This is a genomic window from Bradyrhizobium sp. GW821-FHT13H05 (assembly GCF_058804065.1).
The window spans coordinates 1-54752 of record NZ_JBXAPO010000004.1 but is presented as its reverse complement, the minus strand read 5'-3'; the positions used below and the strand labels follow the sequence as shown (position 1 = coordinate 54752).

Below are 54752 nucleotides of genomic sequence, written 5' to 3'. Positions count from 1 at the left end.
CGCCGGTCACCGGCGGCCGCGCGATCACGGCATATTTCATGCCGGGCAAGCGCACGTCGGCGCCGTAACGCGCCTTGCCGGTGGTGATGTCGTGGAGATCGACGATTCCGACCTGGCCCTTGCCGAGATAGCGGAAGTCCTTCGGGTCCTTCAGCTTGAGACCTTCGACAGCAGGCACCGATTCCTTGGCGGCATCGGCCGCGAGTTCGCCGAAGCCGAGCTTGCGTCCGCTGGTGCTGTGGACGACCTCGTGATTGACGGCCTTGACCTCCGATGCCGGCACGCTCCAGCGCTTCGCCGCAGCCTGCTCCAGCATGGTGCGGGCGGAGGCGCCGATCTGGCGCATCGGGATCAGATAGTGCCGTGTGCTGCGCGAGCCGTCAGTGTCCTGATTGCCGAACTTGACCTCGTCGCCATGGGCCTGCTGGACCTTCACCCTGGACCAGTCGGCTTCCATCTCCTCGGCGACGATCAGCGGCAGGCTGGTGCGCACGCCGGTGCCCATCTCGGAGCGGTGGGCGAGGATGGTGACGGTGCCGTCGGGCGCGACCGCGACGAACACGCGCGGATCGACCACGACGCCATGCGGCATCTTGCCGGCGCCGGTCTCATAGGCAAACGCCTGGCGTGACATCACGGGCGCGGCGAGCACGAAGCCGCCGGTGATGCCGAGCCCCTTCAGGATGCTGCGGCGCGAGACCTTCTCGACACGGATATTCTTTTCGAAGCTGTGAAGCTTCCGGGGATTGTCGATGAAATTCATGTCACACTCCCGTTGATGCGAGGTGGACCGCGTTCTCGATGCGCTGATAGCAGCCGCAGCGGCAGATGTTGCCGGACATCGCCTCGCGGATCTGGTCGTGCGAGGGTTTCGGGTTGTCCATCAGCAGCGCCGCGGCCTGCATGATCTGGCCGGCCTGGCAGAAGCCGCATTGGGGAACGTTGACCTGACGCCAAGCCTTCTGCACCGGGTGATCGCCGTTCGGATGCAATCCTTCGATCGTGGTGACCTCGCGTCCGGCGACGTCGTTGATCGATGTGATGCAGGACCGGACCGCCTCCTTGTCGACGATGACGGTGCAGGCGCCACACAGGGCCTGGCCGCAGCCGAACTTCGTGCCGGTCAGCCCGGCCTCGTCGCGCAGGAACCAGAGTAGCGGGAGATCCGGGTCGCCGTCCCAGCTCTGTTCCTGGCCATTGATCTTCACCTTGATCATGATCGTCCCTCGCTCTTCATAAGCATGAACTCAAATGCGGTTCGTCTGTCATCTCGCCACACCCCGCCGTCATCCCGCGCGGGCAAATCCCGGAGGGAGGCAGGGACGCCAATGGCGATGTCTGGATGTGCTCGATACCTCCCCGTGTTGTTCTTATTTGATTGAACTTCGCGCGGCATCGTGACGATGCGAACCTAGCAGAGGTCGCGCCGGCCCGGCGTTCACAGCCGAGTGTTCTTGGTGGGAAAAGAATGCAACGCAGGTTTGTCAAAAGCAGGGCGCGGCATCACGTCGCGCTTGCGAGATGGGCGCGACGAAAAAAGCTTCGTCCGGCAGCAGAACTGCGCGGACGAAGCAGGATGCCTCAGTCGAGGGAGGGAGAAACGCAGAGTCGCGGACTTCGAACAGGAAGCGGGGCGGCACTGCGCAGTCATTCAGAGACCAGGACTGAGGAGCTCACGGCCCTCATACGCAGAGTGCAGAGGCAGCGGCATCGCCGCGATCGTTCTGGAGCCGGACCCGTCCGGCTCGCTGGTGGTGGTCGGAACCAGCGAGCGGACGGGGCACGACGAAGGTCAGGCGGCCTTGGTCAGGCGGCCTCGTTTAGGCCGCTTTGGCTTTCGCCACGTGGGTCGCGATCGCGTCCATCAGCGCCGGCGACAGGCAGTCATAGGGCTCGAGCCCGATTTCCTTCAGCCGCGAACGGATGCCGGCCATCTGCTCCGGCTTGACGCCGGATTCGATCACCGAGGAGACGAAGGCGGCGAATTGCGGCGCCTGCGAGCCCTGCTCCTGGAACAGCTCGGGATGGATGAAGTCGAGGCCATAGAACGGATGGTTCTTGTTCTCGATGCGGCCGAACATGTGGGTGCCGCAGGCCTTGCAGGCGTGGCGCTGGATCACCGCGGAAGCGTCGACGATCTCAAGCTTGTCGCCGTTCTCGAGCACGCTGACGTTCTGACGCGGCACGACGGCGACGACGGAGAACGTCGCGCCTTGCGGCTTCCAGCACTTGGTGCAGCCGCAGGCGTGGTTGTGGGCGACGTCGCCCTTCACGGCGACCTTGACCTGATGGTCCTTGCATTTGCAGGCCAGTGTGCCGCCGGCAAAGCTGCCGCTGCCCTGTTTGAGGCCGTTGTCGATCGATGGGTGGAGTGCAACAGTCATGGGTCGATCCTCCTTGGGGGTGACGCTTTCGAGCTAGTACACGACGACGGAACGGATGGATTTGCCCTCGTGCATGAGGTCAAATCCCTTGTTGATCTCTTCGAGCTTGAGCACGTGGGTGATCATCGGATCGATCTGGATCTTTCCGTTCATGTACCAGTCGACGATCTTCGGCACGTCGGTGCGGCCGCGCGCGCCGCCGAAGGCGGTGCCGCGCCAGTTGCGCCCGGTGACGAGCTGGAACGGGCGTGTGGCGATCTCCTTGCCGGATTCGGCAACGCCGATGATGATCGAGGTGCCCCAGCCGCGATGGCAGGCTTCGAGCGCCTGACGCATCACCGTGGTGTTGCCGGTGCAGTCGAAGGTGTAATCGGCGCCGCCGTCGGTGAGGCCGACGAGATGCTGGACGATGTCGCCGGTAATCTTCTTCGGGTTGACGAACTCGGTCATGCCGAACCTGCGGCCCCAATCTTCCTTGGAGTCGTTGATGTCGACGCCGATGATCTTGTCGGCACCGGCCATCTTGGCGCCCTGGATCACGTTGAGGCCGATGCCGCCGAGGCCGAACACGACCACATTGGAGCCCGGCGTGACCTTCGCGGTGTTGACGACGGCGCCGACGCCGGTGGTGACGCCGCAGCCGATGTAGCAGCTCTTGTCGAACGGCGCGTCCTCGCGGATCTTGGCGACCGCGATCTCCGGCAGCACGGTGAAGTTCGAGAAGGTCGAGCAGCCCATATAGTGGTAGACCGGCTTGCCCTTATAGGAGAAGCGGCTGGTGCCGTCGGGCATCACGCCCTTTCCCTGCGTCGCGCGGATCGCGGTACAGAGATTGGTCTTCTGGCTGAGGCAGCTTTTGCACTGACGGCATTCCGGCGTGTAGAGCGGAATGACGTGGTCGCCCGGCTTCACCGAGCTCACGCCGGGGCCGATCTCGCGGACGATACCGGCGCCCTCATGCCCCAGGATCGACGGGAAGATTCCCTCGCTGTCGAAGCCGTCGAGCGTGTAGGCGTCGGTATGGCAGATGCCCGTCGCCTTGATCTCGACCAGGACTTCGCCGGCTTTCGGTCCTTCCAGATCGAGTTCGACGATCTCGAGTGGTTTCTTGGCTTCGAAAGCGACGGCGGCACGTGTCTTCATCGGTAACTCCTCAAATTCTCGAAAGGACGCCAAGAAGTAGTCTTGGCAGCCCTCGCAACGTTCATTTATGGCCCATGCAGGCGTCTTCCGCCTTGGTGTAGACCTCGTTCTTCTCGTCCTTCTTGGCGGGACGCTGCCGCCCCCACGCCTCGTCGGAGCGAGCGCGCAGATAGACGTAGAGATCGTCCATGTAGCAGGCGACGTTCGGGTTGTCGCCGAAGGCCGGCATCACGTTCTCCTGCGCGGTCGAGATATTCTTGCGACCGGAGGCGACGACGCCGAGGAAGTCGCCATAGCTCATGGTCTTGACCGAATCCTTCAACGCCGGTGCGTAGGTCGATCCCATGCCGTCGGGGCCATGGCAGACGTGGCAGTCGGAGTGATAGCGGCGGTATCCGGAATAGGTGAACCAGTCCACGGTGCCGTCGGCGGAAATCTTGTAGGTCGGGTTGCCTTCCTTATCGAGCCACTTTCCGTCGTCTTCTTTCTTCACGGCGGTCGGGTCGCCCGGACCGTCCGCAACAGCAATTCCCCCCGAGGCGATGAAGATCATCGCAGCAATGACAGAGCGGATTTTACGCAAGAGCTTTTCCTCGAAGGCATCAGGTGAGACGAGCCGGCGCGTGGAGTTGATCCACGCGCCGGAGCGACACGAAGGTTAAGGCTAGTTCGCCGGCAGCGAGAACACGGTCAGCGTACCGCCGAGTGCCGTGTAGTTGCTGAGCGCTGCGTAGCCACCGACTGCGCCGAGACCGGCGGTCGGATCGGTCAGACCTGCGGCCAGACCAATGCCGGCCCAGCCACCGACGCCCGAGAGCACTGCGACATACTGCTTGCCGCCGTTCTCATAGGTCGTGACGTTGCCGATGATGCCGGAGGGAGTCTTGAACTTGTAGAGCTCCTTGCCGGTCTTGGCATCGACCGCCTTCAGGTAGCCTTCGAGCGTGCCGTAGAACACCACGCCGCCGCCGGTTGCGAGCGCACCCGACCAGACCGAGAACTGCTCCTTGTTCGACCAGACGATCTTGCCGGTCTTGCCGTCCCAGGCGATGAAATTACCCATATGGGTTTCACCGGCCGGCGGATACATCGAGAGCGTCGCACCCACATAGGGCTGGCCCGCGGTGTAGCTCACCTTGAACGGCTCGTAGTCCATGCAGACGTGGTTGGTCGGAACGTAGAACAGCTGCGTGTCCGGCGAGTAGGCTGCCGGCTGCTCGTCCTTGGTGCCGAGCGCGGCCGGGCAGATGCCCTTCACGTTGTGGTCCTCACCCGCCTTGTCGGTCGAAGCTGCGTCGAGCACCTTCGGACGGCCATAGGTGGCTGAGTTCTTGTCCATGTCGACCCCGGAGGTCCAGTTCACCTTCGGATCGTACTTTTCGGCGACCAGCAGTTCGCCGGTGCCGCGATCGAGCGTATAGCCGAGGCCGTTACGATCGAAATGCGTCAGCAGCTTGCGCGGCTGGCCGTTGATCGACTGGTCCGACAGGATCATCTCGTTGACGCCGTCATAGTCCCACTCGTCGTGGGGCGTCATCTGGTAGACCCACTTGGCAACGCCGGTGTCCGGGTTACGCGCCCAGATCGTCATTGACCATTTGTTGTCGCCCGGACGCTGCTTCGGATTCCAGGTCGAGGGGTTGCCCGATCCGTAGTAGACGAGGTTCAACTCGGGATCGTAGGAGATCCAGCCCCAGGTCGCGCCGCCGCCGATCTTCCACTGATCGCCCTGCCAGGTCTTCAGGCTGGAGTCCTTGCCGACCGGCTTGCCGAGGGAGGTGGTCTTGTCGTCGACCAGGATCTGGTCATCCGGCCCTTCCGAGAACCCGCGCCAGGCCACTTTGCCGGTCTTGATGTCGTAGGCGGTCATATGGGCCTGAACGCCGAACTCGCCGCCGGAGATGCCGACCAGGACCTTGTCCTTGACCACCATCGGCGCCGAGGTGCCGGTCTCGCCCTTGCTGGGATCGCCATTCTTGGCAGTCCACGCAACCTGACCGCTCTTGGCGTCGAGCGCGACCAGGGTCGTGTCGGCCTGATGCAGGAAGATCTTGCCGTCGCCGTAAGACAGGCCGCGGTTGACCGTATCGCAGCACATCACCGGGATGACGTTCGGATCCTGCTTCGGCTCGTACTTCCAGACGATCTTGTTCTCGTTGGAAAGGTCAATGGCGTAGACCTTGTTCGGGAACGGCGTGTGGACGTACATCATGTTGCCGATGATCAGCGGGCCGCCTTCGTGGCCGCGCAGCACGCCGGTTGAGAAGGTCCAGGCGACCTGAAGCTTGCCTACGTTTTGTGCGTTGATCTGATTCAGCTTGGAGTAGCGGGTATTGGCGTAGTCGCCGGTCGGCATCACCCAGTCTTTCGGGTTCTGCGCCATCTTGTTCAGCTCGTCATTGGCTGAAGCGCTGCCGGCGGCGAGAGCCGCCGCGGAGCCAAGAAAGGTCGCCAGTAGTACCTTGCGCATAGTTATTCCTCCGTTGGTCTCGTTTATTGTTTCCGAAGCATTGCTCAATCACCGGGCTTCTCGTCCGGCGTCTGCTCGTGCAGGGCGGTCACGATTGGGACCAGAAACGATGCTGTGCTGGTTTCCTCCTCCGGATGAGAGCTACGGGTCCACGTGCAGGAGCGGCCCGTTCTTGTTGTTCCTGCCGCAATCCCTAACGACTTCGTCATCGGGAAACTTGCCCAAGAGAGAAGCCAGTTTGCTTGACAGCGCACGGACGCGAAGATTTTGATTTTGCAGTAGCGAATTCAGCTGCTTCCGCACTGCTTTAGGAGCACGTTCAGCGGTCAGGTTCCCCTTGACGGCGCTGCAACTAAGGCGGAGGATTAAGTTTCAAGGGTGGCAATGAAACGATGGCGCTCGTTTCAAAAGACCGCTCAAATTCGAGGTAAACGTCACGCAATCGCGGCTGAGGGCTCCGGCAGTGCTGGTCGCGATTCGCGTAGAATCTCCGGATCAACCCAGTGGCTGGATTAATGTCCGACACAATTCACACGCTCTCGACGACCGGCATGACGCCGAAGCGGCAGATCCAGAGCTGGATCGACGGGCTGACGAGCCTGTGTGGGCATTTCGACGTCGATCCGCTGGAGGCATCCTCGCTTGAAGGCCGCATCGACTACACCAGCGTCTCGCGCCTGAAGCTCTGTCAGATCGAGGTCAGCCAGCATCGCATCGCGCACACGCTGGCGCGCGCCAAGGCCAACGAACACCCGTACATCAAGATCCACTTCCAGACCTACGGCGTGTCCTATTTCGAGCAGGAAGGCCGCCACATCGAAATCAATCCCGGCGACATCATCGCCTATGACGTCTCCTGCCCGCATTCGATCATCAGCCCCGCCTTCACGCGCCATGACGTGGTGATCGTGCCGAAGGCGCTGCTGCGCGACCGCGGATTCCCGTCGCAGCGCATGCCGGCCTGCAAATTGTCGGCGAAGACGGGTACGGGGCGGATCGCCCATGATTTTGTTCATGCGACCTTCGACGAGGCGGCCAAGCTGTCGGCGAACAGCGCGGTCGGCGTCGCAGATTCGCTGATCGATTTGTTGCTGCTGCCGCTGCGCGAAGCGGACACAGGGTTCGATCGTGTCGGGCCCGAGGCGATGTATGTGCGCGCCCAATTCTTCATCCGCGAGCACCTGCGCGATCCGGATCTGTGCATCGACCAGATCTCCACCGAGCTCGGCTGCTCCAAGCGCTATCTGCACATGCTGTTCAGCGAGCGCGGTACCACGGTGAGCGACTATATCTGGCAGGCGCGCTTGCAGAACTGCCGCCAGGAACTCGAGGCGCACGGCGGCAAGACCATCACCGACGTCGCGTTCTCCTGGGGTTTCTCCAGCTCATCGCATTTCAGCCGCGTCTTCCGGAAGTATTTTGGCGTGGTGCCGTCCTCGATCCACAAGGCCCAGCAGGGTGCTGCATCTGCGGGCGAGCATTAGTTAGGCCGGTCGTCGCGGTCGCGAAGTCCCTCACGTCGACGTGGCGACATATGGAACGCTGGCGAGGAGAGCGGCGAGCAGCACTGCGTTGCACAGCATCCCGCTCAGATGCAGCCGGCGCAGCCGCCGCGCTGCATCGGCATCGCCGGCATCCCTTGCGCTGAGCTGGTCGTCGATCCGTGGCATGAACCAGCGGCGTCCGTAGATTGCCAAGGCCGCGAGCATCGCGACCCCCGTCGCGGCGACCATGCGCCTGTCGACCAGGAAAGCCAGCGTCCCGATCACGCCGGCAATGCGCATCACCAAAAAATGGGCGTTGAACATCCCGCGCAACAGTTGGGCGACAGGCTGGATATCGAGCTTCACGAACAGGAAGGCCGGCGATGCCAGCATGAAATAGCCCATCGGGACGAGCAGGATAACCATGACGGCGATGGCGACGGCATCCGGTGTCATGGATCGGCCTTTCTCGTTCGCCGCGGAAAGAGCTTCCCGAAGCGGCGCACAATCATAGCGGGAATATATGTTTCCGACACTAGGCTTTGGTCGGATGCCGGTCCGCGATGGGGCAGCCGCCGCCCTCAGCCGTGCGTCAGGCCGGCTCGAGGCCTAGCGACTGCGCACTCTCGATCCAGATCGGCAGCTCGCGCTGATACAGCGCATTGGTCTCCTTGAAGCCGATCGCGGGTTCGAGCACGAAGGTTGCGAGTACCTCCTTCACCTTCGGATCGCTGTTGGCGGCGACGCAGAGCTCGGCCAGGCGGTCGACGACCGGTTGCGGCGTTGCCTTCGGCACAGCCCAGCCGGTAAAGCCGCTTACGGTGAAGAATTTTGACGTCGCTCCCTGTTCAGGCAGGGTTTTGACGGTGGGGATCGCGTCCACCTTCTTCGAATGCACCGCGAATACGGTGCCGCGATCGCTTTGCAGGACCGACTGCGCCGCCGTGTAGCTGCCCATCGCGGCGTCGAGCGTGCCTTCCAGCATGCCCGTCCACATCGGCGCCTCGCCGCGGTAATGAACCGGCTCGATGTTGAGCCCATATTGCTTGTTGAGCTCGTTGATCGTCATGTGCGGGGCCGAGCCCGCGCTGTAGGTACCAAAATTCACCTTGCCGCTCTTGCGCGCGAAGGCGACGAAATCCTCCAGCGTCCTGACGCCGGTCTTGGGGTTCGCAACCAGCAGGAGGCCGGCACCGGGAATGACGCTGACGAGCGTCAGATCCTTGTCCATGTCGTAGCCGGGATTCTTCATCACCACCCGGTTCATGATGTAGGTGGTCGAGATCGAGCACAGCATGGTGTGGCCGTCGGGCTCGGAGCGGGCAACCTCGGCCGTGCCGATCGCGCCGGAGGCGCCGGGCTTGTTCTCGACGACGACGGTCTTGCCGACCTGCTTGGAGATGAACTCGCCATAGGCGCGCGCGAGCAAATCTGTCTGCCCGCCCGCGGGATAACTGCAAATCATGCGAATCTGCCGCGACGGCCACGCGGCTTGCGCCGAGGCGCTGCGCGAGATGAAAGGCAGCGCGACTGCGCTGGTACCGGCGGCGATAAAATGGCGGCGATCGAATTTGGCGGACATGATTCCCTCCTGATTTTGGCCGAACCTACTGCATCAGGCTGGCGCTGCCATGGGCAGGAGGCGAGACAGATTGGCGCATTCGACAGGGCTCGGTCGGGGCGCTTCTCCCGTCATCCGGACAATCGGTCCTTCCGCATGACGCGCCGCCAGACAATCTCGGTCAGGGCCACCGCAAGCAGACCGAACGTGCCGCCGATCAGCACGTTGACGATGCGCTCCTCCGCGATCCCGCTGGCGCCGCCGGCAAAGGAGGCGGCCAGCGCAATGAAGAAGCAGCGCAGGCCGAAGCCGAGGATATAGCGGGAGAACGAGATCAGCGTGAGCGTGGCCGCGAGAACCGCGAGCGCGTAGCCGACCCGGCTCTGCGGCAGCACGGTGCCGGCGATGAAGCCCAGCGGCACGCCGACGAAGGCGCCGATCGCGCGTTGCTTCAGCTTGTCGGTGGACGCGGTGAGATCGCCGACCACGACGCTTGCGGCCGACCACATCACCCATTGCCCCTGCGCGAGGTCGAGGATCTCGACCAGCGCGGCCGCCGCGAACACCGCCATGGCGGTCGCCAGTGCGGGCAGGAACCACGTGGCCGCGGGCGGTCCGAACGAGGTCGCGGCCTCGCCTTGCCGTCGCTGGTCGTAAATCCGGATAGCGCAGACCAGCGCCAGTGCGATCGGCGAGGAGACGATGATCACGCCGGCATGGCGGAGCGCTTCGGGGGCGCTCACGCCCTCCCGCACCTCGCAGGCGAGATAGACGGCAGGGATGAAGACCCAATTGCCGAGCGTGCGGAAATCTTCGCCATGGCGCGTCCCCGCCACGGCGAGGAAGCCGGCAAGCGCGGTCAGGACCACGAACAGCGGCTTGATCGGGGCGGCCAGGAAGAGCGCGGCAAAGGTGACGAGGATGGCAAGGTAGTGCCACGCGATGACCTTCGGCGGCAGATGCAGCCGTAGCGCCGGGATGAGCAGCGAGACCGCGACGAGGCCGAGATTGAGCAGCGCCGTCTCGCGCGCGATGAAATAAGCGGCGACCATCGGACCGACCACGATCAGCGCGCGCAGCAGTTCGCCGGCCTTGATTTCGCGGGAGAGGAGGTCGCGAAAGCTTGTGATGGTCGGGGAATTCACGGGGCACCAAAGGGGCGGATGAAACGCGGACATCATATGGTTCAGGTAGCAATTAGGCCAGTCGATGCCGTTGGGCTGCCTCAAGAGGCACGCTGCCGTTCCTCCGCACTCCGTCATTGCGAGCGCAGCGAAGCAATCCAGAATCTTTCCGCGGAGGGACTCTGGATTGCTTCGCTACGCTCGCAATGACGATGTTGATGCAGTTGCGCGACGACTCAAATCTCGTGCCCGGACGCAGCGGGAGACGACGGCGTTTTCCGTCACCGCTGAATGATCTTCATCCAGACATCGCCCAAAATCGCAGGCTCGCGTGGTGACAGGTAGGTGAGGCCGGCCTGCTTGCCGAATGCTGCGATCTCTCCCCCGGCTGCGAGCTCCGTCAGCGCCTTGTTGGCGGCTTCGATCAGCGCGGGATCGCTGGCGAGCCCGACATAGCCGCGATTGGCGCCGATCGGATAGTAGTAGCCGGAGGCGGTGATCGCCGTGTCGGGATGCGCGGCACGATGGGCGTCGAAGCGCGCGAGGTCGACCAGCGTCGCGTCGTAATCGCCGCGGGCGAGCGCGCCGAGGAGATCATCGCGGCCGGGAACCAGATGGGTGATGCTGTCGATCAGGCGTCCCTTGTCGAAGGTCATCAGGATGGCATCGCCCAGCGATCCGCTCTCGATCGCGAGACGAAGGCCGGCGACATCGCCGATGTCGCCGATCTTGCGCCCCTGCGCTTTTGGTCCGAGCACCACCGTCATCGGCGAATAGACATAAGGCTGGCTCGGCGCGAGCACGCCGAGTGCGACGCGGCGACGCCGGTCGTCGCGCGTAGCGCCGGCGAAATCCGGCAGGCGCGCGGTCTTCATGCCGGGCTTGACGAGGGAATCTATCGTCAGTGCGTAGCCGCCGACCAGCGAGCAGCGCCCGTCGGAGAGCAGCGCATTGGCCTCGAGCTGCGGGCTCGAATCCTCATCCAGCTTGCTCTCGAACCACTGGATTTGGAGCGGCCGTCCCATCCGATCCGCGATCGCCTGCGCCAGCAGCACATCGAAGCCGGAGTCGGGCTTGCCCTTGTGATGTACCGAAAGCGGGGGCCGGTCTTCATCGAGGCAGACTCTGAGCGGCTCATCTGCGGCGTGCGCAGCCATAGCCGATGCCGCGAGGATCGCGGCGCCGCTCCAGGCGGCGAGCCAGCCCCTCATGGTTTCCTCCGACTCGAGATGAAGGCCCAGAGATCGGTGATCTCGTCGTCGCTCAAAATGTCGGCCCAGGGCGGCATCTTGTTGTTCTTGCCGTTCTTCACGGTGGTGACGAAACGCGTCTTGTCGTCCGGAAAGGCGCGCAGGTCCGGCGTGATGGTGCCGGGGTTCATCATGTTGGGGCCGTGGCAGTGCGAGCATTTTTCGGCATAGGTCGACTTGCCGTGGTCGATCTGCGCCTGCACGGGATTGCCATTTGTGTCGTCCGCGGCACGAACGGTCGCCGCAAGCGCGACCGTCAGTACCGCGACGGTGGCGAGAACCGCCACCGTCTTGTGAGAGACGTCTTTCAGCATCGGGCCGTGGCTATTGCTTCACCGCAAAAACCCACAGCGAGCCGCCGGGCGGCACCTTGGCAAGCCGCTCGTCGCCGGAGAACAGCGAGTAGACGCCGCCATAGCCGCTCGTGACGGCGACATATTGCACGCCATCCTGCTGCCAGGTCACCGGTTGTCCCTCGATGCCGGAGCCGGTCTGGAACTGCCAGAGCTTCTTGCCGGTGTCGGCGTCGAAGGCCTCGAACTCGCCGGTCAGCGCGCCCGAGAATACGACGCCGCCCGCGGTCGACAGCACGCCGGAGAAGCGCGGGATGTCGCTTGGCGCTTCCCACTTCGCCTTGCCGGTCATCGGATCGATCGCCTTCAGGTGACCGCGCGGACCGTCACCCCATTCCCAGAGATCGGTGAGGTCCATGCCGAGATACCATTCACCCTGCTTGAAGGTTGCGGGCTCGGTCTTGTACCTGCCGCCGAAGGCGAGCGTATTGGCGTAGGCGAGGCCGGTCTGCGGATTGAACGACATCGGCTCCCAGTTCTTGCCGCCGAGGATCGACGGATAGACCGTCACCTTCTTGCCGTCACGCGCGTCCTTGCTGACGTCGGTCTCGATCGGCCGCCCGGTCTTCATGTCGATGCCGGTGGCCCAGTTGACCTTCACGTAAGGATTGGCCGCGAGCAGCTTTCCGTTGGTGCGGTCGAGCACGTAGAAGAAGCCGTTGCGGTTGGCGTCCATCAGCACCTTGGTCGGCTTGCCCTCGACGTTCATGTCGGCAAGAACCATCTCGGCCACGCTGTCATAGTCGAACGGATTGTTCGGCGAGAACTGGTAGTGCCACTTGATCTTGCCGGTCTTGGGATCCATCGCCAGCACGGAGCAGGTGTAGAGGTTGTCGCCGGGCCGCACCGCCGAATTGAACGGGCCGGGGTTGCCGATGCCCCAATAGACCGTGTTCAGTTCTGGATCATATGAACCGGTGATCCAGGTCGAGCCGCCGCCGAGCTTCCAGGTGTCGCCCTTCCAGGTATCGCCGCCGGGTTCGTCCGGCGAGGGGATCGAATGGGTGCGCCACAGGTGCTTGCCGGTGGCCGGATCCCAGCCGTCGATGAAGCCGCGGGTGCCGAACTCGGCGCCGGAGATGCCGGTGATGACGACGCCGTCGGCGACCAGCGGGGCCACCGTCATCGAATAGCCTTCCTTGATGTCGGCCGCCTTCTGCCGCCACAACTCCTTGCCGTCCTTGGCATCGAGTGCGATCACATTGGCGTCGAGTGTGGTACGGAACACCTTGCCATCGTAGAGCGCAGCGCCGCGGTTGATGATGCCGCAGCAGACGATACGCGGCGTCTCGGCGGGATATTCGACCTTGGATTTCCAGATCTGCCTGCCGGTCTTGGCATCGACCGCCATGGTCGCGTTGTGGGAGGTCACGTAGATCACGCCCTGGTACACCAGTGGCTGCGATTCCTCGCTGCGATCGTCGTTGAAGGAGTAGTTCCAGACCGGGACGAGATTTTTGACGCTGTCCTTGTTGATCTGGTTCAGGGTCGAGAAGCGCTGGAGATTGTAGCCCATCCCGTAGTTGAGAACGTTCGATGTATCGGTCGCACCCTTGACCAGCTGCTCGGTGGTCTGGGCGTTTGCACACGTCGATGCAAGCATGACGAGGCTCGCGGCCATCGCAAAGCGTTTCATCCGTTCCTCCCAATATGCGCGCCTTTTGACGCTGCGACCGTAACACTCCGCCCGATTGCAAAACCCGTCAATACGAAAGTCGAATGCGCGCTGGCAATATGTTGGACGCCAGATGCCGACCACCTGACGGAAACCTGACAACCGGTTTTCACTTGTGCGCAGACGCTGGAAAAATTCCGTGACATGAAGCGATGCCAGCTTGGCCGCTCCCCTTGGGTGGTCGGGTTCCGCGAGTTGTGCGGTGCGCAGGCTGCAATTCCGGACTTGAACCGGGGCTCGCCTGCGGACTTATGTTGTTTTGATCCCGCTCGAATCGGGGCTTTTGGTCAGGGAGGTCTGAATGATATCGCGTCGCTCAGTTGCGCTTGCGCTTACGGTTGCATTGCTGTCCGGTCCGGCGTGGTCGGCCTCCGGCAACGCCGTCAAAATGTTCGATACCGACAATGACGGCACGCTCGACCTTGCCGAAGTGAAGAAGGCGGCCGCCGCGCTGTTCGCCAGGCTCGATCCCGATCACGACGGCACGCTGGATGCGCGCGAATTGCGCGGACGGTTAACGGCGAAAGAACTTGCCGCCGCCGATCCCGATCGCGACGGGACTCTGACGCTCGACGAATATCTGGCCGTGGTCGAGCAGCGCTTCAACGCGGCGAATCCCGATCATGACGGAACGCTTGATGCGAAGGAGCTGAACTCGCGCGCCGGCCGGGCACTGCTGCGCTTGTTGCGGTGAAAGCGGTGATGCTTGACTGGGAGTGAAGGCGATTTGCCCGAGAGGGAAATTCGCGAGCACAATGCGACAGTTCGCTGTGTTCGCTATTCGATTCCAGGCTTGCGCTGCACTTGACGCAGCCCTAGGTTTTGCCCCGCGCGATGTCGCGCTCAATCCCTTGGGAGACCCCGAATGGCTTGGAAAGCTCCGAAGATCGTGGAAGTGCCGGTCGGCATGGAAATCAACATGTACGCCTGCGCTGCGCGCAAGTAAGACTGACGAACCTGCCGCGGCTTCGGTGGCGAATGCCATCGAAGCCGTGGTAGTGTTCGCGATGCCCATCGGAGCTCGCACAATCTGGACGGCAATTGCATGCATGGCCGCGCTTGCACCGGCCTGCGTCCGCGCCGAAGAGGGTTTTGATACGGAGCACATCTTCGGCTTCATGATCGGCACCGACGTCGGCAATCCCGGCGAGCGCGAATTCCAGACCCAAACGACAGGGCATTCCGGCAAGGGCGGCGGCACCTATCGCGCCCTCCAGCAGGAGGTCGAGATCGAGATCGTCCCGCTGCCGAACTTCCGCATCGAGGTCGGCGGCACAGCCACGCTGCACGACATTACCGGCGTCCCCGATATCGGCGATCGCCGCCAGTTCAACTTTCAGGGCGCCTCGCTCGACCTGCGCTATCGCCTGCTTGACCGCGAGCGCGCGCCGTTCGGATTGACGGTTGCCGCCGAGCTCCATGGCGATCGCATTGATGAGACCTCTGGCGCCAAGGGCCGGATGTACGGCACCGACTTCACGCTCGCCTTCGACCGCGAGCTGATCCCGAATTTCGCCATCGGTGCGCTCAACCTGATCTATCAGCCGGAATGGGCGCGCTTCGAAGTGGCGGGAGTGTCCGAGAAGAGCTCGACCATCGGCGCCGCCTTTGCCGGCCTGGTCCGCGTGCGCCCCGATATGCTGCTCGGCGGGGAGATGCGGTACTTCCGGCAGTATGAGGGCATCGGCCTCGGCGAGTTCGCAGGGCAGGCCCTGTTCGTCGGTCCGACCGCCTATTTCCAGCTATCGGAGAAGTCACGACTCACCCTGAGCTGGAGCATGCAGGCCTGGGGCCGTCCGGCCGGGACGGGGGCCAATCTCGACCTCGTCAATTTCGAACGCCATCAGGCGAGGCTGGTGTTCGGTATTAACTTCTAGCTGAGCGGTTCCCTCACGCTGGATTGAAACTTCCGGCTCCTCGGGACGTATCCATTTATGCTAACGTACAGCGTCCCTGCGCGAGGATCCCGGCATGAACCCGATCGACCTGGTGGTGACTGTGTGTGCGGTGCTCTCGCCTGCGACCTGCGAAGAGCAGCATATTGTGTTCAACTATGCGGGGTCGCCGAAGCAATGCGCCATGGCCGCGCCGCCCTATATCGCGCAATGGGTCGGTGACCATCCGAAGTGGCAGGCGGTCCGCTGGCGCTGCGAATATCCGCACCCGAACGACAAGGCGTGAGGCGCTACTAGCTCCTCATGGTGAGGAGCGCGGAACGCGCGTCTCGAACCATCAAGGCCCCGCTCTCGCTCGCGGCCATTCTTCGAGGCGCCTGCTCCGCAGCACGAGGGCCGGAGTTCTACTTCGTGCAGTCCTTCAGATCCTTGTCGGCGATCGAGAACACCGCGTCAGCCTTGATCTCGATGTTGCGGACGACGCATTGCCGCGCATTGGGATAGCTGACCTTGGCGTCGTAGCGGCCGGGCTCGACGCCGGTGATGCGCAGCCGCTCGTCGTGGTCGACCTCCTTGTCCTTGTCGTTCAGGCACTGGTTCGGACCCCAGTCGGTCTTGCCGGCCGGCGAGAGCTGGAAGCCGGAGATCGTTTCCGTCGTCAGATTCCAGAGCCGGATGCCCTTGCCCTTGGCCTGCGCGAGCGCCGTGCCCGGCATCGCAACCAACAGGATGCCGATCGCAATCAGCGTGCGCCGCATGGTGAACCTCCCTCGACGATCTCGTTGGGTCCAGTTGACCACGAGTTCTCATTTCGATTCAAGCTGAACCGCCGCGAGCTCCGCCCTGATCCTGCCAAGCGCCGCTTCGGTGCGCTCGGCGCGTGGAACGACAATCGGCACCTCTTGCACGATGTGCGCCGGGCGCGCCGACAGGACAAACAGGCGGTCGCCGAGACGGATCGCATCATCCAGGCTGTGGGTGACGAGCAGTGTCATCACAGGACGGCTCGCCACCAGCGTCGCGATCTCGTCGCGCAGGCGGCCTGCGAGCGCGTCGTCGAGCGAGGCGAGGGGCTCGTCGAGCACCAGCAGATCGGGCTCGACCGCAAAGGCGCGGGCCAGCGCGACACGCCGGGCAAGGCCAAGCGACAATTCACCGGGGAAATGACTGCGATGCGCCTCCAGCTCCAGGATCCTGAACAGCTCGGCGAGCTTGGCGTCGGAGATGCCTGGTGCAGCCAACCGCACATTCTGCTCGACCGAGCGCCATGGCAGCAGTCGCGGCTCCTGGAACACCATGCCGATCCGCGCCTCCGGCGGCCGCGCGATGCGCCCGTGAAAGTCGTGATCGAGCCCGAGGATGATGCGCAGCATCGTGCTCTTGCCGCAGCCGGACGGGCCGATCAGCACGCCGACTTCGCCGGATGAAAGCGCGAATTTGACCGGTGCCAGCACCTCGTGCGTTTCGCCCGCGGCACTCCTGAAAGTCTTGCCTGTGATCTCGACTTCAAGCCGCACGGGGGCGCCACCGTGTTGCGCGGGCTTCGAATGGCTGCACCAGCACCGTCTCGATGACGAGCACGACGGCGGCGAAGGTCAGCGAATAGGCCAGCAGACGCGGCGTGTCGAACAGCTGAAACGCGACGCCGATCTCGAAGCCGACGCCGTTCGGCCGTCCCAAGAGTTCGGCGACCAGCACGATCTTCCACACCAGCGACAGGCCCGAGCGGGCGGAGGCTGCGATATAGGGCGCAAGCTGCGGCAGCACGACATGACGGAAGGCACGCCAGCGCGGCATCGCGAATACGCTCGCCATCTCGTCGAGTGAGCGGTCGAGCGCACGCGTGCCCTCGCGCAGGGTGACGATGGCGGTCGGCAGCTTGTTGATGGCGATCGCCGCGATCGCGGCCGCTTCGGTGAGGCCGGCCCAGATATAGGCCAGCACGATCACGACCAGCGCTGGCAGGTTGAGCAGCAGGATCAGCCAGGGATCGCCGAGCCGGTCGGCGAGCTTCACCCGTCCCATCAGATAGCCGATGGCGCTGCCGAGCGACATCGCCAGCGCGAAGGCGAGTGCGACCCGCGCCAGCGTGGCCCCGAGATGCAGGAACAGCGCGCCGCTCGATGCCTCCGCGATGATGACGTTGAGCACGGCCGGCGGGGAGGGCAGCTTTGCGCCGCCGACGAAGAGAGCGGCAGTCCACCAGATCGCAAGCAGCAGGGCAACCGAGAGAAGGCGCAGCACCTCAATCTCCGGGGACTGCGTGATAGAACGTGCCGGGATCCAGCTCGGCCGCGGGGCCGACAAGGTCGCGGCCGCCGATCTCGGCGAGCACGCGATAGAGCACGCGCGCATCCTTTTCCTCGTCGTCGATGCTCCGGCGCGGAATCCCGTCGCGGTAACGGTCGCGGTAGGTTTTGAGCATGACGGCATCGCTCGCGCCGGTGAGCGGGGCAACCTTGTCCCAGGCGGCATCCGAGCTGATCAGCATCTGCTTGGCCTTGCGGGTCATCGCGATGAAGCGCGCCACGGCCTCGCGATGGCTCGCGGCCCAGCCTTCGTCGAAGACGTAGCCGACGGCCGAGACCGCACCCTTGGCCCCCAGCTTCGGCAAGATGTCCTCGATGCCGGTGAGACGCCTAAAACCCTTGGCCTCGAGCTGGGCGCAGAAATTCCAGAAATTGAGGCTTGCATCCATCTCGCCGTCGAGCGCCTTGGCGGCGATCAGCGGCGGCGCGCCATAGACGATGCTTGCATCCGACTTGAGGTCGATGCCGTCCTGCTTCATCCGCGCCTGCAGCAGCAGCCAGCTCTTGTCGATAGCGCCGCCGCCGACGCCGAGCTTGCGGCCTTTCAGATCGGCCAGCGTCTTGAGTGGCGAGGACGCGGGCACCATCACCGCGCCGAGCGCGCTGGAATAGGGATAGAAGGTCAGCCTGGCGCCGAGCGCGCGCTCGCGCGACACCCACAGCCAATCGGACAGGATGATATCGGCACTCCCGGCACGCAGCGCGATCTTGCCGGCTTCGGGGCTCGCGAGTTCGGTGACCTCCAGCAACAGGTCGGCCTCCTTGTCGAGCCCTCCGGCGCGGATCGCGGCCAGCTCCCAGGAGAATGTTCCGGTTTTCTGCACCGCAAGGCGGATCGTATCCGCGGCGTGGCCGCTTGCGACCTGTGTCAGCGCCAGCGTCACCGCGAGCGCCAATGTTCGTCCCAAAACTCTCATCACCTTGTGAGCCGCTTCCTCAGATTGAGTGCTTTTCAGGACAATACGCATAGCATAGCTTTCGTCGCAACCAGCGGGAGGACGCGCATGAATCTGGCGGGACAGCTACGACCGATTGTCGCCGCATTGGCGGTGTGGGCGGTGACCATGTACGCCGCGCGCGCCGAGGAGGCCAATGACTATCCGACATCCGCGCGCGCGGAGTACGTCTATGGCTGCATGAAGGCCAATGGCGAGAGCAGGCAGTCGATCGAGCAATGTTCCTGCTCGATCGACGTGGTGGCTTCGATCGTGTCCTATGACCGCTACGTCACCGCCGAGACGGCGCTGAGCATGTCGCAGGTGCGCGGCAATCTCGGGGTTCAGTTCCGCACGTCGGAGCAGGCGAATTCCGCGGTGAATGATTTGCGGCGTGCGCAGGCCGAAGCCGAGGTGAGGTGTTTCTGACTATTTGCGGCATAGATGGTGCGATCCCTTCTCCCCTTGTGGGAGAAGGTGGCGCGAAGCGCCGGATGAGGGGTATCTCACCTCACGCTTAGACGTTTGAGAGTATCTCTCGCGGAGAGATACCCCTCACCCGTCTCGCCGCTGCGCGGCGATCCACCCTCTCCCACAAGGGGAGAGGGAAGCACAGCTCGCCTCACGTCCCCGACTTCGCCACATCCCACTCATTGCGGAACACGTGTCCGTCCGTGTCCTTCGCCTCTGCGCGAAAGCGCTTCGCGCCGTTGGACACATAGGTGAAGCGCAGGTTGGGATCTTCGGAGATCGAGATGCCGCCTTCCATCGACAGCACCGGGCTGTCGTCCTGCGTCAGCTTCAGCTGGTTGACGAAGAAGGCGGGAATATAGAGCTGCGTGACCTGGTCCATCTGCAGGCCGGAATTGTTGGGATGGCCGATCATGATCTGCGCTTCGCGGATGCGGCTCGCCGGCGCCTCCTCGCGCGCGAATTGGCGGTAGCGCATCTGGCCGAGGCGGTTGTTGGCTTCCTCGGCATTTTTCCCGGCCGGGGCGGAGCAGCCGCCGGAAGCCTTCACATAGACTTTCGAGACATAGAGCTGGCCGTCGCTGAGCTCGGCGACGGCGTGCACGTCGGTGTAGTTGTTGACGCGCACGCGTGTGGAGATCTCGGTGACGTTGGCATCCGGGCCGAGCTCGAACTTCGCCGCCATCGGTGCCGGATTGCGGTCGATCACCAGCGTGATCGAGCGGATGCGCCGCGCATCGCCGGGCGACAGCTTGCTGCGCAGGGTCACCGGCACGATTGCTGCGTCCTCGGCGCGATAGGGCATCTCGATGCCGATGACCTCGCTGCCGTCGTTCATCGCCCGGTTGCTGAAGATGTCCTGCACCAGGCCCGGCCAGGGATCGTAGGCCTCCTCGGCGCTAACAGGCACGGCGAAGGCGATGCCGAGCAGTGCGGCGATCATCGTCAGGCGACGTGTGCATCCCGTCATGATCATGATCCCCGGAGTCAGCGAAGCTGATCTCCTGTGCGGACGAAGCAGTGTCACGGTGAGCGTAGCGCGTCCGCTACTCCCATTCAATTTCCGAAAATGCTGCGGTTGCGTTGCGGGCGTTGTAGTCATCGAACAGTTCCCAATGCGGCCGCTCCGTCGCGGCCGCCTTGTCGGCGGCGGTCCGGATCGGCTCGCCCTTCTTGTTCGACGCCCGGACGTCCGCCAGCAGCGTCGCGAGATAACGCCGTTCGTCGTCCAGTGCGGCCGGCCAGCCACTCACAGGGCCGTGACCGGGAACGACGCGTTGCGCCGGAATTTTCGCGAGTTCCCCGAGGGTGTTGAGCCAGCCGCGGATGCTGCCGTCCATCACCGGAATATGGCGGAGGAAGACGAGGTCTCCCGCGAACAGCGTCTGCGTCGCCTCGTCGAACACCGTCAGGTCGTTGTCGCTATGCCCGGCCGGCCACGCCAGCAAGGTCAGGCGGCGTGATCCAAGGTCGAGCGTCAGCGTGTCCTTCACGAGCAGGCTAGGCGGCACGATCTTCACGGGATCGATTAACTCTTTGCCCATGATGCGGCGAAAATTGTCGAGATAGTAAGGCCCGCGCGTCGCCAGCGCCTGCGCGAGCTTGCTGTGGCCGACGAAGCTGGTCCCCGCGGCGACGAACGCGGCATTGCCGAAGACATGGTCGGGATGACCGTGGGTGTTGATGACGTAGCGGATCGGCTTCTTGGTGTGGGCCCGCACCGCCGCCAGCAGCGCCTCGCCCTCGCGAAAACTGCCGCCGGTATCGATCACGGCGACCGCGTCCTCGCCGACGATGAAGCCGACATTGGCGATGTCGCCCTCATTGTCGCGCGTCATCAGGGCGATGGTCCCGGAGTGTACGAAGATTCCGGGCGCGACTTCGCTCACAGGCAATTCGGCCGACGCGGCGCGTGCTAGCGTCGCCGCCCCGAGCAGGGCCAAGGCTGTGATGATTGAAGCGACGTGAGACACTTTTCCGCCTCAGTTCAAAGGGTTTTGCGCATTGCACTGCAACAAAAAAAGCCAGCACAAAGTTGGCAAACATGGCGCGTCATGCGTTGCATGGATAACATTCAAACAAAACGAGGAGGAAGCGCGATGACGGAGGCCGGACGACATCGTCGCTGGTTGTTTTTGCTGTGGGGGGTGGTTGCGTGCTGCGCGCTGGGCGACGTCGCCGCAGCGCAGACGAGCGAAACCGGCGATCTCTCGTTCGAGCTGGTGGACCCAAGGGTGCTGCGGGTCTGTGCGGATCCGCGCAATCTGCCGTTCTCCAACGAGAAGGGTGAGGGGCTGGAGAACAAGCTCGCCGAGTTGTTCGCCGACAAGCTCCAGAAGAAGCTCGACTATGTGTTCTTCCCGCAGGCGACCGGCTTCGTGCGAATGACACTGGGTGCGCATCGCTGCGATGTCATCATGGGCTTTCCGCAAGGCGACGACCTCGTGCAGGGCACCAATCCCTATTACCGCACGTCCTACGCGCTGGTCTCGAAAGCAGGCAGCGGGCTCGAGGACGTCGACACGCTCGAGGACGCGAGGCTGAAGGGCAAGCATGTCGGCATCGTCGCCGGCACGCCGCCGGCCACCAACATGGCGCTCGCGGGCCTGATGGGGAACGCAAAGCCCTATCCGCTGATGATCGACACGCGCTACGACAATTCGGCGCAGGCGATGATCGACGATCTCGCCGCGGGCAAGATCGACGCCGGTGTGCTGTGGGGACCGATGGCCGGGTACTATGCGAAGAAGGTCGGCGCAATGCACGTGACGCCGCTGGTCAAGGAGACCACCGGACCAAAGCTGGTCTATCGCATCGGCATGGGCGTGCGTCCCGCAGACCAGAACTGGAAGCGGCAGCTCAACAAGCTGATCCAGGAGAACCAGGGCGAGATCAACAAGATCCTGCTCGACTTCGGCGTTCCCTTGTTGGACGAGAGCGATCGGCCGCTCGGTGCGGAGACGGCCAAGAAGACGCCATGAGACAGCAAATTGCCGCTGCGCTGGTTGCCGCTGTCCTCGCGGCGCCGGCATTCGCGCAGCAGCAGGAGCCGTTCGAGCCCGAGGGGTATCGCTCCGACAATTACCGCGCGCCCGTGCCGGCAACGCTCGCCGGCGCGCGCGTGCTGACGACAGCGGAGGCCGAAGCGATCTGGCGCGCGCAGAGCGGTGCATTCATCGACGTGCTGCCGCGCGCGCCGAAGCCGAAGAACCTGCCCGAGGGCACGGTGTGGCGCGACATGCCGCATAGGAACATTCCGGGCAGCATCTGGCTGCCCGATACCGGCTACGGCGCGCTGCCGCCTGCGATGGACGATTACTTCCAGCGCGGCCTCGTACGTGCCTCACGCAGCGACAAGGCCGCACTGCTCGTGATCTATTGCCTCGCCGATTGCTGGATGTCGTGGAACGCCGCCAAGCGCGCATTGGCCTACGGCTATTCCAACATCGCCTGGTACCCCGATGGCACCGACGGCTGGGAGCGTGCGAAACTGCCGGCCGACGAGGCGCAGCCAGAACCGCGGCCGGAGCAGTGAGCGGTTCGATTAGCCCCGCGATCACGGTGTTAGAGGCAGATACGCAACTCTCTCCTCGTCATTGCGAGCGCAGCGAAGCAATCCAGAGTCCCTCCATGGAAAGATTCCGGATTGCTTCGCTGCGCTCGCAATGACGACGCAGAGGCAGCATCGCATTCCCAACTGGACCGATTCGGGAGGCGAGCAGCCTCCGCGGCCGAGAAGCCCTACTGCTTCTGCAGCCTGGTCAGCGTCCCAGTGCCGTTGGTGTCGGTCGCCGAGTATGTCACCCGGTCGCCGGCGTGGACGGCATCCAGCATTGCGGCATCCTTGGTCTTGTATTCCTGCAGCGCGCCGGCGCCGCCTGCGCTGCCGCCAACGGTTCCCTTCTGCATCTGTTGGATCGAGATCGTGTTGTTGAGCCGATCGATCCTGGTGACCATTCCGGTCATGTCGTCGGCAAAGGCGCTGGATGCGAGCATGCTGATGACCGCAGCGCCTGCGAGGATGAATTTCGTGGTTCCCATCGAGGCCTCCCGGCATTCGAGATTCACATCGACAAGCCATCCTAGATCGATTTGGTTCCGGCAGATAGCGCGGCAAAGGTTAACGATGGCGTTGACGTCTCGGGAACTTTTGCAAGTTGTCAGCAAAGCTGACGCTATTCCATGTCCTGCTGGATCACGCGCCCAAGCGCGAACAGGCGCTGGTCGATCGCGGTCGGAACCTCGCAAACGAACCGCACCACCTTGTTGCGGTCCTCGAAAATGCGGGTCTTCCAGATCAGCTCGTTGCTGAGCGCCTCGACCTTGGTGTCGTCGCGCGACGCGGTGCCCTGGAGTGCCTGGAGTTGAATCGTTTCCTCGCGGATCTTGTCGGCGGCCTCGCGCTGCTTGCGGCTGACACGTTCGAGCCCGTTCATGACCTGGGAGCGCTGGGCGTTGAGCGTGTCGAACAGACCGGCGAACAGGAGCTTGGCGTTCGCGGTCTTGTCGCCGGCGGAAGCGGCCAAAAACTCCTTCACCGACTTCTCGGCCTCGTCCAGCGGCGTCTTGCGCGCCGACAGCTTTGCGACCAGCGCGCTGATCTTGGCATCGTTCTTCCACTTGGTCTCGGCGTCGTCGAGCGCAGGGCCGGCCCAGACGGCCGCGAGCGAGATCTCCGGGACCTTGGCCTGCGCGCAGGGCCAATTGGGATAGCGCGGATCGGCCGCGCGCGCGGCTGTGCTCGCGACTGCGAGTGCCAAAGCGGTCATGGCCAGAACCCGAATCGTCATCCTTCGCCTCCCGCAGGCCCCCGTCGCGCCAGCCCGCGCGAGGGATCATAGGCCAGAATCGCGCCGATCATGAAGACGATTGTGCAGCCGGCCACCACCGCCAGCGAGATCCAGTTGACCTGTCCGTACAGCGCAAAACGGATCAGCTCGACCGCATGAGTGAACGGATTGGCCTCGCAGAGATAATAGAGATAGGGGCTGCCCTCCTGTACCCGCCAGAGCGGGTAAAGCGCCGAGGAGGCAAAGAACATCGGGAAGATCACGAAGTTCATGACGCCGGCGAAGCTTTCAAGCTGCTTGATGCCGGAGGAGATCAGCATGCCGAGCGAGCCCAGCATCAGCCCGGACAGGATCAGCGCAGGCAGCACGGTGAGATAACCTGACAGAGGAGGTGTGATGTCCCAGAACCAGGCGATCAGCAGGAACGCATAGACCTGGAGCAGCGAGACCGCCGTGCCCGCGAGCAGCTTGCAGAACAGCAGGAATCCGCGCGGCAGCGGGCTCACCAGCAGCGTGCGCATGTTGCCCATCTCGCGGTCGTAGACCATCGAGAGCGAGGATTGCATGCCGTTGAAGAGCTGGATCATCGCCATCAGCCCCGGCGCGATGAAGACCTCATAGAGGATGTAGGTCTCGTAAGGCGGGATGATGGAGATGCCGAGCACCTGCCGGAAGCCGGCGGCGAAGATGAATAGCCACACCAGCGGCCGCACCAGTGCCGAGACGAAGCGCTCGCGCTGATTCAGGAAGCGCAAGCCCTCGCGCCAGACGATGCCGGTGAGGCAGGTCATATACTCGCTAGCCGAGAAACCGCGCGGTGCATCGCGGGTGGTGATGCTGCTCATGCGCCGCCTCCCGGCATGGTTTGCGCGCCGGTCAGGCGCATGAAGGCGGTGTTGACGTCCTGCGCGCCAGCCTCGCAGATGACGCGGCTCATCGGGCCCTGCGCCAGCACCTTGCCCTGGTGCAGCACGACGAGATCGTCGCCGGGCATGATCTCGTCGAACAGATGCGTGGCCCAGAGCACGCCGATGCCTTGCTCGGTCACGAGCTGGCGGACATGGCTGATGATGTCGGCGCGCGCCTTGACGTCGAGGCCGACGGTCGGCTCGTCGAGCAGCAGCAGCCGCGGCCGGTGCAGCAGCGCCCGTGCGATCTCCAGCCGCCGCATCTGGCCGCCGGAGAGATCGCGCACCTTGCTCGCAGCGCGCTCGGAGAGCCCGATGCGGCCGAGCAGCTCGGCGCTGCGCGTCGCGGCCTCGCGGCGGCTGATGCCATGCAGCGCGGCGTGATAGAGCAAATTCTGCGTCAGCGACAGGTCGAGGTCGAGCGTGCGCGGCTGGAACACGACGCCGAGCAGCCGCAGCGCTTCGCCCGGGCTCTTGCTGATGTCATGCCCGAAGATGCCGACGCGGCCGGACTGAATGCCGAACAGGCGCGTGATCAGCGAGAACAGCGTGCTCTTGCCGGCGCCGTTGAGCCCGAGCAGCGCCGTGAAGCTCGCAGGCTGCACGTTGAAGGAGACGTCCATCAGCGCCTGGCGCGGACCATAGGCATGGCTGACGCCGTCGATCGACAGCGCCGGCACCGCCGCCGGATCCGGCCTTGGCGTCGCACGCGGTTCGGCGATGGGGGCAGGGCTGGTCATGGCGCGATCGTGATGCCCCAGGGCAGTTCGCCCACCTGAATGGTCTTGATCACCTTCTGTGCGGCGACGTCGATCACCGAGACGTCGTTCGACACGCCGTTGGTGGTGAGCAGGTATTTTTCGTCCGGCGTGAACGCCATGTGCCAGACCCGCTGTCCGACCAGCAGATATTTCGTCACCTTGCGCGTCGCGACATCGACGATCGCGACGCGGTTGGCCGGGCCGAGCGCGACGAAGGCGGTCTTGTCGTCCCTGGTCATGCCGATGCCGACCGGCTGGATCGCCTCTTTCCGCAGACCCGGAATCTCGAATGTGACCTTGCCGATCACCTCATGCTTCCCGGGATCGATCACCGAGACGGTGCCGCCGATCTCCGAGGAGACCCAGACTTCCGAGCTGTCGTGCTTGAACTCGGCAAACCGCGGCCGTGCGTCGACCAGCACGTTGGCGACGATCTGGCGCGAACTGGTGTCGATGAAGTGCGCCATGTTGGTCGTCTCGGACGTGTTGATCAGCGTCTTGCCATCGGGACTGATGGTCATTCCCTCTGGCTCGACGCCGACCTGGATGTCGCCGAGGCGGGTGCGCTTCTCGAGGTCGATCACGGTGACCGTATTGTCGTTCTCGTTGGCGACATAGAGAATTTTTCCCGCCGCATCCTGAGCGAACAGTTCCGGGTCGGGGCCGGAGGGCAGGCTGTCCACCACGGCTTGCGTCTTGGCATCGATCACCTGGATGGTGTCGTCGTCGCCGACCGCGACCATCACGAATTTTCCATCACGGGTGAACTCGATGCCGCGCGGGCGCTGGCCGACCTTGATGGTCTTGGTCACGGTCCAGCTGTCGGTGTCGATCACCGAGACCGTGTTGCCTTTCTCGTTCGAGACGTAGGCGATGAACGCGTGCACCGGCCCTGCCGCGAATGCTAGTGCCGCGAGCAACGCTGTTCCCAGTATGCGCGACATCTGTCCGCGGGCTGTCTTCACCTCCCCCGCAAGCGGGGGAGGGGGCGCACCATCTCTGCGGTGAATCCATCGCATCACAATGCTCACTTCAGCTTGCATTTGCTCTCCGGGCGGTCGTAGCCGAGCGTATCGAGCTCGGACACCTGGTGCAGGAAACCTTCCTGCGGCGACACCGACACCACCATGCGGCCGTCGACCAGCAGGATCGGCTGGCGCAGCTGGAGATTCCAGTCGCGCAAGGTCAGCTTCGTGCCTTTGAAGGCGGCGACCGAGAAATCCGGGCTCTTGACGAAGTCGGTGACTTTCCTGACGTCGCCGGAATTGGTGCGCGAGGTGGCTTCTCCGATCATGCGCACCGCCGTCCAGGCCTGCATGTCGAGCGCGGTCATGCGCCGCGCGTTCAGCTTGATGAAGCGATTCTGCATCTGGATTGCGCCCCACTGGTCCTGCGATGCGTCCCAGCTGCGTGGCACGAGGCCGGCCGAGCCAGCGACGGGGCGGGGATCCCAGGTGCGGTAGGGCAAATAGGCGCCGAACACTTCGCTCTCGTCGGCGGCGACCAGCACGTCATACGCGGGCGCGCCTTGCGTGAACACCGGCATCTGCCGTTGGATCAGCGTCACGCCGCTGTCGGTGCGCCGCGCTCCGCCTTTGTCTTCAAAAGTCTTTTCCTGCACGATCTTGGCGCCGAACCGCGCTGCGGTGCGCCGGAGCGCATCGGCGAACAGCTTGTCCTCGTCATGCGAGCCAACCACGAGCAGCCAGCGCTTCCACTGCTTCCACACCAGATACTGGCCAAGTGCATCGGCCAGCATCGCGCGGGTCGGCGCAGTGTGGATGACATTGGCGCGGCAATCGGCCTCGCGCAGCCGCTCGTCGATTGCGCCCGCGTTGAACAGAAGCGTGCCGCGGTCGCGCAGGGCGTCCGAGACTTTCAGCAGCGCGTCAGCCGGCAGGTCGGCGATGATGAAGCCATTCTTCTCGGCGAGGTCGGTGGCCGCCTGCACCACATCCTCGCCCTCCCGAATGCGGCGTTCCTCCAGCGTAAAGCGCTGGTTGAGGAATTTTCCCGTGGTGTTGTTGTCCTCGATGGCGAGGCGCGCACCTGCAACGCCGTCATTCTCGGCGGGCTGCTCGACCAGCGACAGCGTCGATCTGGTGCCGGCGATGCCGAGATAGCCGACGCCGATCATGACGGGGTCGGCCGCGAGCGCGCTCGTCGCTGCAAGACTCCAGCCGATCAGGCCGACCAACCATCGGATCATGCTTCCTCCGCAGGCTCCCCGGCTTGACCGCCGGCGGAGAATTGTTTCTGCTGAAGCATGACCGATTTGTCAGGGCATGCAACCCCGCATTTCGTCCTCGCGCGCGCGAGGCCGGGAATCACGATCATGCGAGCATTGATATGTTTCGCAGCTTTGCTGTTGACGGGCTCAGTTGCGCTCGCCGACCCGCCGAAACTCGCGGTGTTCGATTTCGAGTTGATCGACACCAGCCTGCCCGGCGAGTTCTACGGCTCCAAGCCGGAGGAGGCGCGGCTCCTGCGCATCAGCGAGCAACTGCGCAAGGAACTGACTGAGTCCGGCAAGTTCCAGGTGCTCGACATCGCGCCGGTCAGGGACGCCGCCCGTCACGCGAACCTGCAGGCCTGTGGCGGCTGCGACCTCAAGCTTGCCGGGGAATTGGGTGCCGAGCTCGAGATCACCGGCATGGTTCAGAAGGTCTCGAACCTGATCATCAACCTCAACATCTATCTGCGCGACGTGAAGACAGGCACCATGATCGCGGCCGCCAGCGCCGACATGCGCGGCAACACGGATGAGTCCTGGTCGCGGACGATGAGCTACCTCATTCGCAACCGCCTGCTCGCGCCGAATTACGGCAAGCCGGAGTAAATTCTTCTCTCCGCGTGCGCCGCTGCACCCTCGCCCCTTGTGGGAGAGGGTGGCTTCGATGCGAAGCATCGAAGACGGGTGAGGGGTCTCTCTCCGCGTATGGATCTCTCGCAGTGAATTCGACGGGGCAACCCCTCATCCGGCGCTTCGCGCCACCTTCTCCCACAAGGGGAGAAGGGAAGCGCAGCGCGCCGCATGCGACGAAAGCATCACCCCTTCAATCGCTCCGCGTGCCAGTGCAGGTGATCCCCCATGAAGGTCGAGATGAAATAATAGCTGTGGTCATAGCCCGGCTGCCGTCGCAGCGTCAGCGGGATGTTGGCCTTGCTGCAGGCGGCCTCCAGCAGCTCGGGACGCAATTGCTCCTTCAGGAAATTATCGGCCTCGCCGACATCGACCAGGAAGCCGGAATATTTTGCGCCGTCCTCGATCAGCGCCACCGTGTCATGGTTGCGCCACGCGTCCTTGTTCGGGCCGAGATAGCCCGTCAGCGCCTTGATGCCCCAGGGCACCTGTGAGGGCGCCACGATCGGCGCAAACGCGCTCGCCGCGCGATAACGGTGCGGATTACGCAATGCCACCGTCAGCGCGCCGTGGCCGCCCATGGAATGGCCCATCACCGATTGCCGCTTGGCGTCGACGGGAAAATTTCCCGCCACCAGCTTCGGCAGCTCGTCGATGACGTAGCTCCACATCCGATAGTTGCGCGCGAACGGCTCTTGCGTCGCATCGACATAGAAGCCGGCGCCGAGGCCGAAATCATAGGCATTGTTGGCATCGCCCGGCACGTCGGGCCCGCGCGGTGAGGTGTCGGGCGCAACGAAGATCAGGCCGAGCTCGGCGCAGGTTTTGCGGAATTCGCCCTTCTCGGTGACATTGGCATGGGTGCAGGTGAGGCCGGAGAGATACCAGACCACGGGAAGCTTGGCGCCCGCGGCATGCGGGGGAACATAGACCGAGAATACCATGTCGGTTCCGGTCGAAGCGCTCGCGTGGCGGTAAACGCCCTGCACGCCGCCATAGGATGTATTGGTCGCGACAGTTTGAATCGTCATGCCTTAAGCTCCGGTGGCATCTCACCACATCAACATTGCAACGCTTGTGTGACCGAATTTGTGCGGGCGCGCCAGTCCGCTGACCAGTCAGGCGACACCGCTGTCGATCGCCAATCGCACCAGCTCGACCGAGGTCTTCACACCTAGCTTCTGTCGCATGATCGACGATGTGTTGGCCACCGTCTTGTAGGACGATTGCACCAGCCAGGCGATCTCGGACAGGCTCTTTCCGGCGCTGAGAAGCCGCAGGATCTCCATCTCGCGCGCATTCAGCTTGGAGAGCGGGCTTTGCGCCAGCGCAGGTCCGGCAAAGGCGATGCTGCGCGCGATCGCGCTCGGCAGGTACGTGCCGCCGCTTCCGACAGTGCGGATCGCCTCGACGAGGTCGTCGGGATCGCCGGTCTTGGACACGTAGCCCTTGGCGCCGCATTCGATCGCGCGCGCGGCGAAAGCGGGGTCGTCGTTCATGCTGAACATGATGATGCGGGCCTCGGGCGCGCGCTCGAGCAGGCGGCGCGCCAGCTCGAAGCCGGAAACGGTCGGCAGGTTGATGTCGATGACGCAGAGGTCGGGGCGCTCGACGATGAAGACGCACTCGCCGTCTTCGGCGTCGGCGGCCTCCAGGATCTCGATCTCGCCCTCGTCGGCTAGCACGGCACGGCAGCCGGAGGCGACAATGGGATGATCGTCGACGATCAGAATGCGCATAGGCGTTCCCCGTAACAGCCTCGGCCTGTTTTGCGCCGCATGATACCGGACAAGAGAGCCGTGCGCGTCTCATGTCGCCTCATGCAACCCGGCCGGGATTGCTGTACGCTTTCGATTAGATATCGGGCGCTTCGCCTCTGTCAACGTCATCGGACAGGCGCGGGCTAGGCTTCGCAAGGCACAGGCGACACCAATGTGGCAAAATCTTTCCCTGCGCGCGCGCATTAATGTGCTGCTGGCGCTGCTGCTGGCGCTGGGGCTCGCCGTCAATATCGGCCGCCAGGTCGCGGAAGCAGGTCCCCGCGTGCAGGCCGAGGACCAGAGCGTGATCCGGCTCGCGCGCGAATTCATCGAGATGATCGTGGCCGATCTCAACGAGGCGCCCGATCCGGACGCGCGGCTGAACCAGATCGCGCGCGATCTCAGCCGCCTGCGCCATGTCAGCATCGCGCTGCATGATGCCGGCGGGAACCCGCTGACGCCGCCCCGACCCGATGCGGATGACGATACGCGCGCCCCGCCGGCCTGGTTCGTCAGCCTGGTTCATCCTGAGCAGACCGCGGTCAGCGTGCCCGTCTCGATCCATGGCAAGCCCGGCTCGCTCCGGATCACCTCGCACCCCGACGACGAGATCGCCGAGATCTGGGATGGCATCATGACCCAGCTCGAGGTCGGCTCGGTGATCGCGCTGGCGCTGTTCCTGGTGATGATGACGGTGGTCGGCCGGGCGCTCGCGCCGCTCCAGTCATTGTCGCAGGCCATGGCCGAGCTCGAAGGCGGACACTATGAGGCACGCGCTGTGCCGGGCGGCGCGCCGGAGCTTGCCGCGATCTGCACCAAGCTCAACCACCTTGCGGCTACGCTCGGAGAGGCGGTCGAGGACAAGCGGCGCCTCGCCGAGCGCACGGTGTCGCTCCAGGACGTCGAGCGCAAGGAGATCGCGCGCGAGCTTCACGACGAGTTCGGGCCCTATCTGTTCTCGCTGCGCGCGCATGCCAGTGCGTTGGCGAAGCTCGCGGATGGGCGCGCCCCGAGCGCGGATGCCGTGCGAAAACATGGCGGCGCCTTGCTGGAGCAGATCAACGCACTCCAGCAGTTCACGCGCCGTGTGCTGGAGCGCTTAAGGCCCGTCGGCCTTGCCGAGCTCGGCCTCGGCCAGGCGCTCGAATCGCTGTCGCGGCTGTGGCGGGAAGCGCATCCCGACGTCACCATCGAAACCACGATCTCGCCGGAGCTGGGCGCAACCGGAGAGACCGCCGACCTCACCATCTACCGCGTCGTGCAGGAGGCGCTCACCAACGTGTTCCGTCACGCCGGCGCGACCGCGGTCAATGTCGTCATCGAGCCCGTCGACCAGCTCACGCGCGATGGCCGCTCCTGTGCCCGGGTGCGGGTGAGCGACAACGGCCGCGGCATGGAGCCGGGCCAGAAGCTCGGCTTCGGCCTCGTCGGCATGCGCGAGCGGATTCTGGCGCTGGGCGGCACGCTCAACGTCGTTTCCGGCGACGGCGGTTTGACCGTGGAGGCGCTGGTGCCGACAGCGGCGGCCTGATCGCGTCGCAGGCAATCGGGAAGAATTCCCGATTTGATCGGGAAAACGGGTGCGGATATCGCCCGACCTTTTGTGGCTGGCGCGCTCGCTGCTGCCGATTACACTCGTCTCGACCAAACGGCGAAAATCAAAACAGCCGGTGGTCACGGATGGGAAGGCGGGGATGGGCAAGCATCTTTGGGTCAAGCGTCTTTGGTTCAAGCGTCGTGTGTTGATGGCCTCGGTGTCGACGGGGCTGCTGTCTGGGTTGGTCGCCGCGAGCCCTGCCGAAGCCGCACAGGACGAGCAAACCAACGTTCAGAACCTGCCGCCGGTCGAGGTGGCGGCGCCGCCGCCCTCGGCCACCAGGCGCACCGCGCCGTCGCGGCCGGTCGCGCGCGCGGGGGCAGCCGCCTCGAACCGCCCCAAGACACGCATCTACGTCTATCCGACCTCGCCGGGCACCGGCCGAGGTCTCGACGTCGACAAGGTCCCGTCGGCGATCAACGCGGTCGATGCCAACCAGATCAAGCGCACCGGCTCGCTCAACGTCACCGACGCGCTGCGCGACAACATCGCCGGCGTCAACATCAGCGAGGTCACCGGCAATCCGTTCCAGCCGGATGTCGAATTCCGCGGCTTTGTCGCCTCGCCGGTGACGGGCACGCCGCAAGGCCTCGCGGTGTACCAGAATGGCGTGCGTATCAACGAGGCCTTCTCGGACGCCGTCAACTGGGACCTGATCCCGACCGCCGCGATCAGGTCGGTGACGCTCGTGACCAACAACCCCGCCTTCGGCCTCAACGCGCTGGGCGGCGCGATCAACCTGCAAATGAAGGACGGCTTCACCTATCAGGGCGCCGAGCTCGATCTGATGGGTGGCTCGTTCGGCCGCATCCAGGGTTCGGCGCAATGGGGCAAGCAGGTCGAGAAGAACTACGGCGTCTACGCCGCGCTCGAAGGCCTGCACGACAACGGCTTCCGCAATTTTTCTCAATCGGACGTGCGGCGCTTCTACGGCGATGTCGGCTACAAGGCCGGCGACAGCGAATTCCACGTCAATATGGGCCTCGCCAAGAACGACTTTGGCGCCAGCGCCACCGTTCCGGCCGAACTCCTGGATAAATATTGGGGTGCGACCTACACCACGCCGCAGATCACCTCCAACCGCGTCGGCTATCTCAATCTGACCGGCAAGGTCGACGCGACGCCGACCTGGACGCTGGAAGGCAACGCCCATGTGCGCAGGTATGAGCAGAAGCTCGTCGACGGCAACCCGACCGACGTCGGCGAGTGCACCGGCGACGCGACGCTGCTGTGCTTCGGGGACGGCGCGACACCGGCGAACGGCGTAAACGGCCTTCAGCTCGCCAATCCCTTTGCTCCGGGAACGATCTTCGGCGAGATCGACCGGAGCTCGATACGTTCCACCACTTTCGGCGTGTCGGGGCAGGCTACCAACACCGATCAATTGTTCGGGCACGACAACCGATTCGTGATGGGCGCGACCTATGACGCCAGCGTCACGCGCTACAACGCCACAGCCGAGATCGGCTCGATGGGAGAGAACTACGTCGTCAGCGGCAGCGGTATCTTCCTGGGGCCAACCGGCACGCCTGACACCGGTCTTGCCGGTCCCGTCTCGCTGCGGACCGTCAACCAGTACAACGGCCTGTACGCGATGGACACGTTCAACGTCACGGATGCGTTCGCCATCACCGGCGGCGGCCGTTTCAACGTGGCGCGCATCTCGCTGGAGGATCAGCTCGGCACCGCGCTCAACGGCGATTACACCTTCACCCGCTTCAATCCCGTCATCGGCGGCACCTACAAGATCACGCCGGAGCTGACGGCCTATGCCGGCTATTCCGAGGCCAACCGCGTGCCGACGCCGCTCGAGCTCGGCTGCGCCGATCCGAACAATCCCTGCCTCATCGCGGCGTTTCTCGTCTCTGATCCGCCGTTGAAGCAGGTCGTGTCCAAGACCGTGGAAGCCGGCCTGCGCGGAGCCAAGGAGCTGAACATCGGCACGCTCGGATGGAAGATCGGCGGCTTCCGTGCCACCAATTATGACGACATCCTCGCCATTCCCGTTCCGGGCCGCACCGGCTTCGGCTATTTCTCCAATGTCGGCCGTACCAGGCGGCAGGGGCTGGAGGCCGAGGTCAACATCAAATCGCCAACGCTCCAGTTCCAGGCGAGCTACGCCTTCGTCGACGCGCGCTTCCTCGACGCGTTGACGCTCGGCTCCAACAGCCCGTTCGCAGATGGCGACGGCAACATCCAGGTCTCGCCCGGCAACCAGATCCCCGCGATCCCGCGCCACCGCGTCAAGCTCGGCGTCGACTATTCGGTGACCGATGTCTGGAAGGTCGGTGGCAACGCGATCTTCGTCTCCAGCCAGTACCTGGTCGGCGACGAGTCCAACCAGTATGCGAAGCTGCCGTCCTATACGGTGTTCAATCTCCACACCTCCTACCAGGTGAGCAGGAACGTCCAGCTCTACGGCCGCGTCGACAACATCTTCGACAAGCGCTACGCGACCTACGGACAGTTCTTCGACCGCGAAGCCTTGCCCAACTTCGCCAATGGCGGCGCCGACTTCAACGACCCGCGCTCGCTTAGCCCGGCAAGGCCGCGCGCGTTCTATGCGGGGATGCGGGTGACGTTCTAGCTGCGTCGAGCTGCAATTGCCTGTGCCTGGGCTGAGAGCGGGGGCAGGGCGGGAAAGTCCATGCGCCGCACCGCCGCGCGGACGGCTTGCATAAAATATCCTGCTTCCGGCATCATGCTGCCGGAGGCTCGCTCTGCCGTGGCGTTGAAAAATCCGGACGCAGTCGCCGCGATCGTTGCGGCGCTTCGACACGTTTACGGGGATGAGGTCGCGCGCCTTATGCTCGTCGAGGGCATGAGTCTCGCCAACTTGATCGATGCAATGTTTTCCGCGTCTTTGACCCACCGCGAGGCTGTGAAAGCAATCACCGACGGACTGGACGATTTCGTCATTTCGCCTGATCTCGGCGGCGTGTGGCACCTCAAATACATTTATGGAGACCAGCCCGGCTCCCTGCATGTCGTGGACATGGAGATCGCGACCCCGAATGGCGTGCTGGCGAGCAGGGATATCTGGCTTCGTCTGTCTTCCTAGGGAGGGCGGAGCGTTGCATCTCTTCTCTGGGCCAGCATTGCCGAGATCTATCGCGCCGCGCCCCCCGACGGGACGTGCGGCCGGCTTTCGTTCTACCTTAAGCCGATTGACACATTGTTCATGATTTGTTCTTATGTTCGCCGTCCTGTCAAGGAGCGAGCCATGGACAACCGAATCAACGAAATCCGTAAAATTATCAGAGCGTTACGCGTCAGCATGCGCGAAGCTGAGGCGATCATGCACGAACAGATCAACCGGGACGAGGATTGCACCTTCGTCGCCCAGGAGGTCATGAAGATGCGTGTCGTCATGAGCGGTCTGGTCCAGGAGCGGACCGCCCTTGGTGACACCGACCCGATCGTCGTCGCCAGCCTCTTCATTCCACGCCGGCGGCCGACGCCATCGCGCGTTCGTCTCGAACCGCGCCGTCTTGTGCCACCGCGAGAGATGGCACAGGCATGAAGGGAGAGGGGCTAACCTATTTCTCCGACATGCAGGAGCCGCCGGAGTTTCTGAAGGCTCTTGATCATGCACGGCGGCTGTCTTGCTATGAGGGATGGTGCCGGATGCACATCGAGGCGATCCAGGTCGCGATCGATCAATACGCGGAGGCAGCTCTCGGCAATCGCGAGTTCTTCCTCAACAAGCCGCACAGTATCGGCGGGAGTCGGAGGAACGGCGACGTGCCGTGAGATTGAGTGGCGTCCGGCGCGCAGCCGAAGCTTGGCGACCCATTGCCCTTTACCGATCGGAAACCATAGAAAATGATCTGAAAACTTTAACGAAACTGTTCGGCTGTCTCCGCGTCGGTTCACCGGAGGGCCCGTCTGATGACAGAGCACCAATTAAGAGAGCAGGAATTCCAGATCGCGCGTTACAGGCGTTTGGAGCGCGAAGTCACCGATCCGCTGGCCGTGGGTCTGCTTCACATCATTATTGAAGATCTTGAAGCCGGGCTGCGCGAGGACCATCCGGATTGGCACGGGAGGCGTGATTAACGCTTTGTTAGTGCTGATCATGCGGATGATCAGCGTGGGAATACAGGGGAGACTGCTCCCATGCTGAAGGACGGTACCTACGCGGCGTGGTACAAGACGCCGCTCGACCAGGGCACCGGGATCGTCCATGTCGCTGATGGTCAGATCTGGGGCCGCGACAGCCTGATGACGTATCACGGCTCCTGCAAGATCGACGGCGATCGCTTCACTGCGACGGTGCTGACGAAGCGTCATACCGATGGACGCGCAACGGTCTTTGGCGTCAACGATGAACTCACGTTGGAGATCGAGGGGACGTGCCCAGGCAAGATCGCGACTTACACGGCGACGGCAGGACAGGCGCCGGGCGTCGTCCTGCAGGGAACGCTCATTCTGACGGAACAGCCGCAGCCGGCGCCTGAACGAACCGGGCAGGTCCCACCGTTCAATCCCGACAAGCTTCCAAAGCTGCCGAAGCGCTCGCGCTGATCGCGGTGCGCTCCATGTTCCCAAGACGGAGCTACGCCAGCAATCCGTCGAGGTCGGAATAGATGACGTCGGCCGTACGCTGATAATGCTGCTGAAGCAGCCGCACGGCCTGCTCGCTGTCCTTGGCGAGAACTGCCTGAAGGATGTCACTGTGCTCGGCGCCGACCTTGCGCGCCGGATAGGCCTTCGCAATCGACATCATGCGATAACGGTAGAGCCGGTCGGCGAGCTGCTCGCAGAAGCCAAGCAGCGGCCGTGAACCGCAAAGACCGATCAGCGTCGCGTGAAACGCGCGATGCACCTTCTCCCAGTCCGGATTGTCCTCGAATATGTCGGGCTTGAGCGAGCGCGGCATGCGGTCGAGCCGGTGATGCGCCACCAGCAGAGCTTCCTCCCAGCTCTGGGTCGCATTCTGCATGGACTCGCGAAGCGCGAGGCCCTCGACCCAGCACCTCGTCTTGGTCAGCTCCTGGAGCTCCTCCTTGCTGACTTCCTTTACATAGAAGCCGCGCTGCTCCATGCCGACGACGAACTCTTCGGTCGTCAGGCGGTTGAGCGCCTCGCGCAGCGGGGTCTGCCCGACATTGTACTGCTCCATCAGGAAGCGCGATTGCAGCTTGCGTCCGGGCTCCAGCCGCGTGGTCAGGATGTCGGCCTTGAGGCGTGCGTAGATCGTGGTCGCCAGCGTTGCCGGCTGGTCCGCCTTCTGGCTTGGCAGGTCAGAGCTCATGGGCATCCCATCGGAATCTCGGCACTTGTGTACATTAGCAGAGCCAGGCGCAATTATTTATAAATTTTGGCTTTACGATCGATTTTGTACATATTAAGGAATTGGCGTTCGCGTCCCCCGACAAGGAAGCTCCATGTCCGACTTTCCGGTAGCGGCCCTGCGCAGCGTCGAGATCACGACGCCGCACCTCGCCGGTTCGGTCGATTTCTACACGGGGGTCTGGGGCCTCGACGTTGCGGCGGAAGTGGATGGCACCGTGTACCTCGCCGCAACCGGCAGCGACTTCCACGTTCTCGAGCTCACGCCGGGTGAGGCGACCTCGCTTCGCAAGGTCAGCTTCCGCGTCCGCTCTCTTGAGGATCTGCATCGTCTGTTCGCGCGTGCGCGGCAAGCCGCCTGTGAGGTGATCAGTTCGCCCGCGCCATCGTCTGCGCCGTCGGGCGGGATGGGTTTTATCGTTCGCGAACCGCAGGGATGCGCCATGGAGTTCGTCCATGGCGATCGGACCAAGCCCGCCCGCGTGATCGCCGATCGCCCCGAGCGGCTGGCACATGTCAACATCAACAGCGCCGATATCGAACAGCTCTCGGCCTTCTATCAGGATGTTCTGGGCTTTCGGCTGTCGGACCGGTCGAAGCTGATGGCGTTCCTGTGTTGCAACAGCGATCACCACGCGATCGTGCTTGCGGAGGCCTCTCGCAACGGCCTCAATCACGTTGCGTTCCTCATGCCGGATCTGGAGTCCGTGATGCGCGGCTCCGGTCGCATGGTCGATCACGGCTATCCGATCGGCTGGGGCGTCGGCCGTCACGGCCCGGGCGACAACGTGTTCGCCTATTTCGTCGATCCCGCCGGTGCCGTCATCGAATACACCGCCGAAGTCCTGCAGATCGACGACAGCTATGTCGCGAAAGGTCCAGCCGATTGGGTCTGGCCGCCGGGACGAACCGATCAGTGGGGCATCGCTCCGCCCAAATCTGACGCCTGCAAGACAGCGCAGCTCGCAATTCCCTTCACGACGGCGCGCGCATGACGGAAGCGGCCGCCACCGACCATGACGTGCTCGTCGTCGGCTTCGGGCCGACTGGCGCCGTTGCCGCGGGCCAGCTCGGCCGCCTCGGTCATCGCACGCTGGTGATCGACCGTCTCACCGACGTCTATGACAAGCCGCGCGCGATTGCACTCGATCACGAGATTTTTCGGCACTTCGACAATATGGGCCTTGCTGAGGCGATCGCACCCCATGTTGAGCCCTTCACCGCATCGGAGCATTTTGGCGTCGACGGCCAATTGATCCGGCGCATCGACATGGTCACAAAACCCTATCCGCTCGGCTACACGCCGAGCATGGTGTTCAGCCAGCCCGCGGTCGAGGCCGAGCTGCGCCGCCACGCGACAAGCTTTTCCAATGTGCGCACCGAGCTCGGCGTCGAGCTGATTGATCTCGTTCAAACCTCCGATCGTGTCGAAGCAAAGTTGAAGGAAACCAACGGAAAGCGCCGTTCCGTGACCGCGCGCTATGTGCTCGGCTGCGACGGCGCCTCGAGCAGAGTGCGCGAGATCGCAGGATTTGGGCTCGAGGACCTCATCTTCGACGAACCCTGGCTCGTGGTCGACGTGCGCGTGAAGGAGAGCGCGCTTCACAAATTGCCGCAATGCTCCGCACAATTCTGCAATCCGGCGCGCCCCGTCAGCTTCCTGATCGGCCCGAAGAATCACCGCCGCTGGGAGATCATGCTGCTGCCCGGCGAGGACGCGAGGCAGATGGAGCGGCCGGAGAATGTCTGGAAGCTGCTCGCGCCCTGGCTCACACCGCAGGACGGCGACTTGTGGCGGGCGGCCTCCTATCGTTTCCACGCCCTCGTTGCCAATGATTGGCGCAACGGCAGAATCCTGATCGCCGGCGACGCCGCGCATCAGCAGCCTCCCTTCATCGGCCAGGGCATGTGCCAGGGCTTGCGTGATGCAACAAATCTCGTCTGGAAGCTGGATCGGGTGCTCAATGGCCTGTCCTCCGCCAGCCTGCTCGACAGCTACACAATTGAACGCAAAGCCCACGTCATCGAGTTGACCGGCAAGATCAAGGCGATCGGCCAGTCGATCTGCGAACGCGATCCCGTCGCGGCCCGGCGGCGTGATGCGCACATCCTGGCCGAAGGCGGCGGCAAGCCACTCCAGATCACGCGGCAGGAGATCATTCCACCGCTGCGCGCTGGCCTTATTGCAAATCACGAAGGGCCGGCGCGTGGCAGTCTGTTTCCACAGCCGCGCATCGCAAGCGCTGGCACGGTCCGCTTGCTCGATGAGGTGACAGGACCAGGCTTGCGCGCATTCGTCGACGGCCGCCGCCTTGACGCCGCCGTTCTCCTCGCTCTCTGCACCGCGCGCCCGGACCTGTTTTCCGCGGCCATCGCACCTGCCGGCTCCGGCACACCCGATGCGCTCCAGGAGACCGAGGGCGTGCTCGCGAACTGGTTCGACCGTCACGATGTCATCGCCGCGATCGTGCGGCCCGATCATTACGTTTTCGGCACGGCGCGCGACGCCGCCGAACTCGGCGATCTCCTGCGCGAGATCGAGATGCGTCTGCACGACGTCCCGGCCGGGCGAGACAGCCACAATTTTGATCCGACAATGGAGAGAACACCGTGAAACTGGCAACTGTAGCGATCGACGGGCGCACCACCTGGGGTTTGGTCGAAGGCGAGACTTTTTTCGATGCCGGTGCTGCGCTCAAGGCGCGCTACGCCGACCTCAAGGCCGCCATCGATTCGTCGCTGGCCGGCGTTGCGGATGCAAAATCCGCGGCGACTGCCGTTCCGGTCTCCAAGGTCAAATGGCTGCCGGTCATCCCGAACCCGGACAAGATCCTGTGCGTTGGCCTGAACTACGAGACCCATCGCAAGGAGACCGGCCGCGCCGAGGTCGAGCATCCCACCATCTTCTCGCGCTACGCCAACAGCCAGACCGGACATTTGCAGCCGATCGTTCGGCCACGCGTCTCGACCGACCTCGATTTCGAGGGTGAGCTTGCTGTCATCATCGGCAAGGCCGGCCGCTACATCTCGCGCGCGGACGCCATGGACCATGTCGGCGGCTATTCCTGCTACAATGACGGCAGCATCCGCGACTTCCAGCGCCACACGCATCAGTTCACGCCGGGCAAGAATTTTCCTGATACCGGCGCATTCGGGCCCTGGATGATGACGCCAGACGAGCTCGGTCCGCTCGGCGAGCTCAAGCTGGAAACTCGCCTCAACGGACAGATCGTGCAGGAAGCGCGGATCAAGCAGATGATCTTCGATATTCCGCGCCAGATCGAATATTGCTCGACCTTCACGCGGCTCGAGCCCGGCGATGTCATCGTCAGCGGAACGCCGGGTGGCGTCGGTGCGCGGCGCGAGCCGCCGCTCTGGATGAAGCCCGGCGATGTCGTCGAGATCGAGGTCGAACGCCTCGGCGTGCTCAGGAATGTCGTCGCAGACGAGACCTGATCGAACGGCCGCAGCAGGCATCGACCTGCGGCGTGTGAACGACCAATAAAAGCCCGCAAAGAGGCATCTCCAGGGAGGAACACCATGTCCGGACTATCCCGTCGTCTGCTGCTCGCCGGCGTTGCGCTTTGCTGCTCTCTTCCGGCCTTCGCGCAGTCCTGGCCGCAGAGGCCCGTGACCGTCGTCGTGCCGCAGCCGGCGGGCAATAGCCCCGACGTGATGTGCCGCCTCATCACCGAAAAACTCTCGCGCATCTTCGCGCAGCAGTTCATCGTCGAGAATCGTCCGGGTGCGGCAAACCTCGTCGGCACGCAGTCGGTCGCCCGTGCGGCGCCAGACGGCTACACATTCCTGTTCGCCACATCGGCGGCGCTCGTCACCAACCCCTACACGTTCAAGAAGCTCCCCTACGATCCCGTGAAAGACTTCGTGCCGGTCGCGATGGTGGCCAAGAGCAACCACGTCCTTCTCGTCAATCCCGAAGTGAAGGCCAGTACGCTGCCTGAATTGATCAAGCTCGAAAAATCGGCGCCGGGTTCGCTAAGCCTCGCCGTCGACGGTGCGCGCAACCTCTCGGGCCTGATCGCTCAGGCCATCAACAAGAGCGCCGGGACCGGCTTTGTCCTCATCCCCTACAACACGACCACGAATGCGGTGCAGGACGCCATCTCGGGCCGTATCCAGGTGACGATCCAATCGGCATCGATCGCCGAGGCCTTCATCAAGGCAGGGACGCTGCGACCGGTTGCCGTTGCCGGAGCCAAGCGGATCGACTCCCTGCCGGACGTTCCTGCGATTGCGGAGACGCTGCAAAGCGTCGATCTCCAGGGCTGGTTCATGTTCATGGCCCCGGTCGGTACGCCCGCCGACATCGTCGAAAAACTGAGCGCCGAGATTGCACGCGCCCTGGAATCGTCCGATGTGCGCGACCGCGCGCCCACCCTCGGCTTCGATGTCGGCGTCGGCGATGCCGTGACGACAGCGGGCGCAAAGCGTTTCCTCGACGACCAACTCGCCTCGTCCGGCAAGATCATTCAGGGGCTCGGCATCGAGCCGGAATAGGAGCCGCCGGAGCGGGGCGTTCTTCTGCATTTTTGCATCCGCAAATCCCGTCACCGCCGCTTCCCAAATCTACCGCCAGCCGTCATTGTGCCGCCGCACCAGCATCGCCTTCGGAGCAGCATCAATGTCGGACAAGGTTTCGCGTCGCCAGTTTGCCAAGCTGGCGGGATTGTCCGCGGCCGGAATGGCAAGTCCCTTGGCAAGTCCTCTGGAGGTCGCGGAGGCCAAGCCGCCATTGGGCCCGCGCGTGAGCAACGGCTTTCCGGCGGGCTTTGTCTGGGGCACGGCGACCTCGTCCTATCAGGTCGAGGGCGCGGTCAACGAGGACGGGCGAGGGGTCTCGATCTGGGACAAGTTCGTGCGCATCCCCGGCAAGATCGAGGACGGCTCGACCGGCGACCGCGCCAACGATCACTATTCCCGCTACAGGGAAGACATCGCGCTCATCAGGGATCTCGGCTGCAAGGCCTATCGCTTCTCGATCGCCTGGCCGCGGGTGTTTCCGGACGGCGACGGCAAGCCGAACCCGAAGGGGCTCGACTTCTACAACCGCCTCGTCGACGAGCTCCTGAAGAACGGCATCGAGCCGTGGGCGACGCTCTATCACTGGGACCTGCCGCAATCGCTCCAGGACCGTTTTGGTGGCTGGCGCTCGACCGAGACCTGCAAGATCTTTGGCGACTATGCGGGTTATGTCGCCGAGCGCCTGACCGATCGCGTCAGGAACGTGTTCACACTGAACGAGAGCGGCCGCTTCGTGCAGTTCGGTTATGGCCTTGGCATCGATGCGCCCGGCGTGACGCTGCCGCAAGGAGAGGTCAATCAGGTCCGACACAACAGCGCGCTCGCGCATGGCCTCGCGGTGCAGGCGGTGCGCGCGCGTGGCCGTCGCGGCACCCGGATCGGGCCGGCGGAGAATATCGATGTCTGCGTTCCCGCGCTCGACACGCCCGAGCATGTCCGCGCCGCCGAGATCGCGCTGCGCGAGATGAATGCCGGCTATCTCAACGTCATCATGACGGGCCAGTATACCGACGCCTTCCTGAAATATGCGGGGGCCAATGCGCCGAAATACACCGATGCCGAGCTGAAGATCATCTCCTCGCCGGTCGACTTCCTCGGCCTCAACATCTACGCGCCGCAGAACTACGTGGTGCCGTCTGACCAGGGCGCGGGCTTCATGCCGCTGCCGATCCCGAAATCATTCCCGCATATGAACTCGGACTGGCTCCGCGTCGCGCCGGAGACGATCTACTGGGTGCCGAAGCTGGCGGCCAAGATCTGGAAGACGGACGCGATCTATATCAGCGAGAACGGCACCTCCGGCGACGACGTGGTCGCGCCCGACGGCAAGATCTACGACACCGACCGCATCATGTATCTGCGCAACTATCTCGCGCAGCTCCAGCGCGCCACCGCCGAAGGCGTGCCGGTGCGCGGCTATTTCCTCTGGAGCCTGATGGACAACTTTGAATGGGTGTTCGGGCTCAGCAAGCGCTTTGGGCTCTACCACGTCAATTTCGACACCCAGGTCCGCACGGCGAAACTCAGTGCGAGCTATTATCGCAACGTGATCGCGAAGAACGCGGCGGGGGTGTAGCGACGTTAAGGAACGAGATTTCGCTAGCTCCGCTCCTCCTGCTTTTATTTGGCATGTCATTGTTGGAGCTCATGCCCGAGTCGCATCTCCGGATGCATTGACCAGCCCGGTACGATTGTTAGGCGATCATCAATGAAACTCGACCTTAGTGATTGGATATTCCTCGCTGTCTCGATAATTTTGTACGCTGGCTATATGTTTGCAAAAAGACGCTATCCGCGCCTTGAAATACCGCCGGTCGCTCCATTTTGGTTTTCTGCTGCTTTCTTGGCAGTTGCGGTTGCGTTCAGAATTGGAATCGACTTCATCGATCTTGTCGAGCCGGGAGCTGATCGCGCAACGGTTGATCTCTATTTGCTGATGATCACTTCGCTGTCCTATCTTGCTGCTGCTACTTCAGCACTCATGTCATTCAACACTCTGTATAATGTCCAGCGCCAACGCGCTTTTCCACGATGGAGGGCATGTGCGATACGTTTGCTCGACGTAATATTGCCGTTGAAGATGGCGCCAGGCGATCCGTCCATAAAACACACAATTGGGACGGCTCTTATTTCTTACGCACTGGTCATTTATACGTTTGCGCTGCTGTTTGAGGTGTCCTGTCGTATCGATCCAAGAGCATTTAGCCAGCAGCTCGACCTAATCGACGCCCTGTACTTCAGTATCGTAACGATTGCGACGGTCGGTTACGGTGATATTACGCCGGTCGCAAAAGGTGCTCGCATCATCACAAGTGTGGAGATCATGCTGGGCGTTATGTACCAAATTTTCTTCTTCTCTATTTTAGCAGCCATTGCCCGGGTATCGTCAACGGAGGACCGACGATCCTAATAGAGAGGTCGGTTGATCTGGTTGATTGCTGTCTGCGACCGGGCTGCCCCGAGTAGGTGCCTGCGAGAGCTTCACCGCAGCGTGTCATCGCGAACAACGCGGCGGGGGTGTAAACTCTGCGCCTCTCCCCGCTAGCGGGGAGAGGCCGGAATTTGCGACAGCAAATTCCGGGTGAGGGGGACTCTCCGCGTGTCCATCTGCCTCCGTCCTTGCCGAAGCTCCCCCTCACCCGGATTTTCCGCTGCGCGTGAAATCCGACCTCTTCCCGCAAGCGGGGAGAGGTGAAGGGAGCACCGCGCATTGACTCCACTCGCCCCCTGATTCAAAACCGTCCTCAACACCGATAACAAGAGGACAACGCCAATGACCGACGCACTCATCATCGATGCCTGCCGTACCCCGCGGGGCGTCGGCAAGGCCGGCAAGGGAGCACTCTCCGGCATCCACCCGCAACAGCTGGGCGCAACCGTGCTGCGCGCGCTGGCCGATCGCACCGGCATCAATACGGCCGACGTCGACGACATCGTCTGGGGTTGCAGCGCGCAGGTTGCAACGCAAAGCGGCGATCTCGGCCGCATGTCGGCGCTCGACGCCGGCTACGACGTTCGCGCCAGTGCGGTGACGCTGGATCGTTTTTGCGGCTCCGGCATCACCAGCGTCAACATGGCAGCAAGCTCGATCATGTCGGGCAGCGAAGACCTCGTCATCGCCGGTGGCTGCGAGATGATGTCGATGGAAGGACGTCGCGGCGGCAGCGGTCCGATGATGATGGACTCGGGTAATCTGCGCCTGCGCGCGCGGCATCCGCAGTCGCATCAGGGCGTCTGCGCCGATGCGATCGCGACGATGGAAGGCATCGCGCGGCGGGATGTCGATGCGCTCGGTCTCGAAAGCCAGAAGCGCGCGGCGCAGGCGATTGCCGGCGGTCACTTCAAGAAGAGTCTCGTGCCCGTTCATCGCGAGGACGGCAGCCTCGCGCTCGACCATGAAGAGTATCCGCGGCCGCAGACCACGATGGAGGGCCTCAGTGCGCTGAAGCCTGCATTCCCGGCGATCGCCGACTATGCCCTAGACGACAAGGGCACCACCTATCGTGGCCTCATCCTGCAGAAATATCCTGATCTCAACATCGACTTCGTGCATCACGCCGGCAATTCGTCCGGCGTCGTCGACGGCGCCGCTGCGATCCTTCTGGCTTCACCGTCTTACGCGAAGGCGCATGGCCTTAAAGCCCGCGCCCGCGTGGTGGCGATGGCCAACATGGGGGACTCGCCGACCCTGATGCTGAATGCGCCGGTGCCTGCGACGCGCAAGGTGCTGGCGAAGGCGGGGCTCACCATCGACGACATCGATCTGTTCGAGATCAACGAGGCCTTCGCTGTGGTCGCGGAAAAATACATCCGCGACCTCAAGCTCGACCGCGCCAAAGTCAACGTCAATGGCGGCTCGATCGCGCTCGGCCATCCCATCGGCGCCACCGGTTCGATCCTGATCGGCACCGTGCTCGACGAGCTCGAACGGCGCGACCTCAAGCGCGGTCTCGTCACCATGTGCGCGGCCGGCGGCATGGCTCCGGCCATCATCATCGAGCGCATTTAGCCTTCTTTCTTCACCTCTCTCCGTGAGAACGGGGAGAGGGAGAGCACCTGCAGACGTGGCTGCGGTGCGATCTGCCCCTTATTTTCTAGGGTGAAACGTGCTCCGCCTCGCACAAAGAGGCCGGTCGTCGCTTGTCGAACGCCGCGAATCAGCTTTAGCAAGGCAGCGTGCGGGCCTTTGAAACAAGGTAAAATCCGCTGCCCGAGGCTTCTCCCGCTCCGGAAGTAGCTAAAATGCAGGGTTTTTTGCCACAGAGGGCCAAAAAAGCCCGTAAAACCGCGACAAAACTGTACAGAAGGCTATAGGCCTTCAACGGTTGGTCTAATATGCAACCGGCAACGAATCAGAGGAGACACGATGCCAGCCCAAATGTCCAAATCGCAGTTGATCGAAAAGATTGCGACCGCCACCGAGCTTTCCAAGCGCGACGTCAAGAGCGTCATGGAGACGCTGACCGACGTCGGCCACAAGGAGCTCAAGAAGAACGGCCTGTTCCTGGTGCCGGGCTTCGCCAAGTTCGTGGTCATCAAGAAGCCCGCGACCAAGGCGCGCAAGGGCACCAACCCGTTCACGGGTGAAGAGATGATGTTCAAGGCCAAGCCGGCCCGGAAGATCGTCCGCGCCCGCCCGGTCAAGGCTGCCAAGGACGCCGTGGCCTGATAACGCAAAGGCCCCCTCGCAGGAGGGGGCCTTTTATGTTCGACGACCGCGAGGGCTGAAGCGGAGGGGTTCAGCCCTTGCGGCGCCTGACCCGGACCGGGACCGGCTGAAGCCGCGGCTCCGGTACCGCAAGCGCATCGCGCACCCGGTCGATGGCACGATCGAGCAGCTGGCGCAGCCGCTGCGTTGTGCGCGATCTCTTCGCTTTTTCCAGCAGTTTCTTCATCGCCTTCACTCCGCTGCTTCGACCTTCGCACCGACTTTCGCACCGACCTGGGCCTCGACCGGTTCGAGCGCAGCCGCAATGGCCTCGTCGACGCGCTCCAGCCAGATGAACTCGAGGTTGTCCCGCGCGCTCTTCGGGATGTCGTCGTAATCCCGCTTGTTGCGCGCCGGCAGCATCACCCGCTTCAATCCGGCAGCGGCCGCAGCCACCACCTTCTCCTTGATGCCGCCGACCGGCAGCACGAGACCACGCAGCGAGATCTCGCCGGTCATCGCCGTGTCGCTGCGCACCGTGCGGTTGGTGAGCAGGGACGTCAGCGCGGTGAACATCGCAACGCCCGCGCTCGGTCCGTCCTTCGGGGTTGCGCCCGCGGGAACGTGAACGTGGATGTCGCTCTTCTCGAACAGCTGCGGATCGATGCCGAGCTGCGTGGCCTTGCTCTTCACCAGCGTCAGCGCCGCCTGCACGCTCTCGCGCATGACCTCACCGAGCTGGCCGGTCAGGATCATGCCGCCGCGGCCGGGCACGCGCGAGGCCTCGATAAACAGGATGTCGCCGCCAACCGGCGTCCAGGCGAGGCCGGTGGCCACGCCCGGAATGCTGGTGCGCTGCGCGATCTCGCCTTCGAAGCGCGGCTGGCCGAGCACCGTGGCGATGTCCTTGGGCGTCACCACGACCTTCGCAGCCGAGCCTTCGGCGACCTGCACCGCAGCATGGCGGAACACCTTGCCGATCTCGCGCTCCAGGTTACGCACGCCGGCCTCGCGGGTATAACCCTTGACGACCAGCTTCAGCGCCTCCGGCTCGATCTCGGCCTGCTCGGCCGAGAGGCCATTGGCCTCCAGCTGCCGCCGCACCAGATAGCGCTTCGCGATCTCCAGCTTCTCGTCCTCGGTGTAACCGGTCAGGCTGATCAGCTCCATGCGGTCCAGCAGCGGGCCCGGAATCTGGTCCAGCATGTTGGCGGTCGCGATGAACACCACGCGCGACAGGTCGAAGGGCACGCCCAGGTAATTGTCGCGGAACGTCCCGTTCTGCTCGGGGTCGAGCACCTCCAGCATGGCGGCCGAGGGATCGCCCTGCACGCCACGGCCCATCTTGTCGATCTCGTCCAGCATCATGACGCAGTTGCGTGCGCCCGCCTTCTTGATGCCCTGGATTATGTTGCCGGGCAGCGCGCCGATATAGGTGCGCCGGTGACCGCGGATTTCGGCCTCGTCATGCACGCCGCCGAGGCTGACGCGCACGAAGGGGCGATCCATCGCGCGGGCGATGGATTGTCCCAGCGAGGTCTTGCCGACGCCGGGCGGGCCGACGAAGCACAGGATCGGCGCCTTGCCCTGCGGCGCCAGCTTGCGCACCGCCAGATATTCGATGATCCGGCTCTTGATCTTCTCCAGGCCGAAATGGTCGGCATCCAGGATGCGGCGCGCTTCCTTGATGTCGATCGGCTTCTCCGCGGGCAGCGCCCAGGGCAGCTCGATCAGCCAGTCGAGGTACGTGCGGACCATGCCGGATTCACCGGCAGCCTCCGGCATGCGCTCGTAGCGGCGCAGCTCTTTCCTCGCGTGCGCGTCCGCCTCTGGCGGCATGTTGGCCTTGGTGATGGCAGCCGTCAGCTCGGCGACCTCGGCCGCCTTGCCGTCGCCTTCGCCGAGCTGGCGCTGAATGGTCGCCATCTGCTCGCGCAGGATCGCCTCGCGCTGCCGTTCGTCGAAGGTGGCGCGGGTCTTCTGGCCGATCTCATTGCTGATGCGCAGCACCTCCAGCCGCTCGGCCAGATGCTTCGACACCTTCTCGACGCGCAAGGCGAGGTCGATGGTTTCCAGCACCTCCTGCTTGTCCTGCGGCTTGATGTCCATGAACGAGGTCGCCAGGTCCGCCAGCGCGCCGGGCGCAGTGGTGCTCTGGAACATCGCGACCAGCTCGGGCGGCGCCTGCGGCAGCAGCTCGATCGCCTCGATCGCCTGGCGCTGCAGGTTCAGCGCGCGCGCCTCGATCTCGGGCGAGCTCGTGGTCGGCTCCGGAATCTGCTGGAAGCGCGCGGCCGGGAACGGTGTCCCCGGCAGGAAGTCGAGGATGCGCGCGCGCTGCACGCCCTGGCAGACGATGTGATGGGTGCCGTCGGGTGCGGTGATGTAGCGCACGATGTTGGCGATGGTCGCGACCCGGTAGAGGTCATCCGGCCCGGGCTCCTCGATCTCGGGGCTGCGTTGCAGCACGATGCCGACCGGCCGCTGCTCGCGCAGAGCCTGCTGCGCGGCGGCGATGGACTTCGCCCGGCCGATCGCGATCGGCGCGATGGCGCCGGGAAACAGCACCATCTCGCGCACGGGAATGATGATCAGTGCGTCTTCGGGGATCTTCACGTCAGGATTCGTCTGTTCGGTATTCATCTGTTCGGTGGCCATGATCGACCTCAGGATTTGGCGAGGCGCAGCGCGACGCAGCCGTCCATCACGAAGCGGCTGATGGCGTAGCGGCCAAGGGGCAATGCAATGCGGCGCTCGAAACGCCCCTGCGGCAGTTCGAGCCGGTGGATGCGGGCGTTGCGAAGCTCCGGCGGGAGCGTGCGCTGGCCGGAGATGACGAGCACGCCGTCAAGGATGACCGTCTCGACATTGTCAGGATTGACGCCGGGAAGCGCGACCAGGATCAAAAGCTCATGCTCGGTCTCGAGCACGTCGATCGGCGGCTCCCAGCAGGCTTCCTGGCGGCCGAACTGCTGCCGCAGCCGTTCAGCGCGGGTCAGCGAGTCCAGGGCTTCGGACAGCATCCAGTCGAGGGGATTTTTCGGTTGCATGGCAAAACTCGGGGGAAGGCGCTGCGGTTGGAAAACGAGGATATGGGGACCGTTCCCCAAAATTCCAGCATCGCGCGTTGGGAGCATGCCTGCCTTTCGAACCGGAAGAGGCCCTTGCAGTCAGACGCATCGACGCCGCGAAAGATGTTCCGCGGCGTCGAAGGCGACAGTGAGGCACGACACCGATCAGGCGGCGGCGCGATATTCCTCTTCCGCTTCGAGGTTGATGACGGAGATGGCGAGCTCGGTCAGCGTGTGGTCGGTCGCCTCTTCCTCATCCAGCGTTGCCTGGAGCAGCCTTGCCGCCTCCGGCATGCCGAGCTCCTCGGCCCAGGTGCGCAGCGTGCCGTAGCGGGAGATCTCGTAGTGCTCGACGGCCTGCGCCGCGGCGAGCAGGCCGGCGTCGAGGGCAGGAGCGTTCTTGAAATCCTTCATGATCTCGGCGCCCTCGTCGGTGATGCCGTTAATGGCTTCGCACGGCTTGCCGCGTGCCGGCTTGTCCAGCATCTTGAAGATCTGCTCCAGACGTTTGACTTGGCCCTGCGTCTCCCGCAGATGCTTGGTGAAGGCCGCGGAGAGCTGCTTGGAGTGAGCCGCCTTGGCCATCTTCGGCAGCGTCTTGATGATCTTGTTCTCGGCGTAATAGATGTCCTTCAGCGTCTCCAGAAACAGGTCGCTCAACATCTTCGGCGCCTGACGCGGGCGGCGCGCCGCGGTCTTTTTCGCGTTCGCACGTTTCTTTGCTTGTTTAGCCATAAATCCTCCTCTTGAGGCGACACGGGAAGGCGATGCCCTCCTCAATCCTCGCGCGACCAAGACTCTGCGAGGGCAAATGTTCCTCGCGAAGGCCTCCTCGAGCCGCTATGGATTGCGGCTGCACCTCGCGTGAGACCCAGCCGCATGCTCGATTTCGCCTTGTCCGCCTTCGTGACGCTGCTGCTGGTGGTCGATCCCGTCGGGCTTGCGCCGGCCTTCCTGGCCGCGACCGGGGGCATGCCCGACACGGTCAAGCGCACCATCGCGCTGCGTGCGCCGCTGATCGCGGCCGCGATCCTGGTCGTGATCGCGCTGGCCGGAAACTGGCTGCTGCGCCAGCTCGGGATCGGCATTCCCGCCTTCCAGATCGCAGGCGGGCTGCTGCTGTTCGGCGTCTCCTACCAGATGATCTTCGGCGACCGTCCGCATCGTGAGGCCCGCGAGGCCGACAAGGCCACGGCGGAGCATGCCTCCGACGTCGCGGTATTCCCGCTCGCCATCCCGATGATGGCCGGTCCCGGCGCGATTGCGACCACATTGCTGCTGACGGGTGATGCCGGCTACGGGGCGAGGCTCGCGATCATCATCGCGGTCGTCGCCTCCGTCTGCCTGCTCTGCATGCTGTGCTTCGTCTCAGCTCACCTGATCGCGCGCACCCTCGGCCGCACCGGAAATGCCGTGCTCTCGCGCGTGCTCGGCATGCTGCTCGCGGCCTATTCGGTGCAGTTCGTCATCAACGGGATTGCGGCCGTACGGGCGAGCTTTTCGTAGGACCGCGATATCAGGCTAATTTATTGATTTTAAGTCATATTTCCGGGCTTGGCGGGGCCGCGGGCAAGACTGTGCCTGATCCTGGCCGCTTTCGCTTGCACTGCCACATTGCTTTGACGTACTCCCGGTCTAACAAACGCCCATTGCCCATAAGTCGAGATGAAATCGGGATGTTGGTGACAGCGGACGAGCTCGCCAGGAGAGAGGCCATCATCGACGCCTGCCGCCGCATGAACGCGCTCGGCATCAACCAGGGCACCTCGGGCAATATCAGCGTGCGGCATGGGGACGGGCTGCTGGTCACGCCGACCAGCGTGCCCTATGAGGCGATGACACCCGACCAGATCGTCTTCATGGCCATGGACGGCTCGCATGCGCCCAATCAGAAGCCGTCCAGCGAGTGGCGCTTCCACCTGGACATCTTGAGGGCCCGCCAGGACGTCAACGCCGTCGTCCACGCCCATCCGACCTATTGCACCATCCTGGCGATCATGGGCATGGAGATCCCACCCGTGCACTACATGATCGCGGCCGCCGGCGGTGACAGCATCCGCTGCGCGCCCTATGCCACCTTCGGCACGGCGGAACTGTCCGAACATGTGGTGCGGGCGTTGGCAGACCGGCTCGCCTGCCTGCTTGACCATCACGGTATGATTGCGGTCGGCAAGACGCTGGACAAGGCGATGTGGCTCGCCGTCGAGGTCGAGACGCTGGCGCGGCAATATCACGGTTGTCTCCAGATCGGAAAACCGCCGCTGCTGTCGAGTGCCGAGATCGAACGGGTCCGCCAGCGCATGGCCGGCTACGGCATGTCGGAAGGTTAGGGCAGGCGGTGTTCGCGCGGATCAGACACATCACCGATCGCAAGGGATCGAACCGCGTCATGGTTCGCCTGCGCGCGCTGTTGCGCAGCAACGAGTTCTACCTGATCCCGCTTGCGCTCGTGATCGGCACTTTGGCCGGCGCCATCGTGACGCTGATGGCCGAGATCGCGCAGATCGCTCATATGGTCATCTACGGCATTCCCGTCGACGTCCGCCTGTCCGCCAACGCGCGCGTCAGCCCCTGGGCCGCGCTGCTTGCGCCTGCGCTCGGCGGGCTGGCGCTCGGCATCATGGAATGGTCGCGGCGGCGGATGAAGATCTCCAGCGCGGTCGACCCGATCGAGGCTAACGCGCTGCGCGGCGGCAATCTGTCGATGCGCGACAGCGTGGTGGTGTCGAGCCAGACGCTGATCTCCAACGGCTGCGGCGCCTCGGTCGGCCTCGAGGCCGGCTACACCCAGATCGGCTCGGGCATCGCCTCGTTGTTCGGCAAGTTCTTCAACCTGCGCCGCAACGATCTGCGCCTGATCGTCGGCTGCGGCGCTGCCGCGGCGATCGCAGCCGCGTTCGGTGCGCCGATCACGGGTGCCTTCTACGCCTGCGAGCTGATCGTCGGCGTCTATTCGGTCGGCAGCGCCGCGCCGATCCTGGCGGCCTCGCTCGCCGGCGCGCTGACGGCGCAATGGCTCGGCGGCGCGCCATATTCTCTGGAGATACCGAAGGTCAGTGCCGTCGGCGTCGAGCAGTATCTGGCGCTGATCGGGCTTGCGCTCGTCACCAGCGGCGTCGGCATCGCCGTGATGCGCTCGTCCTCGATGTTCGAGCGCCTGTTCAAATGGCTGCCGGTCTGGCTGCGCCCGGTGATCGGCGGCCTCATCGTCGGCGGCTTCGCCATCGTCACGCCGCAGGTGCTGGCGGCCGGCCACGGTGCCATGGTGCTCGATCTCTTTCACGACATGACGATCGGCCTGATCGCGCTGATCATCGCCCTGAAGGTGACGGCCTGCCTGATCTCGCTGGCCTCGGGCTTCCGCGGCGGTTTGTTCTTTGCCTCGCTGTTCGTCGGCAGCCTGATCGGAAAATTCTTTGCCGCGGTCCTCCTGCTCATCAGCCCGGAATTCGTCATCGATCCGCTGGTGGCGATGCTGACAGGCATGGCGACGCTCGGCGTCGCCATCGTCGGCGGCCCCCTGACGATGTCGTTCCTCGTGCTCGAGATGACCCGCAACGTCGACGTCACCGCCGTGGTGCTCGCCGGCTGCATCGTCACCTCGATCTGCGTGCGCTTCATGTTCGGCCACTCGTTCTCGACCTGGCGCCTGCATCTGCGCGGCGAGACCATCCGCAGCGCCAACGACGTCGGCTGGCTGCGCAATCTCACCGTCGAGCGGCTGATGCGCTCCGATGTCGGCAAGGTGCCGTCGACCACGACGATCGCCGCCGTGCGCCGCGAGTTCGCGCTGGGGTCGCGGCCCGGAATCGTCATCGTCAACAATGCCGACGAATATGTCGGTCTCGTGCTGCTGCCCGACCTGTTCTCTGGTGATCTCGATACCATCGCCGACGACATCCAGGTGATCGAGCTCGCCCGCCTGACCGAGATCGTGCTGATCCCGGAAATGAACGTGAAGTCGGCGATGGCCGTGTTCGACGAGGCCGAAGCCGAGATGCTGGCGGTGGTCGATTCCACCGACAGCCGCAAGGTGGTCGGCTTCCTGACCGAGACCTTCGCCCGCCGCCGTTATGTCGAGGAGATCGACAAGGCGACGCGCGGGGTACTCGGCGCGCTGTCCTAGAGCGCGACGAGATTGCGATGCATCGTCGTCGCGCTTCAGGTTGTCGTCGCGACTACGCTGGCCGGCTAGCGGCCCGGTTGAGCTGGTGACGCGACGAGGCAGGCCACGATCCTGCGGACCAGTGGCAGCACCATCAGCAACGTAGGAAAAGCGACCAGCCATGACAGCGCCCAGGCGCCCGGCCAGGTCGCGAGGAAGGCCGGGGTCGCGCCGAGGCTCCGCAGCGTCGAAATGACCGACACCACGGCGGTCATGAGGATGGACAGCACGAATGGCATCACGATCGGCGCATAGCGCGCCGGCAGTTTGCGAACCGCAATCATCTGATTTCTCTTGAGGAAAAGGACGCGTCAGTCACGTTGAACCCTGAAAAGTGCATCGATCCCGACGACGTCGGTTGATGCGTTGGTTCACGTCAAACGCTTACGGCGACCGAAAAACGGTGCGGCTGTTCATTATCCGCTCAGGTTGAGTGGCGCAAGCTGGATCAGGTCGTTCGGTTTACAATCGTTCAAAGCGTGGCAGATTGCCGCGATCATGAAACCATTTGAGTGGTTTGGGCGTTACAAATTGTTTGGTTATGTCAATTCGGGCGAGAACAGAGGAAAGTCAAAATGAGTGTTAGACCCATGATTTCCGCATCCGGCCGCAACGCGCTGGTGGCCGCGTTCGCAAGCCTCGCCCTGGTCGCGGCCTCCGCATCGCCGTCGGCTGCGGCTTCGACCACGCCGGCCCCGAAGGCCGCCGTCGCAGGCCAGGCCGCCACCGACTTCAGCGCCGCCAAGCGCCGGTATTATCGCCGCGGGCCGAACGGTGCCGCCCTTGCCATTATGGGCGCAGCCGCTGGCATCGCTGGCGCCGCGATCGCTGAAAGCCGGCGCCGCGATTATTACGAGAACCAGTATTATTATGATCGCGGTCCAGTCTACTATGGCGGCAACGGCTATTACGGCGGTGGTGGTTACCGGCAGCCTTATGCCGGCGGCTGGACTCCCGCCTATCGCCAGGATCCGCGCGTCTGGGGCGACCCGCGTTATTGATGCGCGTTGGCTGGGAGCAGTCCAGCACGTCTCAATTGACGAATAGGGGGTGGGGTTATGCGGAAGCTAACCCCGCCCTTCGTCTTTGCGAGCGCCGCTCCATCACCGTCACCCTGATGAGGTGGCCGCCTCCTCGGCGGCCCTCGAAGGATGACGGGGCTGGCGGTACGGCTTGTGTTGCCCGACGGGCAAAACACCCGCGGAGCAGTCAATCCCTCTTCGTAAAAATATTCCACTTTACCGAAATTCGGAAATGGCGTATGTGTCGCCCATCCCGGCTCATCCTTGAGGGGCGAT

At 63.7% G+C, this 54752-nt stretch carries 60 protein-coding genes (1 of these 60 running past the window's edge); 28 read left to right on the top strand and 32 right to left on the bottom strand.

Annotation, left to right across the window (positions count from 1 at the left end; all coding sequences use genetic code 11):
- The 6 genes from AC1RR3_RS13605 to xoxF5 form a co-directional block, all read right to left on the bottom strand.
- A protein-coding gene (locus AC1RR3_RS13605; protein WP_492823299.1) for a xanthine dehydrogenase family protein molybdopterin-binding subunit crosses the window boundary here: on the bottom strand, positions 1-763 show its start. It extends 1550 nt beyond the left edge of the window; only the first 763 of its 2313 coding nucleotides appear in the window; the start codon lies at positions 761-763; the stop codon falls past the left edge of the window.
- 1 nt (position 764) lies between these two features.
- The gene (locus tag AC1RR3_RS13600; RefSeq protein WP_211387055.1) at positions 765-1217 is read right to left on the bottom strand and encodes a (2Fe-2S)-binding protein; all 453 of its coding nucleotides are present in this window, start codon (positions 1215-1217) and stop codon (positions 765-767) included.
- Between the two features lie 603 nt (positions 1218-1820).
- Complete coding sequence (gene gfa / locus AC1RR3_RS13595) at positions 1821-2384, bottom strand: S-(hydroxymethyl)glutathione synthase (RefSeq protein WP_492823297.1); 564 nt, start codon at positions 2382-2384, stop codon at positions 1821-1823.
- 33 nt (positions 2385-2417) lie between these two features.
- A complete protein-coding gene (locus AC1RR3_RS13590; protein ID WP_492823295.1) occupies positions 2418-3527 on the bottom strand; it encodes an S-(hydroxymethyl)glutathione dehydrogenase/class III alcohol dehydrogenase in 1110 nt (369 codons plus the stop codon).
- 61 nt (positions 3528-3588) lie between these two features.
- Complete coding sequence (locus AC1RR3_RS13585) at positions 3589-4080, bottom strand: c-type cytochrome, methanol metabolism-related (RefSeq protein ID WP_492824218.1); 492 nt, start codon at positions 4078-4080, stop codon at positions 3589-3591.
- 111 nt (positions 4081-4191) lie between these two features.
- On the bottom strand, positions 4192-5997 hold the full coding sequence (xoxF5, locus tag AC1RR3_RS13580) for a lanthanide-dependent methanol dehydrogenase XoxF5 (RefSeq protein WP_492823293.1): 1806 nt from the start codon (positions 5995-5997) through the stop codon (positions 4192-4194).
- 515 nt (positions 5998-6512) lie between these two features.
- Here xoxF5 and AC1RR3_RS13575 point away from each other — a divergent pair.
- Positions 6513-7481, top strand: a complete 969-nt coding sequence (locus AC1RR3_RS13575; RefSeq protein ID WP_492823291.1) for a helix-turn-helix domain-containing protein — start codon at positions 6513-6515, stop codon at positions 7479-7481.
- Between the two features lie 30 nt (positions 7482-7511).
- Here AC1RR3_RS13575 and AC1RR3_RS13570 read toward each other — a convergent pair whose 3' ends face one another.
- From AC1RR3_RS13570 to AC1RR3_RS13545, 6 genes are all read right to left on the bottom strand, one after another.
- Positions 7512-7937, bottom strand: a complete 426-nt coding sequence (locus tag AC1RR3_RS13570) for a hypothetical protein (RefSeq protein ID WP_492823289.1) — start codon at positions 7935-7937, stop codon at positions 7512-7514.
- 136 nt (positions 7938-8073) lie between these two features.
- Complete coding sequence (locus tag AC1RR3_RS13565) at positions 8074-9063, bottom strand: Bug family tripartite tricarboxylate transporter substrate binding protein (protein ID WP_492823287.1); 990 nt, start codon at positions 9061-9063, stop codon at positions 8074-8076.
- A 110-nt stretch (positions 9064-9173) separates the two neighbouring features.
- The gene (locus AC1RR3_RS13560; protein ID WP_492823285.1) at positions 9174-10187 is read right to left on the bottom strand and encodes an FUSC family protein; all 1014 of its coding nucleotides are present in this window, start codon (positions 10185-10187) and stop codon (positions 9174-9176) included.
- 260 nt (positions 10188-10447) lie between these two features.
- Positions 10448-11377, bottom strand: a complete 930-nt coding sequence (locus AC1RR3_RS13555) for a substrate-binding periplasmic protein (protein WP_492823283.1) — start codon at positions 11375-11377, stop codon at positions 10448-10450.
- The gene (locus AC1RR3_RS13550; protein WP_492823281.1) at positions 11374-11730 is read right to left on the bottom strand and encodes a c-type cytochrome; all 357 of its coding nucleotides are present in this window, start codon (positions 11728-11730) and stop codon (positions 11374-11376) included. Before AC1RR3_RS13550 ends, AC1RR3_RS13555 begins: the two co-directional genes overlap by 4 nt.
- A gap of 10 nt (positions 11731-11740) precedes the next feature.
- Positions 11741-13405, bottom strand: a complete 1665-nt coding sequence (locus AC1RR3_RS13545) for a methanol/ethanol family PQQ-dependent dehydrogenase (RefSeq protein ID WP_492823279.1) — start codon at positions 13403-13405, stop codon at positions 11741-11743.
- 340 nt (positions 13406-13745) lie between these two features.
- Between AC1RR3_RS13545 and lanM the strand changes: the two genes are divergently transcribed.
- The 4 genes from lanM to AC1RR3_RS13525 all read left to right on the top strand — a co-directional run bounded on the left by lanM (position 13746) and on the right by AC1RR3_RS13525 (position 15625).
- Positions 13746-14138, top strand: a complete 393-nt coding sequence (gene lanM, locus AC1RR3_RS13540) for a lanmodulin LanM (RefSeq protein WP_492823277.1) — start codon at positions 13746-13748, stop codon at positions 14136-14138.
- A 171-nt stretch (positions 14139-14309) separates the two neighbouring features.
- Positions 14310-14390 (top strand): pyrroloquinoline quinone precursor peptide PqqA, encoded by an 81-nt coding sequence (pqqA, locus tag AC1RR3_RS13535; RefSeq protein WP_012029362.1) that lies wholly within the window; start codon positions 14310-14312, stop codon positions 14388-14390.
- Between the two features lie 25 nt (positions 14391-14415).
- A complete protein-coding gene (locus tag AC1RR3_RS13530; protein WP_492823275.1) occupies positions 14416-15321 on the top strand; it encodes a DUF6662 family protein in 906 nt (301 codons plus the stop codon).
- A gap of 94 nt (positions 15322-15415) precedes the next feature.
- Positions 15416-15625 (top strand): hypothetical protein, encoded by a 210-nt coding sequence (locus AC1RR3_RS13525; protein ID WP_492823273.1) that lies wholly within the window; start codon positions 15416-15418, stop codon positions 15623-15625.
- 118 nt (positions 15626-15743) lie between these two features.
- Here the strand turns inward: AC1RR3_RS13525 and AC1RR3_RS13520 are convergent, their stop codons facing one another.
- Genes AC1RR3_RS13520 through AC1RR3_RS13505 form a run of 4 tightly spaced genes read right to left on the bottom strand, consistent with a single transcriptional unit; the run spans position 15744 to position 18565 of the window.
- The gene (locus AC1RR3_RS13520; protein ID WP_492823271.1) at positions 15744-16097 is read right to left on the bottom strand and encodes a hypothetical protein; all 354 of its coding nucleotides are present in this window, start codon (positions 16095-16097) and stop codon (positions 15744-15746) included.
- Positions 16098-16145: 48 nt separating this feature from the next.
- Positions 16146-16856 carry an ABC transporter ATP-binding protein gene (locus AC1RR3_RS13515; RefSeq protein ID WP_492823269.1) on the bottom strand — a complete coding sequence of 237 codons (711 nt, stop codon included), beginning with the start codon at positions 16854-16856 and terminating at the stop codon, positions 16146-16148.
- The gene (locus AC1RR3_RS13510; protein ID WP_492823267.1) at positions 16846-17583 is read right to left on the bottom strand and encodes an ABC transporter permease; all 738 of its coding nucleotides are present in this window, start codon (positions 17581-17583) and stop codon (positions 16846-16848) included. The genes AC1RR3_RS13515 and AC1RR3_RS13510 overlap by 11 nt, the downstream gene beginning before the upstream one ends.
- 1 nt (position 17584) lies before the next feature.
- The gene (locus AC1RR3_RS13505) at positions 17585-18565 is read right to left on the bottom strand and encodes an ABC transporter substrate-binding protein (RefSeq protein WP_492824217.1); all 981 of its coding nucleotides are present in this window, start codon (positions 18563-18565) and stop codon (positions 17585-17587) included.
- Between the two features lie 87 nt (positions 18566-18652).
- On the opposite strand from AC1RR3_RS13505, the gene AC1RR3_RS13500 reads away from it, so the two are divergent.
- Complete coding sequence (locus tag AC1RR3_RS13500) at positions 18653-19012, top strand: hypothetical protein (protein ID WP_492823265.1); 360 nt, start codon at positions 18653-18655, stop codon at positions 19010-19012.
- A gap of 193 nt (positions 19013-19205) precedes the next feature.
- On the opposite strand, the gene AC1RR3_RS13495 is transcribed toward AC1RR3_RS13500, so the two are convergent.
- Entirely contained in the window at positions 19206-20024 is an 819-nt protein-coding gene (locus AC1RR3_RS13495; RefSeq protein WP_492823263.1) for a quinoprotein dehydrogenase-associated SoxYZ-like carrier, read from the bottom strand.
- Positions 20025-20100: 76 nt separating this feature from the next.
- Positions 20101-21027: a quinoprotein relay system zinc metallohydrolase 2 gene (locus AC1RR3_RS13490; RefSeq protein ID WP_492823261.1), complete on the bottom strand. Its 927-nt coding sequence runs from the start codon at positions 21025-21027 to the stop codon at positions 20101-20103.
- Positions 21028-21153: 126 nt separating this feature from the next.
- Between AC1RR3_RS13490 and AC1RR3_RS13485 the strand changes: the two genes are divergently transcribed.
- Both AC1RR3_RS13485 and AC1RR3_RS13480 read left to right on the top strand, forming a co-directional pair.
- Positions 21154-22035, top strand: a complete 882-nt coding sequence (locus AC1RR3_RS13485; protein WP_492823259.1) for a substrate-binding domain-containing protein — start codon at positions 21154-21156, stop codon at positions 22033-22035.
- Positions 22032-22589, top strand: coding sequence for a PQQ-dependent catabolism-associated CXXCW motif protein (locus tag AC1RR3_RS13480; RefSeq protein ID WP_492823257.1), 558 nt, complete (start codon positions 22032-22034; stop codon positions 22587-22589). Before AC1RR3_RS13485 ends, AC1RR3_RS13480 begins: the two co-directional genes overlap by 4 nt.
- Positions 22590-22795: 206 nt before the next feature.
- On the opposite strand, the gene AC1RR3_RS13475 is transcribed toward AC1RR3_RS13480, so the two are convergent.
- From AC1RR3_RS13475 to AC1RR3_RS13450, 6 genes are all read right to left on the bottom strand, one after another.
- The gene (locus AC1RR3_RS13475; RefSeq protein WP_492823255.1) at positions 22796-23095 is read right to left on the bottom strand and encodes a copper-binding protein; all 300 of its coding nucleotides are present in this window, start codon (positions 23093-23095) and stop codon (positions 22796-22798) included.
- A gap of 134 nt (positions 23096-23229) precedes the next feature.
- Entirely contained in the window at positions 23230-23844 is a 615-nt protein-coding gene (locus tag AC1RR3_RS13470; protein WP_492823253.1) for a hypothetical protein, read from the bottom strand.
- On the bottom strand, positions 23841-24689 hold the full coding sequence (locus AC1RR3_RS13465; protein WP_492823251.1) for an ABC transporter permease: 849 nt from the start codon (positions 24687-24689) through the stop codon (positions 23841-23843). Before AC1RR3_RS13465 ends, AC1RR3_RS13470 begins: the two co-directional genes overlap by 4 nt.
- Entirely contained in the window at positions 24686-25492 is an 807-nt protein-coding gene (locus AC1RR3_RS13460) for an ABC transporter ATP-binding protein (protein WP_492823249.1), read from the bottom strand. Before AC1RR3_RS13460 ends, AC1RR3_RS13465 begins: the two co-directional genes overlap by 4 nt.
- Entirely contained in the window at positions 25489-26457 is a 969-nt protein-coding gene (locus AC1RR3_RS13455) for a YVTN family beta-propeller repeat protein (RefSeq protein WP_492823247.1), read from the bottom strand. The genes AC1RR3_RS13460 and AC1RR3_RS13455 overlap by 4 nt, the downstream gene beginning before the upstream one ends.
- Before the next feature lie 83 nt (positions 26458-26540).
- Positions 26541-27722 carry an ABC transporter substrate-binding protein gene (locus AC1RR3_RS13450; protein WP_492823245.1) on the bottom strand — a complete coding sequence of 394 codons (1182 nt, stop codon included), beginning with the start codon at positions 27720-27722 and terminating at the stop codon, positions 26541-26543.
- A gap of 57 nt (positions 27723-27779) precedes the next feature.
- On the opposite strand from AC1RR3_RS13450, the gene AC1RR3_RS13445 reads away from it, so the two are divergent.
- The gene (locus AC1RR3_RS13445; RefSeq protein WP_492823243.1) at positions 27780-28352 is read left to right on the top strand and encodes a DUF3280 domain-containing protein; all 573 of its coding nucleotides are present in this window, start codon (positions 27780-27782) and stop codon (positions 28350-28352) included.
- A 209-nt stretch (positions 28353-28561) separates the two neighbouring features.
- Here the strand turns inward: AC1RR3_RS13445 and fghA are convergent, their stop codons facing one another.
- Complete coding sequence (gene fghA / locus AC1RR3_RS13440; RefSeq protein WP_492823242.1) at positions 28562-29407, bottom strand: S-formylglutathione hydrolase; 846 nt, start codon at positions 29405-29407, stop codon at positions 28562-28564.
- A gap of 87 nt (positions 29408-29494) precedes the next feature.
- A complete protein-coding gene (locus tag AC1RR3_RS13435; RefSeq protein WP_492823240.1) occupies positions 29495-30115 on the bottom strand; it encodes a response regulator in 621 nt (206 codons plus the stop codon).
- A 193-nt stretch (positions 30116-30308) separates the two neighbouring features.
- On the opposite strand from AC1RR3_RS13435, the gene AC1RR3_RS13430 reads away from it, so the two are divergent.
- The 7 genes from AC1RR3_RS13430 (at position 30309) to AC1RR3_RS13400 (ending at position 36260) form a co-directional block, all read left to right on the top strand.
- Positions 30309-31667, top strand: a complete 1359-nt coding sequence (locus AC1RR3_RS13430; RefSeq protein WP_492823238.1) for a histidine kinase — start codon at positions 30309-30311, stop codon at positions 31665-31667.
- Positions 31668-31830: 163 nt separating this feature from the next.
- Positions 31831-34320, top strand: coding sequence for a TonB-dependent receptor (locus AC1RR3_RS13425; RefSeq protein WP_492823236.1), 2490 nt, complete (start codon positions 31831-31833; stop codon positions 34318-34320).
- 60 nt (positions 34321-34380) lie between these two features.
- Positions 34381-34794 carry a hypothetical protein gene (locus AC1RR3_RS13420; RefSeq protein ID WP_492823234.1) on the top strand — a complete coding sequence of 138 codons (414 nt, stop codon included), beginning with the start codon at positions 34381-34383 and terminating at the stop codon, positions 34792-34794.
- A gap of 162 nt (positions 34795-34956) precedes the next feature.
- Positions 34957-35256 (top strand): hypothetical protein, encoded by a 300-nt coding sequence (locus AC1RR3_RS13415; RefSeq protein ID WP_492823232.1) that lies wholly within the window; start codon positions 34957-34959, stop codon positions 35254-35256.
- The gene (locus AC1RR3_RS13410; RefSeq protein WP_492823230.1) at positions 35253-35486 is read left to right on the top strand and encodes a hypothetical protein; all 234 of its coding nucleotides are present in this window, start codon (positions 35253-35255) and stop codon (positions 35484-35486) included. Before AC1RR3_RS13415 ends, AC1RR3_RS13410 begins: the two co-directional genes overlap by 4 nt.
- Before the next feature lie 138 nt (positions 35487-35624).
- Complete coding sequence (locus tag AC1RR3_RS13405; RefSeq protein WP_492823228.1) at positions 35625-35792, top strand: hypothetical protein; 168 nt, start codon at positions 35625-35627, stop codon at positions 35790-35792.
- A 60-nt stretch (positions 35793-35852) separates the two neighbouring features.
- Positions 35853-36260, top strand: coding sequence for a hypothetical protein (locus AC1RR3_RS13400; RefSeq protein WP_492823226.1), 408 nt, complete (start codon positions 35853-35855; stop codon positions 36258-36260).
- Between the two features lie 31 nt (positions 36261-36291).
- Here the strand turns inward: AC1RR3_RS13400 and AC1RR3_RS13395 are convergent, their stop codons facing one another.
- Positions 36292-36990: a GntR family transcriptional regulator gene (locus AC1RR3_RS13395; protein WP_492823224.1), complete on the bottom strand. Its 699-nt coding sequence runs from the start codon at positions 36988-36990 to the stop codon at positions 36292-36294.
- 133 nt (positions 36991-37123) lie between these two features.
- On the opposite strand from AC1RR3_RS13395, the gene AC1RR3_RS13390 reads away from it, so the two are divergent.
- The 8 genes from AC1RR3_RS13390 (at position 37124) to AC1RR3_RS13355 (ending at position 46239) form a co-directional block, all read left to right on the top strand.
- Entirely contained in the window at positions 37124-38023 is a 900-nt protein-coding gene (locus AC1RR3_RS13390) for a VOC family protein (RefSeq protein WP_492823222.1), read from the top strand.
- Positions 38020-39642, top strand: coding sequence for a bifunctional 3-(3-hydroxy-phenyl)propionate/3-hydroxycinnamic acid hydroxylase (locus AC1RR3_RS13385; RefSeq protein WP_492823220.1), 1623 nt, complete (start codon positions 38020-38022; stop codon positions 39640-39642). Before AC1RR3_RS13390 ends, AC1RR3_RS13385 begins: the two co-directional genes overlap by 4 nt.
- On the top strand, positions 39639-40484 hold the full coding sequence (locus AC1RR3_RS13380) for a fumarylacetoacetate hydrolase family protein (protein ID WP_492823218.1): 846 nt from the start codon (positions 39639-39641) through the stop codon (positions 40482-40484). Before AC1RR3_RS13385 ends, AC1RR3_RS13380 begins: the two co-directional genes overlap by 4 nt.
- 84 nt (positions 40485-40568) lie before the next feature.
- Positions 40569-41546, top strand: coding sequence for a Bug family tripartite tricarboxylate transporter substrate binding protein (locus AC1RR3_RS13375; protein ID WP_492823216.1), 978 nt, complete (start codon positions 40569-40571; stop codon positions 41544-41546).
- Positions 41547-41670: 124 nt separating this feature from the next.
- On the top strand, positions 41671-43146 hold the full coding sequence (locus AC1RR3_RS13370; RefSeq protein ID WP_492823214.1) for a GH1 family beta-glucosidase: 1476 nt from the start codon (positions 41671-41673) through the stop codon (positions 43144-43146).
- A gap of 132 nt (positions 43147-43278) precedes the next feature.
- Positions 43279-43980 carry a potassium channel family protein gene (locus tag AC1RR3_RS13365; RefSeq protein ID WP_492823212.1) on the top strand — a complete coding sequence of 234 codons (702 nt, stop codon included), beginning with the start codon at positions 43279-43281 and terminating at the stop codon, positions 43978-43980.
- Positions 43981-44343: 363 nt separating this feature from the next.
- Entirely contained in the window at positions 44344-45579 is a 1236-nt protein-coding gene (locus tag AC1RR3_RS13360; protein ID WP_492823210.1) for an acetyl-CoA C-acetyltransferase, read from the top strand.
- Positions 45580-45936: 357 nt separating this feature from the next.
- Positions 45937-46239 carry an HU family DNA-binding protein gene (locus tag AC1RR3_RS13355; protein WP_008139488.1) on the top strand — a complete coding sequence of 101 codons (303 nt, stop codon included), beginning with the start codon at positions 45937-45939 and terminating at the stop codon, positions 46237-46239.
- A gap of 70 nt (positions 46240-46309) precedes the next feature.
- Here the strand turns inward: AC1RR3_RS13355 and AC1RR3_RS13350 are convergent, their stop codons facing one another.
- From AC1RR3_RS13350 to AC1RR3_RS13335, 4 genes are all read right to left on the bottom strand, one after another.
- Positions 46310-46465, bottom strand: a complete 156-nt coding sequence (locus AC1RR3_RS13350) for a hypothetical protein (RefSeq protein ID WP_492823205.1) — start codon at positions 46463-46465, stop codon at positions 46310-46312.
- Between the two features lie 5 nt (positions 46466-46470).
- Positions 46471-48876 (bottom strand): endopeptidase La, encoded by a 2406-nt coding sequence (lon, locus tag AC1RR3_RS13345; RefSeq protein WP_492823203.1) that lies wholly within the window; start codon positions 48874-48876, stop codon positions 46471-46473.
- Between the two features lie 8 nt (positions 48877-48884).
- On the bottom strand, positions 48885-49268 hold the full coding sequence (locus AC1RR3_RS13340) for an Hsp20/alpha crystallin family protein (protein WP_008139483.1): 384 nt from the start codon (positions 49266-49268) through the stop codon (positions 48885-48887).
- A gap of 186 nt (positions 49269-49454) precedes the next feature.
- The gene (locus AC1RR3_RS13335) at positions 49455-50024 is read right to left on the bottom strand and encodes a YciE/YciF ferroxidase family protein (protein ID WP_492823201.1); all 570 of its coding nucleotides are present in this window, start codon (positions 50022-50024) and stop codon (positions 49455-49457) included.
- 144 nt (positions 50025-50168) lie between these two features.
- On the opposite strand from AC1RR3_RS13335, the gene AC1RR3_RS13330 reads away from it, so the two are divergent.
- The 3 genes from AC1RR3_RS13330 to AC1RR3_RS13320 all read left to right on the top strand — a co-directional run bounded on the left by AC1RR3_RS13330 (position 50169) and on the right by AC1RR3_RS13320 (position 53415).
- Positions 50169-50795 (top strand): MarC family protein, encoded by a 627-nt coding sequence (locus tag AC1RR3_RS13330; RefSeq protein WP_492823199.1) that lies wholly within the window; start codon positions 50169-50171, stop codon positions 50793-50795.
- Positions 50796-50965: 170 nt separating this feature from the next.
- A complete protein-coding gene (locus AC1RR3_RS13325) occupies positions 50966-51619 on the top strand; it encodes an L-fuculose-phosphate aldolase (protein WP_492823197.1) in 654 nt (217 codons plus the stop codon).
- Between the two features lie 8 nt (positions 51620-51627).
- A complete protein-coding gene (locus AC1RR3_RS13320; protein ID WP_492823195.1) occupies positions 51628-53415 on the top strand; it encodes a chloride channel protein in 1788 nt (595 codons plus the stop codon).
- A 65-nt stretch (positions 53416-53480) separates the two neighbouring features.
- On the opposite strand, the gene AC1RR3_RS13315 is transcribed toward AC1RR3_RS13320, so the two are convergent.
- Positions 53481-53738, bottom strand: a complete 258-nt coding sequence (locus tag AC1RR3_RS13315) for a DUF2798 domain-containing protein (protein ID WP_492823193.1) — start codon at positions 53736-53738, stop codon at positions 53481-53483.
- Positions 53739-54029: 291 nt separating this feature from the next.
- On the opposite strand from AC1RR3_RS13315, the gene AC1RR3_RS13310 reads away from it, so the two are divergent.
- Entirely contained in the window at positions 54030-54455 is a 426-nt protein-coding gene (locus AC1RR3_RS13310; protein WP_492823191.1) for a hypothetical protein, read from the top strand.
- Positions 54456-54752: the final 297 nt, after the last annotated feature.

Bases quoted from the DNA above. Each gene is read 5' to 3' on its own strand.
- AC1RR3_RS13600 (WP_211387055.1), bottom strand. From the start codon at position 1,217: ATGATCAAGGTGAAGATCAATGGCCAGGAACAGAGCTGGGACGGCGAC.
- gfa (WP_492823297.1), bottom strand. From the start codon at position 2,384: ATGACTGTTGCACTCCACCCATCGATCGACAACGGCCTCAAACAGGGC.
- AC1RR3_RS13590 (WP_492823295.1), bottom strand. From the start codon at position 3,527: ATGAAGACACGTGCCGCCGTCGCTTTCGAAGCCAAGAAACCACTCGAG.
- AC1RR3_RS13585 (WP_492824218.1), bottom strand. From the start codon at position 4,080: ATGATCTTCATCGCCTCGGGGGGAATTGCTGTTGCGGACGGTCCGGGC.
- xoxF5 (WP_492823293.1), bottom strand. From the start codon at position 5,997: ATGCGCAAGGTACTACTGGCGACCTTTCTTGGCTCCGCGGCGGCTCTC.
- AC1RR3_RS13575 (WP_492823291.1), top strand. From the start codon at position 6,513: ATGTCCGACACAATTCACACGCTCTCGACGACCGGCATGACGCCGAAG.
- AC1RR3_RS13570 (WP_492823289.1), bottom strand. From the start codon at position 7,937: ATGACACCGGATGCCGTCGCCATCGCCGTCATGGTTATCCTGCTCGTC.
- AC1RR3_RS13565 (WP_492823287.1), bottom strand. From the start codon at position 9,063: ATGTCCGCCAAATTCGATCGCCGCCATTTTATCGCCGCCGGTACCAGC.
- AC1RR3_RS13555 (WP_492823283.1), bottom strand. From the start codon at position 11,377: ATGAGGGGCTGGCTCGCCGCCTGGAGCGGCGCCGCGATCCTCGCGGCA.
- AC1RR3_RS13550 (WP_492823281.1), bottom strand. From the start codon at position 11,730: ATGCTGAAAGACGTCTCTCACAAGACGGTGGCGGTTCTCGCCACCGTC.
- AC1RR3_RS13545 (WP_492823279.1), bottom strand. From the start codon at position 13,405: ATGAAACGCTTTGCGATGGCCGCGAGCCTCGTCATGCTTGCATCGACG.
- lanM (WP_492823277.1), top strand. From the start codon at position 13,746: ATGATATCGCGTCGCTCAGTTGCGCTTGCGCTTACGGTTGCATTGCTG.
- pqqA (WP_012029362.1), top strand. From the start codon at position 14,310: ATGGCTTGGAAAGCTCCGAAGATCGTGGAAGTGCCGGTCGGCATGGAA.
- AC1RR3_RS13525 (WP_492823273.1), top strand. From the start codon at position 15,416: ATGAACCCGATCGACCTGGTGGTGACTGTGTGTGCGGTGCTCTCGCCT.
- AC1RR3_RS13520 (WP_492823271.1), bottom strand. From the start codon at position 16,097: ATGCGGCGCACGCTGATTGCGATCGGCATCCTGTTGGTTGCGATGCCG.
- AC1RR3_RS13505 (WP_492824217.1), bottom strand. From the start codon at position 18,565: ATGAGAGTTTTGGGACGAACATTGGCGCTCGCGGTGACGCTGGCGCTG.
- AC1RR3_RS13500 (WP_492823265.1), top strand. From the start codon at position 18,653: ATGAATCTGGCGGGACAGCTACGACCGATTGTCGCCGCATTGGCGGTG.
- AC1RR3_RS13495 (WP_492823263.1), bottom strand. From the start codon at position 20,024: ATGACGGGATGCACACGTCGCCTGACGATGATCGCCGCACTGCTCGGC.
- AC1RR3_RS13485 (WP_492823259.1), top strand. From the start codon at position 21,154: ATGACGGAGGCCGGACGACATCGTCGCTGGTTGTTTTTGCTGTGGGGG.
- AC1RR3_RS13480 (WP_492823257.1), top strand. From the start codon at position 22,032: ATGAGACAGCAAATTGCCGCTGCGCTGGTTGCCGCTGTCCTCGCGGCG.
- AC1RR3_RS13475 (WP_492823255.1), bottom strand. From the start codon at position 23,095: ATGGGAACCACGAAATTCATCCTCGCAGGCGCTGCGGTCATCAGCATG.
- AC1RR3_RS13470 (WP_492823253.1), bottom strand. From the start codon at position 23,844: ATGACGATTCGGGTTCTGGCCATGACCGCTTTGGCACTCGCAGTCGCG.
- AC1RR3_RS13465 (WP_492823251.1), bottom strand. From the start codon at position 24,689: ATGAGCAGCATCACCACCCGCGATGCACCGCGCGGTTTCTCGGCTAGC.
- AC1RR3_RS13460 (WP_492823249.1), bottom strand. From the start codon at position 25,492: ATGACCAGCCCTGCCCCCATCGCCGAACCGCGTGCGACGCCAAGGCCG.
- AC1RR3_RS13455 (WP_492823247.1), bottom strand. From the start codon at position 26,457: ATGTCGCGCATACTGGGAACAGCGTTGCTCGCGGCACTAGCATTCGCG.
- AC1RR3_RS13450 (WP_492823245.1), bottom strand. From the start codon at position 27,722: ATGATCCGATGGTTGGTCGGCCTGATCGGCTGGAGTCTTGCAGCGACG.
- AC1RR3_RS13445 (WP_492823243.1), top strand. From the start codon at position 27,780: ATGACCGATTTGTCAGGGCATGCAACCCCGCATTTCGTCCTCGCGCGC.
- fghA (WP_492823242.1), bottom strand. From the start codon at position 29,407: ATGACGATTCAAACTGTCGCGACCAATACATCCTATGGCGGCGTGCAG.
- AC1RR3_RS13435 (WP_492823240.1), bottom strand. From the start codon at position 30,115: ATGCGCATTCTGATCGTCGACGATCATCCCATTGTCGCCTCCGGCTGC.
- AC1RR3_RS13430 (WP_492823238.1), top strand. From the start codon at position 30,309: ATGTGGCAAAATCTTTCCCTGCGCGCGCGCATTAATGTGCTGCTGGCG.
- AC1RR3_RS13425 (WP_492823236.1), top strand. From the start codon at position 31,831: ATGGGCAAGCATCTTTGGGTCAAGCGTCTTTGGTTCAAGCGTCGTGTG.
- AC1RR3_RS13420 (WP_492823234.1), top strand. From the start codon at position 34,381: ATGCGCCGCACCGCCGCGCGGACGGCTTGCATAAAATATCCTGCTTCC.
- AC1RR3_RS13415 (WP_492823232.1), top strand. From the start codon at position 34,957: ATGGACAACCGAATCAACGAAATCCGTAAAATTATCAGAGCGTTACGC.
- AC1RR3_RS13410 (WP_492823230.1), top strand. From the start codon at position 35,253: ATGAAGGGAGAGGGGCTAACCTATTTCTCCGACATGCAGGAGCCGCCG.
- AC1RR3_RS13405 (WP_492823228.1), top strand. From the start codon at position 35,625: ATGACAGAGCACCAATTAAGAGAGCAGGAATTCCAGATCGCGCGTTAC.
- AC1RR3_RS13400 (WP_492823226.1), top strand. From the start codon at position 35,853: ATGCTGAAGGACGGTACCTACGCGGCGTGGTACAAGACGCCGCTCGAC.
- AC1RR3_RS13395 (WP_492823224.1), bottom strand. From the start codon at position 36,990: ATGAGCTCTGACCTGCCAAGCCAGAAGGCGGACCAGCCGGCAACGCTG.
- AC1RR3_RS13390 (WP_492823222.1), top strand. From the start codon at position 37,124: ATGTCCGACTTTCCGGTAGCGGCCCTGCGCAGCGTCGAGATCACGACG.
- AC1RR3_RS13385 (WP_492823220.1), top strand. From the start codon at position 38,020: ATGACGGAAGCGGCCGCCACCGACCATGACGTGCTCGTCGTCGGCTTC.
- AC1RR3_RS13375 (WP_492823216.1), top strand. From the start codon at position 40,569: ATGTCCGGACTATCCCGTCGTCTGCTGCTCGCCGGCGTTGCGCTTTGC.
- AC1RR3_RS13370 (WP_492823214.1), top strand. From the start codon at position 41,671: ATGTCGGACAAGGTTTCGCGTCGCCAGTTTGCCAAGCTGGCGGGATTG.
- AC1RR3_RS13365 (WP_492823212.1), top strand. From the start codon at position 43,279: ATGAAACTCGACCTTAGTGATTGGATATTCCTCGCTGTCTCGATAATT.
- AC1RR3_RS13360 (WP_492823210.1), top strand. From the start codon at position 44,344: ATGACCGACGCACTCATCATCGATGCCTGCCGTACCCCGCGGGGCGTC.
- AC1RR3_RS13355 (WP_008139488.1), top strand. From the start codon at position 45,937: ATGCCAGCCCAAATGTCCAAATCGCAGTTGATCGAAAAGATTGCGACC.
- AC1RR3_RS13350 (WP_492823205.1), bottom strand. From the start codon at position 46,465: ATGAAGAAACTGCTGGAAAAAGCGAAGAGATCGCGCACAACGCAGCGG.
- lon (WP_492823203.1), bottom strand. From the start codon at position 48,876: ATGGCCACCGAACAGATGAATACCGAACAGACGAATCCTGACGTGAAG.
- AC1RR3_RS13340 (WP_008139483.1), bottom strand. From the start codon at position 49,268: ATGCAACCGAAAAATCCCCTCGACTGGATGCTGTCCGAAGCCCTGGAC.
- AC1RR3_RS13335 (WP_492823201.1), bottom strand. From the start codon at position 50,024: ATGGCTAAACAAGCAAAGAAACGTGCGAACGCGAAAAAGACCGCGGCG.
- AC1RR3_RS13330 (WP_492823199.1), top strand. From the start codon at position 50,169: ATGCTCGATTTCGCCTTGTCCGCCTTCGTGACGCTGCTGCTGGTGGTC.
- AC1RR3_RS13325 (WP_492823197.1), top strand. From the start codon at position 50,966: ATGTTGGTGACAGCGGACGAGCTCGCCAGGAGAGAGGCCATCATCGAC.
- AC1RR3_RS13315 (WP_492823193.1), bottom strand. From the start codon at position 53,738: ATGATTGCGGTTCGCAAACTGCCGGCGCGCTATGCGCCGATCGTGATG.
- AC1RR3_RS13310 (WP_492823191.1), top strand. From the start codon at position 54,030: ATGAGTGTTAGACCCATGATTTCCGCATCCGGCCGCAACGCGCTGGTG.